Annotated in this window: 60 protein-coding genes, 1 rRNA gene and 1 pseudogene (1 of these 62 only partly in view); 11 read left to right on the top strand and 51 right to left on the bottom strand. The window is 55.6% G+C overall.

All coding sequences use genetic code 11. The annotated features are described in order from the left end of the window. The 10 genes from SD70_RS23015 to SD70_RS23060 all read right to left on the bottom strand — a co-directional run. Window positions 1–199: ribosomal RNA gene (locus SD70_RS23015) — 16S ribosomal RNA — on the bottom strand; the annotation flags it as partial. Window positions 200–540: 341 nt separating this feature from the next. Next, window positions 541–765: a hypothetical protein gene (locus SD70_RS23020; RefSeq protein ID WP_041050079.1), complete on the bottom strand. Its 225-nt coding sequence runs from the start codon at window positions 763–765 to the stop codon at window positions 541–543. Between the two features lie 153 nt (window positions 766–918). After that, a complete protein-coding gene (locus SD70_RS23025; protein WP_041050081.1) occupies window positions 919–2,259 on the bottom strand; it encodes an FAD-dependent oxidoreductase in 1,341 nt (446 codons plus the stop codon). Between the two features lie 13 nt (window positions 2,260–2,272). Continuing rightward, on the bottom strand, window positions 2,273–3,124 hold the full coding sequence (locus SD70_RS23030) for a carbohydrate ABC transporter permease (protein ID WP_041050083.1): 852 nt from the start codon (window positions 3,122–3,124) through the stop codon (window positions 2,273–2,275). After that, window positions 3,114–4,016, bottom strand: a complete 903-nt coding sequence (locus SD70_RS23035) for a carbohydrate ABC transporter permease (protein WP_052487789.1) — start codon at window positions 4,014–4,016, stop codon at window positions 3,114–3,116. Before SD70_RS23035 ends, SD70_RS23030 begins: the two co-directional genes overlap by 11 nt. 14 nt (window positions 4,017–4,030) lie before the next feature. Continuing rightward, window positions 4,031–4,717 (bottom strand): hypothetical protein, encoded by a 687-nt coding sequence (locus tag SD70_RS23040; RefSeq protein ID WP_041050085.1) that lies wholly within the window; start codon window positions 4,715–4,717, stop codon window positions 4,031–4,033. A 100-nt stretch (window positions 4,718–4,817) separates the two neighbouring features. Further along, a complete protein-coding gene (locus SD70_RS23045; RefSeq protein ID WP_231571437.1) occupies window positions 4,818–6,113 on the bottom strand; it encodes an ABC transporter substrate-binding protein in 1,296 nt (431 codons plus the stop codon). Between the two features lie 104 nt (window positions 6,114–6,217). Continuing rightward, entirely contained in the window at window positions 6,218–7,000 is a 783-nt protein-coding gene (locus SD70_RS23050) for a response regulator transcription factor (protein WP_041050087.1), read from the bottom strand. Beyond that, window positions 6,975–8,783: a cache domain-containing sensor histidine kinase gene (locus tag SD70_RS23055; protein WP_041050089.1), complete on the bottom strand. Its 1,809-nt coding sequence runs from the start codon at window positions 8,781–8,783 to the stop codon at window positions 6,975–6,977. The genes SD70_RS23050 and SD70_RS23055 overlap by 26 nt, the downstream gene beginning before the upstream one ends. A 308-nt stretch (window positions 8,784–9,091) precedes the next feature. Further along, window positions 9,092–10,072, bottom strand: coding sequence for an aldo/keto reductase (locus SD70_RS23060; protein ID WP_041050091.1), 981 nt, complete (start codon window positions 10,070–10,072; stop codon window positions 9,092–9,094). A gap of 432 nt (window positions 10,073–10,504) precedes the next feature. On the opposite strand from SD70_RS23060, the gene SD70_RS23065 reads away from it, so the two are divergent. Then, on the top strand, window positions 10,505–10,825 hold the full coding sequence (locus SD70_RS23065; RefSeq protein ID WP_041050093.1) for an SPW repeat domain-containing protein: 321 nt from the start codon (window positions 10,505–10,507) through the stop codon (window positions 10,823–10,825). 67 nt (window positions 10,826–10,892) lie between these two features. Here the strand turns inward: SD70_RS23065 and SD70_RS23070 are convergent, their stop codons facing one another. Next, entirely contained in the window at window positions 10,893–11,753 is an 861-nt protein-coding gene (locus SD70_RS23070; RefSeq protein WP_231571439.1) for a LysR family transcriptional regulator, read from the bottom strand. A gap of 131 nt (window positions 11,754–11,884) precedes the next feature. Here SD70_RS23070 and SD70_RS23075 point away from each other — a divergent pair, with 131 nt between their 5' ends. Then, on the top strand, window positions 11,885–13,102 hold the full coding sequence (locus SD70_RS23075; RefSeq protein ID WP_041050097.1) for an MFS transporter: 1,218 nt from the start codon (window positions 11,885–11,887) through the stop codon (window positions 13,100–13,102). Here the strand turns inward: SD70_RS23075 and SD70_RS23080 are convergent. The 18 genes from SD70_RS23080 to SD70_RS23160 form a co-directional block, all read right to left on the bottom strand. Next, a complete protein-coding gene (locus SD70_RS23080) occupies window positions 13,099–14,040 on the bottom strand; it encodes a C40 family peptidase (protein WP_041050099.1) in 942 nt (313 codons plus the stop codon). The two genes, SD70_RS23075 and SD70_RS23080, sit on opposite strands and share 4 nt — an antisense overlap. Then, window positions 14,037–15,140, bottom strand: a complete 1,104-nt coding sequence (locus SD70_RS23085) for a dipeptide epimerase (protein WP_041050101.1) — start codon at window positions 15,138–15,140, stop codon at window positions 14,037–14,039. Before SD70_RS23085 ends, SD70_RS23080 begins: the two co-directional genes overlap by 4 nt. Window positions 15,141–15,153: 13 nt before the next feature. Beyond that, window positions 15,154–16,083 (bottom strand): S66 peptidase family protein, encoded by a 930-nt coding sequence (locus SD70_RS23090; protein WP_041050102.1) that lies wholly within the window; start codon window positions 16,081–16,083, stop codon window positions 15,154–15,156. Between the two features lie 90 nt (window positions 16,084–16,173). Beyond that, the gene (locus SD70_RS23095) at window positions 16,174–17,838 is read right to left on the bottom strand and encodes a peptide ABC transporter substrate-binding protein (protein ID WP_041050104.1); all 1,665 of its coding nucleotides are present in this window, start codon (window positions 17,836–17,838) and stop codon (window positions 16,174–16,176) included. Between the two features lie 47 nt (window positions 17,839–17,885). Then, window positions 17,886–18,917, bottom strand: a complete 1,032-nt coding sequence (locus SD70_RS23100; RefSeq protein WP_041050106.1) for an ABC transporter ATP-binding protein — start codon at window positions 18,915–18,917, stop codon at window positions 17,886–17,888. A gap of 6 nt (window positions 18,918–18,923) precedes the next feature. Next, window positions 18,924–19,841: an ABC transporter permease gene (locus SD70_RS23105; protein ID WP_041050108.1), complete on the bottom strand. Its 918-nt coding sequence runs from the start codon at window positions 19,839–19,841 to the stop codon at window positions 18,924–18,926. 1 nt (window position 19,842) lies between these two features. Beyond that, window positions 19,843–20,775 carry an ABC transporter permease gene (locus tag SD70_RS23110; RefSeq protein WP_041050110.1) on the bottom strand — a complete coding sequence of 311 codons (933 nt, stop codon included), beginning with the start codon at window positions 20,773–20,775 and terminating at the stop codon, window positions 19,843–19,845. 15 nt (window positions 20,776–20,790) lie between these two features. Next, window positions 20,791–21,615, bottom strand: coding sequence for a M55 family metallopeptidase (locus SD70_RS23115; RefSeq protein ID WP_041050111.1), 825 nt, complete (start codon window positions 21,613–21,615; stop codon window positions 20,791–20,793). Window positions 21,616–21,764: 149 nt separating this feature from the next. Next, a complete protein-coding gene (locus SD70_RS23120; protein ID WP_041050113.1) occupies window positions 21,765–22,118 on the bottom strand; it encodes a DUF3870 domain-containing protein in 354 nt (117 codons plus the stop codon). Between the two features lie 171 nt (window positions 22,119–22,289). Further along, a complete protein-coding gene (locus tag SD70_RS23125) occupies window positions 22,290–23,444 on the bottom strand; it encodes a serine hydrolase domain-containing protein (RefSeq protein ID WP_041050115.1) in 1,155 nt (384 codons plus the stop codon). Window positions 23,445–23,554: 110 nt separating this feature from the next. Further along, entirely contained in the window at window positions 23,555–24,022 is a 468-nt protein-coding gene (locus SD70_RS23130; RefSeq protein WP_041050117.1) for an NUDIX hydrolase, read from the bottom strand. A gap of 105 nt (window positions 24,023–24,127) precedes the next feature. Next, window positions 24,128–25,087 carry a phospho-N-acetylmuramoyl-pentapeptide-transferase gene (gene mraY, locus SD70_RS23135; RefSeq protein WP_041050120.1) on the bottom strand — a complete coding sequence of 320 codons (960 nt, stop codon included), beginning with the start codon at window positions 25,085–25,087 and terminating at the stop codon, window positions 24,128–24,130. A 183-nt stretch (window positions 25,088–25,270) separates the two neighbouring features. After that, on the bottom strand, window positions 25,271–25,525 hold the full coding sequence (locus SD70_RS38465; protein WP_231571441.1) for a hypothetical protein: 255 nt from the start codon (window positions 25,523–25,525) through the stop codon (window positions 25,271–25,273). Window positions 25,526–25,536: 11 nt separating this feature from the next. Further along, window positions 25,537–26,370 carry a Gfo/Idh/MocA family protein gene (locus SD70_RS23140; protein WP_231571442.1) on the bottom strand — a complete coding sequence of 278 codons (834 nt, stop codon included), beginning with the start codon at window positions 26,368–26,370 and terminating at the stop codon, window positions 25,537–25,539. A 24-nt stretch (window positions 26,371–26,394) separates the two neighbouring features. After that, window positions 26,395–28,398: an MFS transporter gene (locus SD70_RS35215; RefSeq protein ID WP_082053592.1), complete on the bottom strand. Its 2,004-nt coding sequence runs from the start codon at window positions 28,396–28,398 to the stop codon at window positions 26,395–26,397. A 37-nt stretch (window positions 28,399–28,435) separates the two neighbouring features. Further along, complete coding sequence (locus SD70_RS23150) at window positions 28,436–29,293, bottom strand: carbohydrate ABC transporter permease (RefSeq protein ID WP_041050122.1); 858 nt, start codon at window positions 29,291–29,293, stop codon at window positions 28,436–28,438. 15 nt (window positions 29,294–29,308) lie between these two features. Continuing rightward, on the bottom strand, window positions 29,309–30,259 hold the full coding sequence (locus SD70_RS23155; protein ID WP_082053593.1) for a carbohydrate ABC transporter permease: 951 nt from the start codon (window positions 30,257–30,259) through the stop codon (window positions 29,309–29,311). 86 nt (window positions 30,260–30,345) lie between these two features. Beyond that, complete coding sequence (locus SD70_RS23160) at window positions 30,346–31,737, bottom strand: ABC transporter substrate-binding protein (protein ID WP_041050123.1); 1,392 nt, start codon at window positions 31,735–31,737, stop codon at window positions 30,346–30,348. A 340-nt stretch (window positions 31,738–32,077) separates the two neighbouring features. Here SD70_RS23160 and SD70_RS23165 point away from each other — a divergent pair, with 340 nt between their 5' ends. Continuing rightward, window positions 32,078–32,596 (top strand): nucleotidyltransferase family protein, encoded by a 519-nt coding sequence (locus tag SD70_RS23165; protein ID WP_041050125.1) that lies wholly within the window; start codon window positions 32,078–32,080, stop codon window positions 32,594–32,596. 88 nt (window positions 32,597–32,684) lie between these two features. Here the strand turns inward: SD70_RS23165 and SD70_RS23170 are convergent, their stop codons facing one another. The 3 genes and pseudogenes from SD70_RS23170 to SD70_RS39915 form a co-directional block, all read right to left on the bottom strand. Continuing rightward, a complete protein-coding gene (locus tag SD70_RS23170; RefSeq protein WP_052487790.1) occupies window positions 32,685–33,968 on the bottom strand; it encodes a sensor histidine kinase in 1,284 nt (427 codons plus the stop codon). After that, complete coding sequence (locus SD70_RS23175) at window positions 33,958–34,434, bottom strand: response regulator transcription factor (RefSeq protein WP_331436830.1); 477 nt, start codon at window positions 34,432–34,434, stop codon at window positions 33,958–33,960. The genes SD70_RS23170 and SD70_RS23175 overlap by 11 nt, the downstream gene beginning before the upstream one ends. Window positions 34,435–34,501: 67 nt before the next feature. Next, window positions 34,502–34,645 (bottom strand): annotated as a pseudogene (locus SD70_RS39915) (response regulator transcription factor); the annotation flags it as partial. A gap of 117 nt (window positions 34,646–34,762) precedes the next feature. Here SD70_RS39915 and SD70_RS23180 point away from each other — a divergent pair. From SD70_RS23180 to SD70_RS23190, 3 genes are read left to right on the top strand one after another with little or no spacing between them, the layout of a single operon-like run. After that, window positions 34,763–35,266 carry an FMN-binding protein gene (locus SD70_RS23180; RefSeq protein WP_041050126.1) on the top strand — a complete coding sequence of 168 codons (504 nt, stop codon included), beginning with the start codon at window positions 34,763–34,765 and terminating at the stop codon, window positions 35,264–35,266. An 11-nt stretch (window positions 35,267–35,277) separates the two neighbouring features. Continuing rightward, window positions 35,278–36,162 carry an FAD:protein FMN transferase gene (locus SD70_RS23185; protein ID WP_041050128.1) on the top strand — a complete coding sequence of 295 codons (885 nt, stop codon included), beginning with the start codon at window positions 35,278–35,280 and terminating at the stop codon, window positions 36,160–36,162. Continuing rightward, entirely contained in the window at window positions 36,163–36,963 is an 801-nt protein-coding gene (locus SD70_RS23190) for an RnfABCDGE type electron transport complex subunit D (RefSeq protein WP_041050130.1), read from the top strand. 93 nt (window positions 36,964–37,056) lie between these two features. Here the strand turns inward: SD70_RS23190 and SD70_RS23195 are convergent, their stop codons facing one another. Further along, a complete protein-coding gene (locus SD70_RS23195; RefSeq protein WP_041050132.1) occupies window positions 37,057–37,794 on the bottom strand; it encodes an SDR family oxidoreductase in 738 nt (245 codons plus the stop codon). A 195-nt stretch (window positions 37,795–37,989) separates the two neighbouring features. Here SD70_RS23195 and SD70_RS23200 point away from each other — a divergent pair, with 195 nt between their 5' ends. Next, window positions 37,990–38,916, top strand: coding sequence for an AraC family transcriptional regulator (locus tag SD70_RS23200; protein ID WP_041050160.1), 927 nt, complete (start codon window positions 37,990–37,992; stop codon window positions 38,914–38,916). Window positions 38,917–39,511: 595 nt separating this feature from the next. On the opposite strand, the gene SD70_RS33840 is transcribed toward SD70_RS23200, so the two are convergent. After that, entirely contained in the window at window positions 39,512–39,835 is a 324-nt protein-coding gene (locus SD70_RS33840) for an ArsR/SmtB family transcription factor (protein ID WP_052487791.1), read from the bottom strand. Between the two features lie 145 nt (window positions 39,836–39,980). Between SD70_RS33840 and SD70_RS23215 the strand changes: the two genes are divergently transcribed. From SD70_RS23215 to SD70_RS23220, 3 genes are all read left to right on the top strand, one after another. Then, a complete protein-coding gene (locus tag SD70_RS23215; protein WP_041050134.1) occupies window positions 39,981–41,378 on the top strand; it encodes an MFS transporter in 1,398 nt (465 codons plus the stop codon). 90 nt (window positions 41,379–41,468) lie between these two features. Continuing rightward, window positions 41,469–41,648, top strand: coding sequence for a DNA glycosylase AlkZ-like family protein (locus tag SD70_RS35220; RefSeq protein ID WP_269432517.1), 180 nt, complete (start codon window positions 41,469–41,471; stop codon window positions 41,646–41,648). 436 nt (window positions 41,649–42,084) lie between these two features. After that, on the top strand, window positions 42,085–42,825 hold the full coding sequence (locus tag SD70_RS23220; protein WP_052487792.1) for an MFS transporter: 741 nt from the start codon (window positions 42,085–42,087) through the stop codon (window positions 42,823–42,825). Between the two features lie 178 nt (window positions 42,826–43,003). On the opposite strand, the gene SD70_RS23225 is transcribed toward SD70_RS23220, so the two are convergent. The 11 genes from SD70_RS23225 to SD70_RS38475 form a co-directional block, all read right to left on the bottom strand. Next, window positions 43,004–43,381, bottom strand: a complete 378-nt coding sequence (locus SD70_RS23225) for an ArsR/SmtB family transcription factor (protein ID WP_052487793.1) — start codon at window positions 43,379–43,381, stop codon at window positions 43,004–43,006. Beyond that, window positions 43,344–43,769 (bottom strand): SRPBCC family protein, encoded by a 426-nt coding sequence (locus SD70_RS23230; RefSeq protein ID WP_041050138.1) that lies wholly within the window; start codon window positions 43,767–43,769, stop codon window positions 43,344–43,346. The genes SD70_RS23225 and SD70_RS23230 overlap by 38 nt, the downstream gene beginning before the upstream one ends. A gap of 85 nt (window positions 43,770–43,854) precedes the next feature. Next, window positions 43,855–44,271 (bottom strand): SRPBCC family protein, encoded by a 417-nt coding sequence (locus SD70_RS23235; protein WP_156158153.1) that lies wholly within the window; start codon window positions 44,269–44,271, stop codon window positions 43,855–43,857. Window positions 44,272–44,648: 377 nt separating this feature from the next. Beyond that, a complete protein-coding gene (locus SD70_RS23240) occupies window positions 44,649–45,869 on the bottom strand; it encodes a HEAT repeat domain-containing protein (protein ID WP_231571445.1) in 1,221 nt (406 codons plus the stop codon). Window positions 45,870–45,937: 68 nt separating this feature from the next. After that, window positions 45,938–46,060, bottom strand: coding sequence for a hypothetical protein (locus SD70_RS39405; RefSeq protein ID WP_269432515.1), 123 nt, complete (start codon window positions 46,058–46,060; stop codon window positions 45,938–45,940). A gap of 24 nt (window positions 46,061–46,084) precedes the next feature. Beyond that, window positions 46,085–46,948, bottom strand: a complete 864-nt coding sequence (locus SD70_RS23245; RefSeq protein WP_041050140.1) for a phytanoyl-CoA dioxygenase family protein — start codon at window positions 46,946–46,948, stop codon at window positions 46,085–46,087. A gap of 25 nt (window positions 46,949–46,973) precedes the next feature. Beyond that, complete coding sequence (locus tag SD70_RS23250) at window positions 46,974–48,494, bottom strand: extracellular solute-binding protein (RefSeq protein WP_041050142.1); 1,521 nt, start codon at window positions 48,492–48,494, stop codon at window positions 46,974–46,976. Window positions 48,495–48,567: 73 nt separating this feature from the next. Next, window positions 48,568–48,699: a hypothetical protein gene (locus SD70_RS39410; protein ID WP_269432516.1), complete on the bottom strand. Its 132-nt coding sequence runs from the start codon at window positions 48,697–48,699 to the stop codon at window positions 48,568–48,570. Between the two features lie 83 nt (window positions 48,700–48,782). Then, on the bottom strand, window positions 48,783–49,679 hold the full coding sequence (locus SD70_RS23255) for a carbohydrate ABC transporter permease (protein WP_041050166.1): 897 nt from the start codon (window positions 49,677–49,679) through the stop codon (window positions 48,783–48,785). A gap of 36 nt (window positions 49,680–49,715) precedes the next feature. Next, window positions 49,716–50,003 carry a hypothetical protein gene (locus SD70_RS38470; RefSeq protein WP_231571447.1) on the bottom strand — a complete coding sequence of 96 codons (288 nt, stop codon included), beginning with the start codon at window positions 50,001–50,003 and terminating at the stop codon, window positions 49,716–49,718. Window positions 50,004–50,008: 5 nt separating this feature from the next. Then, window positions 50,009–50,680 (bottom strand): hypothetical protein, encoded by a 672-nt coding sequence (locus SD70_RS38475; RefSeq protein WP_231571449.1) that lies wholly within the window; start codon window positions 50,678–50,680, stop codon window positions 50,009–50,011. Window positions 50,681–50,918: 238 nt separating this feature from the next. On the opposite strand from SD70_RS38475, the gene SD70_RS23265 reads away from it, so the two are divergent. Continuing rightward, on the top strand, window positions 50,919–51,770 hold the full coding sequence (locus SD70_RS23265; RefSeq protein ID WP_041050144.1) for a helix-turn-helix transcriptional regulator: 852 nt from the start codon (window positions 50,919–50,921) through the stop codon (window positions 51,768–51,770). Between the two features lie 61 nt (window positions 51,771–51,831). On the opposite strand, the gene SD70_RS23270 is transcribed toward SD70_RS23265, so the two are convergent. The 6 genes from SD70_RS23270 to SD70_RS23295 all read right to left on the bottom strand — a co-directional run. Beyond that, window positions 51,832–52,770, bottom strand: coding sequence for an aldo/keto reductase family protein (locus SD70_RS23270; protein WP_041050145.1), 939 nt, complete (start codon window positions 52,768–52,770; stop codon window positions 51,832–51,834). A 13-nt stretch (window positions 52,771–52,783) separates the two neighbouring features. Beyond that, the gene (locus tag SD70_RS23275; protein ID WP_231571451.1) at window positions 52,784–53,248 is read right to left on the bottom strand and encodes an MFS transporter; all 465 of its coding nucleotides are present in this window, start codon (window positions 53,246–53,248) and stop codon (window positions 52,784–52,786) included. After that, complete coding sequence (locus tag SD70_RS38480) at window positions 53,149–54,036, bottom strand: MFS transporter (protein ID WP_041050148.1); 888 nt, start codon at window positions 54,034–54,036, stop codon at window positions 53,149–53,151. Before SD70_RS38480 ends, SD70_RS23275 begins: the two co-directional genes overlap by 100 nt. 37 nt (window positions 54,037–54,073) lie before the next feature. Next, window positions 54,074–55,045, bottom strand: a complete 972-nt coding sequence (locus SD70_RS23285) for an aldo/keto reductase (protein WP_041050150.1) — start codon at window positions 55,043–55,045, stop codon at window positions 54,074–54,076. A gap of 301 nt (window positions 55,046–55,346) precedes the next feature. Further along, complete coding sequence (locus tag SD70_RS23290; RefSeq protein WP_041050151.1) at window positions 55,347–55,544, bottom strand: aspartyl-phosphate phosphatase Spo0E family protein; 198 nt, start codon at window positions 55,542–55,544, stop codon at window positions 55,347–55,349. After that, window positions 55,525–57,084, bottom strand: the 3' portion of a protein-coding gene (locus tag SD70_RS23295) for a sensor histidine kinase (RefSeq protein WP_197081121.1). 126 nt of this gene lie beyond the right edge of the window; the window shows 1,560 of its 1,686 coding nt (coding positions 127–1,686); the start codon falls outside the window, past its right edge — the gene reads right to left on this strand; the stop codon is at window positions 55,525–55,527. The genes SD70_RS23290 and SD70_RS23295 overlap by 20 nt, the downstream gene beginning before the upstream one ends.

Raw genomic sequence — 57,084 nt, forward strand, 5'->3', positions numbered from 1 at the left:
TGCGAGAAGACCAGCTATCCGGTCTTAGCTACCGTTTCCGGTAGTTATCCCGGTCTTACAGGCAGGTTGCCTACGTGTTACTCACCCGTCCGCCGCTAACCCCAGTGCTTCCCGAAGGAAGCACGAGGATCCGCTCGACTTGCATGTATTAGGCACGCCGCCAGCGTTCGTCCTGAGCCAGGATCAAACTCTCCAATAAAGGCCATACTATAACCGGAGCTGATTGCTCATTACTTTACACTTGCGTGTTTTTCACTCGTTGTTCAGTTTTCAAAGAGCCATGTAAGCTGCTGTCTTGCGACAGGAATTACATCATACCACATTTGCAACATTCATTGCAACTGTTTTGTTTTACCAGATCCGAGCGCGTCCATCGCGTTTCAGCCCGGCAAAACTATTGTATGCTGCCGCCGTTTTTCGTGACAACGAGATATAATTTATCACGTTTGAACGCCGATTGCAACACACAGTTTTTTCCTCCCTCTCGTCTATCGCCTAACGTCATCACTCAACCTCGGCGCGAGCGGGACTTATAATGTATCACAGCATGTTGCCCTTTTTCAACCGCATCTGACTGGCATTGCTGGAAGCCTGATTTAACTGCGACTGCATGTCCGCAATGCGCTGAAGCCGGGCGACGTACGCTTTCAGGCTTTGCATCACTTCAGCTGCTTCCGCTAAATAGTTTGCGTCACCGAATATACGATATAGCAGCATGTAGTCGTTGTACTCATCGAGCCATTCGTTAACGTTGATAGCAGACACGGTACTCGCTCCTCTCTACCAAAAAGAATATAAACATTTCATTAAAGTAATATGAACGTCAACTTAAAAACATGTGAATCGGACAAAAAAAAGCTTCTGCAATTCGCGCACTGCGCGGCCTGCAGAAGCATTCCAAACGAGCATCAACCTAGTTTACAATACCGCGCCGCCGCCGATAAGAGCGTGCTGCAGCTTCTTCACATCAACATCCGCCGCTGCCGCGTTTGCGGCGACGGCCAGCGCCGCGGCGGTGCCTGCCGTCTGCCCGGTCGCCATGCAGCTCGGCGTCAGCCGGGTTGTAGCCAGCGCCTCGTGCGTTGTGGAAATGCAGCGGCCGGCCGCGAGCAAATTCCGTATCTCTCTCGCAACCAAACAGCGGTACGGAATGTCGTATGCGCCGTCACCGCCAATCCATGCAGCGGTCACACCTTTACCTGAAGGGTCGTGGATGTCGATCGGGTAGCCGCTTCTGGCGATAACGTCGTCAAATTTCCGGCCAGTCACCACATCGTCGATGGTTAGGCTGTACAAGCCTTCAATACGCCGAGTTTCGCGGATGCCGATCTGGGTGCCGACCGAGGAGATCGAAGCTTTGGCGAAGCCCGGAATCCATTTTTGCAAAAACTCGGCCATCATGAGCACCTGGCGCCGCCCTTCCTCCTCGGCTTTCGTCAAATCCTCGATATCCGTGCCGTCGAGTCCTTGAACGCGGGTGCAGTTGACCAGCACCTCGTCGTCGGCCGGCCCGGTGAAGAACAACACCTGATCGCGGTTAATCGACACACCCGCCGCTTTCCACTCCGAATAGAAGCCTTGCACGCCGGTAAGCGGGATGCGGTCCAGCTCGGCGATCGGCGTTTTGCGGTAAAAGTTGTCCGGGTTCTCGATCATGCTGCGCCGCACGGCCTCGAGATCGACGCCGCGCAACCGGAACTTCATCGTCATCGGCTGCGTTCGTTTGTCGCCCTCGCGCCCTTGCAGCGTGGGTGCTCCGGACAAATAGGCGACGTCGGCGTCCCCGGACGCATCGACGAACATTTTGCCGTACACCCGGTAGTGACCCGACTTGCCTGTAATCTGCACGGAACGGATCAAGCCGCCGTCCGCTTCCACGTCGTCGACGAAGCTGTGTACGAGCAGCTTGACCCCCGCCTCCTTCAGCATATCGATCGCGACGAGCTTATAAATTTCCGGATGGTACGGCGTCACGGTATGGACGAACCCGACAGTATCGCGCAAATGGCCCGGCGAACCACCTTGCGCCATCAGCCGCTCGACAATTTCCTGGGCGATCCCTTTGATCACTTGCTCGCCTTGCTCCGTATGAAACGTCATCCACGGATATACGGATGCGGCAGTCGACATGCCGCCGAGAAAACCGTACCGCTCGATCAAAATCGTCGACGCCCCTTGCCGGCCGGCCGCAATCGCGGCGTTAATCCCGGCGGGTCCGCCACCGACAACTACTACATCTGCTTGCAACGTACGTTCCATTCCCGTCTCTCCTCTACTCCTTTAATCCGGTCATCGCTACGCCTTCGATAAACTGCTTTTGCGCCAGGAAAAACACGAGCAGCAGCGGTACCGTCGCCATGACCGAAGCGCTCATCAGCAAATGCCACGCCGTGCCTGCTTCGTCGGTGAAGAGCGACAGAGCCAGCGGCAGCGTCATCAGCAAGCGGTCGTTGATGAAAATAAGCGGATCGAAAAAATCGTTCCAGCACGTCAAAAAAGTGAAAATCGTCAGTGAAGCGAGCGCCGGCTTGGCCATCGGCAGCATCACGTCAAAGAACGTGCGCAGCCGCGAGCAGCCGTCAATCATGGCGGCCTCCTCCAAATCTTTCGGCATGGCGATGAAAAACTGCCGCATCACAAATACGCCGAAAATGCCGCCCGCGCCGAATATCGGCAGCACGATGAGCGGAACGTGCGTGTTAACGAGACCAATCGTCCGCATGAACAAAAACATCGGAATCGACGTAGCCTCCGTCGGAATCATCATCGTGCTGAGCAGCAGCAGGAACACGACGTTGCGGCCGGCAAACGGGATGCGCGCGAACGAGTAGCCGGCGAGCGAGGCGAAGAAGCACGTCCCGACCGTCACCAGCACCGCGATATAGACGCTGTTGAAATAAAAAATGTGAAACGGCGTCGTCTTCAGCACTTCCGCGTAATTGGCCCAGCGAACCGGCGACGGGATGAACTCCGGCGGAAATACGAATATTTTAGCCGGTTCCTTGAGCGACGTCGATACCATCCATAAGAAAGGAACGAGCATCAGGACGGAAACGGCCGCCAGTACGAGGTAGTGAAGCGCCGTCCCGATGCTAATGCGGGATTTCAAGGCGTCAGCTCTCATGGAATACCCACCTTTTTCTAAGCTGCCATTGGATTAGCGTAAACGCCAAAATGATGAAGAACAAAATATACGCCAGCGCCGAGGCGTAGCCGAACTCGAACAGCTTGAATGCCTTCTCCCAAATGTAATAGACGAGCACTTTGGTGGCGCCGCCCGGCCCCCCTTGGGTCATGACGAAAATTTGCCCGAACACCTTCATCGAGCCGATGACCGTCATAATGACCGTCAGGAAAATGGTAGGCGTAATCATCGGCACCGTAATCCGGAAAAATTGCGTCGTGCGGCCGGCGCCGTCAATTCGCGCAGCTTCGTACAGGTGCCCGGGAACTTGCTGCAAAGCGGCGATGAACAGCACCATGTTGAGCCCCACGTTTTTCAGCACGCTCGTGACGATAACGGCGGGCATCGCCAGCTTCGCATCGTACAGCCAGGCCGGCCCCTGCACGCCGAACAGCTGCAAAATTTGATTGATAAACCCCGAGTCGGTAGCGAACATGTACTTCCACACGATCGACCAGACGATGAGCGACGTCATGACCGGCACGAAAATCGCCGTGCGGAACAGCCCCATGCCGCGCAGCGGCTTCGCCAGCAGCACGGCGAGCAGCAGTGCCAGCACGATGTTCAGCGGCACGAGTCCGGCGGCAAAATAAAACGTATTCCCGAGCACTTTCCAGAACGCGGCGTCAGCGGCGATAGCCCGGTAATTGTCGAAGCCGACGAATTTGGCGTCGCCGAGCAGCGGCCAGTCGGTCAGGCTCATATAAAAGGCGGTCACGAGCGGCGCGATCAGCAGTACAAGAAACCCAAGTACCATCGGGGCTACGAACAGCCAGCCGGTGATGTTGGCTTCCCGCGCTAGAGGGCGTTTTCTAAGCGATGTTGCGGCCATTCCGTTCCCCCCTCCTATCCGTCTATCGCATTGCGGAACGCGTGCACCGTCCGTTTGATCTCGTCCGCCGTTTTGCCGGTTGCGACCGCGCCGATGAGCAGCGCGCCGATGCCGCAATCTTTCAGCGCGGCAACGTCCTGCGGCACGATGCGGCGCTGCGACGGCACGATGACGGGCAAGCCGCTTTTTTCCGCGAGCCAGCGGTACTTCAGCAAATCGGCGAAGCTGAGCGGGGTGCCGTACTCCTGCCCCGGCACGATCGAAGCTTCGAGCGCCTCTAAGCCGAACGATTTGGCCGCTTCCACGTAGCGGACGTCAAACCCGCTGTCGATCGCGAACGTAGCTTCCAGCTTGCCGTGCTTCAGCAGGAAGGAAGGCATATGCCACGCATAAATAGAGAAAAAGTCGATCCCGATCTCAGGCAGCTCGTCGATCTCCTGCGGCCGTATAGCCTCTATCGATCCCCCCGGAACGATGCCGAGCGGCCCATCAAACAGCGAACGGATTTCGCGGAACGTATCGCGGTAGTCCGCAAGCGGGCCAAAGCTGTTGCCGCTGGCGCGGTGGCCGACGTTCATGTGCACCTTCAGCCCGTCCGCCCCTTCGTCCAGCGCCGCCCGGGCCAGCGCCGCATCGTTCGCCGCCAAACTGACGAACAGCTGGAGCTTGCCGCCTTGCAATGATTTTTTCAACCGGTTCATCGTCAGGAACTCCCTTTTTCAGAAAGCGACGGCCCGTTTGCACGAACCGCCGCTTCGCTTTAGTTTTTCATTAACGGATTGATTTTGTCTTCCATCGTTTTCAAAATTTTCTCGGGCGGAGCGGACTGGCTGAACAGCATGTCGAAGCCCGCCAGCATTTCGTTATCGATTTTTTCCCATTTGACGTGGCCCGGCTGCACGCGCGCTTCGGCATTTCGTCGATGACCGCCTGCTTGATGTCGGCCGGATCGGGGTTGTTCGGCTGCTTCAGGAAGTCGTCGGAATTCAGCACGCTTTGGCGCGGCGGCACGAAGAACGTGGAGGTCGCCTTGATCCCTTCCTCGCTGGCGAGAAACTTCAAAAAGTCCAGCGTTTCTTTCGGATGCTTCGTTTCCTTGAACATGACGTAGCCGGCTTGGCCGAGCATCGGCACGGAGCCTTTCGGCCCGGAAGGCATCGGCGCGATGCTCCACTTGAAATCTTTGATCGTCCGCGCTTTGGAGACGTAGCTGTACACGTCGAAGAACATGCCGATTTTGCCCGATTCGAAGCTGACCTGCTCGCCCGCTTTCGGGTGGGACCCGTCGACGAACATCATGTTCGACAGCATTTTCAGCGTCTCGATGCCGTACTGATCGTTCCAGGTAAACTTGGTCATGTCTTTGTCGAACGGACCGCTGCCGTTGGACCACGAGTAGCTGGAGAGCAGGATGTACGTCTTCCAGTCGCGGAAAAAGTTGGCGCCGTACACTTTGCTCGCGCCCGTGCCGCTCGAGATCGCCTTGGCGTCTTTCACGAATTCGTCCCACGTCCACTTGCCCTGCTTCGCCAGCTCGTTCGGCGACGTAAGCCCCGCCTTCGCAAACAGGTCCTTGTTATAGAACATGACGCTGGGCGGCGTCGAGAACGGCAGGCCGTACAGCTTGCCGTCTTTGCGGAACAGCTCAAGCGTGGACGGGGTAATGTCGTCCCATTTGAACGCGGGATCGTTCTTCACGTCCGATACGTCCTGCAAAATGCCGTTCGCGATAAACTGCGGAATCATGCGGTCGGCCAGCCAGGCGATATCCGGCAGCTCGCGCCCGGCGGCCAGCACGGACAGCTTCTGCTGGTAATCCGGGTATGGAACCGATTGCAAATCAACCGTAATGTTCGGGTGCGTCTGCTTGTACTTGTCGATCAGCTGTTTGTACAGGTCGAGGTGCGCCTGGTTGCCCCACGTAAGAAACTTGATCTCGACCGGCTTGCTGCTGTCGGCCGGTTTGCCGCCGTCGGCGGGCTTGGCGCTGCCTGCGTTGCCACTTGCACCGCTGCCGGCGCCGCCGCAGCCTGCCGCCACAACGATCGGGACCACAGCCAGCAAACCGGTCACGATCGGCTTCAATCTTGTTCTCATGCTCGTTTCCCCCTTAGTTAGGTGAAATATCTTTGATGTCACCCATTATAGTGAAAGCGTTCTCTGCGATAAATCACCTGACGTTTGGGTTTGGTCCGGTATTTTTAGAACTTTTGCGGCTGCGCTTCTTCGCGGTACGCACCCGGGGTCGTGCCGGCCAGCTGCTTGAATACGAGCATGAAATGCTTCGGGCTCTGGTAACCGGCAAGTCTGGCTACGTCGTATATTTTCAGGTCCGTGTTCGCCAGCAAATATTTGGCCCGATCGATGCGGACTTCGGTGATGAAATCGGACAAATTGACTTTCGTCTCCTGCTTGAACAGCTGACTGAGATAGGCCGGATTCAGGTTCACGACCTCGGCCAACGTTTGCAGACGCAAGTCTTTATCCGGATTGGCCTGGATATATTCTTTCACTTTGCGGATCAGCCGCCTGCCGTCGTCGCCTTTCACCGTGCGCTCTTCCGCATCATTCTCGCTCTCCGCCTGCCCCGGCCTTGCCGCCAGTGCCGGTTCGAGCCGGCGGCGGACGTTTTCCAGAGCGGTAACGAAAGCGAGACGGTCGATCGGCTTCAGCAAATAGTCGGACACCCCGTACCGGATCGCTTGCCGCGCATATTCGAAATCCCCGTGCCCGCTAATGATGAGAATCGGCATGTGCGGGTACCTCTCCCTCACTTTCGCCGCCAGCGTCAGCCCGTCCATCTCCCTCATTCTGATGTCGGTCACGATCAGATCCGGCATTTCCTTCTGCAAATAGTCGAGCGCCTCTTTGCCGTGCGCGGCTTCCCCCGCCACCTCGAAATCGCCGGACAGCTGGGCGATGATGCTCTTCAGTCCGGTGCGGATGATGTCTTCGTCTTCAACCAGCAATATTTTGATCGCCATATCCCTCTATCCTTTCCATAACCGGCAGCGTGATCGTAAACGCGGCGCCTTCTCCCGGACTGCCGTCAACTTCAAGCCCGTAGTCTGCTCCGAACATCATGACGAGCCGCTGTGCAATGTTGCGCAGCGCGAGCCCGCGCTTATGCCCCCCGTCCGGCAGCGGCTGCGACAATGACGCGCGCAGGTGCCCGATCTGCTCTTCCGTCATCCCGGCCCCGTCGTCCCTTACGGTGAGCAGCAATTGTTCGCCGAAGCGAACGGCCGAAATCCAGACGTTGCCCTGCTCCTTATCGCCGATCCCGTGCACGATCGCGTTTTCCACAAGCGGCTGCAGCAGCAGCTTCGGCACCGGCAGCTGCCGCACGTCTTCCTCCACGTCGAACACGACGTGAAGCCTTTCGCCGTAGCGCTGCTGCTGAATTTTGACGTACGACGCCACCCAGTCAAGCTCTTCGCTGAGCGGCACGAGCCGGTCGTACTTGTCCACCGTGTAGCGGAGCATTTTCCCAAGCGCTGTCACCATGTCGGATACGTCGTAATTGGACTTTCCGATCGCCATCATATTGATCGATTCCAGCGTATTGTAGATGAAGTGCGGATTGATCTGGCTTTGCAGCGCGGCAAGCTCCGCCTCCTTCTCTTTGAGCCCGATCTCGTACACTTCCTTCACCAGACGGTTGATTTCCCCGGTCATCCGGTTGAACCCTTTGCCGAGCTGGCCGATCTCGTCCTGCGACCCGACCGGCACGTTCTGCTGAAAGTCCCCGCGCTCGACCAGCATCATCTTTTTCTTCAGGCGGACGAGCGGCTCGCTGATGCGGTAAGCGAAAAAGACGGCGAGAATGCCCGCGATCACGAGGAAAACGCCGGCGATGAAAAGCGTGAAATTGCGCAGAGCGACGGTATCCTTGAGCAGCGAGCTGACCGGGATGAAGCTGATTACCTTCAGCCCGGAAAAGTCGGAGTAATCGACAACCGTCAAGAAGCGCCGCCCGCCGATGTCCATATCCCGGGCGAAGCTTTCGTTCGGCAGCTCTACCTCGTGCAAAGACTTCATCGTCGCCGCGTCAAGCCGGCAGCCGCTTTCGTTGTAAAACAGCTCGTTGCTCGCATTGACGATCGAAAGGCTGCATTTTTCCTCGGCTCTAACGTTCGATAAAATGTTGCGGAATACGTCGAGCTTCAAATCGATCTTGATGATGCCGAGAATCCGGTCCGTGTCAGGCTCGCGAATGAGCCGGGCGACGGAGAAATACGTCTGCGGCTCGTTTTCCGTGTAATAGTTCGGCTTGTGCTGCGGGATGACGACCCAGGCGCCCTGCGCCTCGCTGATCCGCCGGTACCAATCCTCGCTGCGCACGTCGACCGAGAACTGCATCCGGCTCGAATCGACGTTCGTAAAAATAAATCCGTTGTTTGCGATCAGCTGTATCCCTTTCACCTCCGGGCGGTTGTAGGCCAAGCCGGAAATGTAGAGAAACATTTTCTCCCGCTCGTCGAGCGATGGCCACGTCCGGGCGTTTTCGGGCAAGCTGTACTTGTTCAAAATCATAAGCACCCGCTGATCGTACACCGGCATGAGCGACAGCCGCTGCATCTCCATCAGCGTCCGGTCCAGGTTGCGGTTGATCTGCCCGGCGATCTGGGTCGTTGAATCGGCCGTACGCCGCTCGATCGTCGTCGCGAACTCGTAATACGTAATGAGGCCTTGCAGGCTGAGCGGTACGGCGATCAGCAGCAGGAACATCGTTAACATTTTTTTGCGCAGGCTCCAGCGTTTCATGAAGGCTCTCCTCCCGGCGGGGTTCGTCGTAACGGCGTTCGTTCACTGCTTGAATAGCGGAAGTGTCTACCGGTACGGACGCTAAAAAAGGTTGCGAGAACGTATCGATTGCCAGCACTGCTGACAGCAGTCGGATCACATGCCTGTTAACCGTTAAAATTTTCCTTTGAACGACTTCCATCTCCAAATCCACTTCGGCATTATAAATGATAACCCTTTATCGCTCCTGCGACCACAGCAAAACAAAACCATCCGGCGCCGCCTTTGCAGCGGCAACCGGATGGTTTTGTTCTGGCATAGTATTCGTATTACCAAGCGTAAGCTCTCGGGGCGTCCCCGCCAGGGCCGGGGAAAATCTCGTCCAGCCGCTCCAACGCAGCCTGATCCAGCTTGATGTCTACGACCCGCAGCGTGCTTTGCAGCTGTTCCAAGGTGCGCGGGCCGATGATCGGCGCCGTCATGGCGGGATGAACGAGCGTCCACGCCAAAGCTACGTTCGCTTCGCTCTCGCCGAGCTCTTTGCACAGCTTGCCGAATGCTTCCAACTGGCTGCGGTGGCGCTCCGCCCGTTCCCGATTGCGGGCGCTCCGCGAGCCTTGGGCCGGGTTCAAAGCGTTGCCGCCCAGAAGGCCGCCGTCGAGCGGGCTCCAAGCGATGACGCCGATCCCGTGCTCCTCCGCCGCTGGCAGCACTTCGAGCTCGGGCAGCCGGCATAGCAGGCTGTACTTATGCTGCTCCGACACAAGCCCGAGGAAATGGCGGGCTTTAGCCTCGTACTGCGCCTTCACCAAATCCCGTCCGGCGAAGTTGCTGGAGCCGACGTAGCCGATTTTCCCTTGCGCCACATGTACCTGGAACGCTTCCCACAATTCGTCCCACGACACGTTGCGGTCGACGTGATGCATTTGATACAGCTCGATATGGTCGGTTTGCAGCCGCCGGAGCGAAGCGTCCAGATGGCGCCGAATCTTGTAAGCGGACAAGCCGCGCGCCGCATTGGGACCGTCGGCCGCTTCCTCCATGTCGCCGTATACTTTTGTCGCCAGTACAACCTTTTCCCTGCGCCCGCCGCCTTGAGCGAACCAGCGTCCGATGATCTCCTCCGTTTTGCCGCGCGACCCGATGCCGCCGTATACGTTCGCCGTATCAAAAAAGTTGATTCCCGCGTCCAAAGCGGCATCCATGATGCGATAAGCTTCCTTCTCGTCCGTATCGACGCCGAAATTCATCGTGCCCAAACACAACCTGCTCACCTTTAAACCTGATCTGCCCAAATAACTGTACTCCATAACGATACCTCCCATTGGCAAATACTGGACACAGCACTCCTTCTCCATCATATATTCTCTTGTCCGGTTCTAGAAGTACGCAAATTTATTAAAGCTGATGATAACGAAGAAACTTAGTTACCTCCGGGTTAGCGCCGCGCGACACTAAGCTCCAAATAGCGAAGGCCGAAATCTCTGGCAATCCTGCAATGCTCCTCAATCGTGCGATAATGCAAGCCCCATTCCCCTAAGCCGATAATCATGCGTACGTCCCCTTTTCTTGATCGATGATGTCCAGCTTCCCTTCCGCTGTTGCACATTCATTTTACCACACCGCTCCCGGCGGCTCTTCCGCATGACAAGTTTTCTTTATCCCCGATCATTTTTGAAACCGCTTGCATACTATGAAGTAGGAGCCTGCCGACTTTCGTCAGCAACTGGGAGGTGAAAGCAATGCATATACGGAACGGTTTGTCAGCGCTCATCGGACTCCTGTTTATGTTGGCCCCGTGGTGGTTCGATTTCAGCCATATCGAAGGCGCGGTGATCGGCAGTTTGGCGGCAGGCTTCGTTCAGGCGGTTTCCTCTATTCTGGCTGTCGGCAAAACCGGCTGGAAGTCGTGGCCGAATTGGCTGTCGCTCATCGCCGGCGTGTGGTTCATCATTTTCCCGTTTGCGTTCGATCTTGGCGTCATATTGGCGATAATGTACCTTGCCTTCGGCATTGTAACCGTGCTGCTGAACTATTACAATATGAACGGCGAAATCGAGTGACAGATAAATGGCTGTCCCCGTAAGCGGATCATTCCGCTGCGGCGACAGCCTTTTTGCTTTACTCGCGTTATTTCAACTGTTGTTCCGCCAACCGGATAAACGATTGCGCGGCGCGCCCGAGATATTTGTCGGCACGGTGCACGATGCTCGTTTCGCGCACCGGCGGATGGTCCTCGATCTTGATAAAACGAAGCTTGGGATCGTTGATCGCCTTGGCCAAAGGATACGTTTGCACGGTTGCCCCGATATTTTCCCTGACGAAACGAAACAGAGACGGGTTAGAGGTCGTCTCGACGACGGTATCCAGCTCAAACCCGTAGTCTCTGCAATATTTTTCCACAAGCTCTCTTCCCCAATACCCCTTCGGGTACATAATCATCGGCAAGCCTTTCAGCTCCGCCAAAGAAATCGATTCGCGGTCCGCCAGCTCGTGACGGTCGGAAACGATCAAGCCGTAAGCTTCCTTGGCCAGCGGACGGACGCGGAGCCGATGATCCGGCGCCGGATTGAGCGTAATTCCGATATCGATCGCCATATCGAGCACGAGCTTGACGACTTCGACCGTGGAATACAGCCGTAAGCGGTTTTTCGGAAATTGGTGAAGAAAGTCGATAAACAGCGGCGTCAAGCGGTAATCCAATTCCGAAGGAATGACGCCGACGGCCAGCTGGCATCCCTCAAAATCGCGAAGCTCGCCGATCTCGTCATAAGCGTTCTGCAGGTTGGTAAACAGGCTTCGGCAATGCTTGAGCAGGACCGCCCCCGCATCCGTCAGCACCGTGCGTTTCCCGATCCGTTCAAACAAAGGAAGCCCGACATGCGCTTCCAGCGCTTTAATTTGCAAGCTCAAATTGGGTTGGGAGATTCCCAGCTTTTCGGCGGCTTTGGAAAAATGCAGCTCCTCGCACACTGCAACAAAATACTCCAATTGCCTTAGCTCCATCGCCTAAGCACTCCGAATCATTTGTGATACAAATGATTATAATTTGTTTCATTGAATTGATCAATATTTGCATCTTGGCTATGATGAGTTCATTCGAACGACGAGGTGAAGCCAAGATGAAAAAATTCTCACCGTTTCTAATGATTGCCGCTCTTTTTCTCGCGTCTTTAAACTTGCGGCCTGCCATCAATTCCGTTTCGCCGCTCTTGCAAGCCATTCGCCAAGAGCTCGGCATGAGCGCTTTTGCCGCCAGTTTGCTCACGTCGATCCCCGTGCTTTGCATGGGCGTTTTCTCGCCGCTGGCTGTCCGGTGGGGACGGCGGAAAGGGATCGAGCGCGTGATCGGTTGGTCGTTAGCCGTTATCGGGATCGGCAATGCGCTGCGGATTTTCGCGAATTCGACGTGGTCTCTGCTGCTTACGTCCTTTATCGCCGGCGTCGGCATCGCCGTGATCGGCCCGCTGCTGTCGGGATTTATCAAACAGCGCTTCCCTGCGAACGTGCCGGCCATGATCTCGGTGTACACGATCGCGCTTGCGCTGGGGGCGACGCTCGCCTCTGGCTTGTCCGTTCCGCTGCAAGCCCGGTTCCACTCGTGGCAAATCGCTCTGGCCGTCTGGGCTGTGCTGGCCGTTCTCGCACTGCCGCTATGGCGGTTGTCCGTTGCGCGGAAAGCGGAGCGACCGGACGCCGCAGCAAAGGCCGCCTCCGGCGCAAGCGCGAAGCTTCCTTGGCGCAACCGGAAAGCTTGGCTCCTGACCTTGTCTTTCGGCTTGCTGGGCATGCTGTTCTACTCCGTCACCGCCTGGCTGCCGCCTATCGTGCAAAGCATGGGCTACAGCAAACAATACGCGGGCACCGTCCTGACCGTTTTCTCCGTTACCCAAATTCCTGTAGGTCTGGCGCTGCCCGCGCTGCTAAGACGTTACCCGTCCCGTCTGTTTTGGCTGCTGCTCGGTTCGGTTTTGATGCTTGCCGGCTTTGTGATGACCGCGTTATCCGTGCTGCCGCTAATATCCGCTGTCTTGATCGGGCTCGGACCGGGAGTGCTGTTTCCGCTCAACCTGATGCTGCCGTTCGACGAGGCTGCCGATGCCCAGCAAGCTGCGGCCTGGTCGGCTATGACGCAATCGGCAGGCTATATCGTCAGCGCGCTTGGGCCGATCGTGCTCGGCCGGCTGCATGACGCTATGGGAGGAAGCTTCCTCCCCGTGATCGCCGGGATGATCGCAATCAATGTGCTTATGATGGCCGTGCAGCTTGCTATCGTGAAAGGAACCGTAACGGTCAAGCCGGTCAAGCATCGTTCAAACGGCAAAATCGTCGCGAATTAAACATACCGTCTCGACACGCAATGCTCTTTGGCCAGCCGGTAGCTGCTCAAATCGACGAGCTCGATGCATTTGCCCGACTCGGGGGAATGAATCATCTGCCCGTCGCCGGCATAAATGCCCACGTGGTGCACCGCTCCTTTGCCTTCCTCGTACGCAAAGAAGAGCAGGTCTCCCGGCTCGAGCTGCTCCCGCTCGACGAGCTGTCCGTGCCTCGCTTGCGCGGAGGCGTCCCGCGGAATCAACACTCCGGCATATTTGTGCATGCTGTAGGCGAATCCGGAGCAGTCGTAGCCGAAGGAAGACAAGCCGCCCCATAAATAAGGCAAGCCGAGAAAACGTTTCGCCTGCTCCACAACGGCGTGCCCGGCATGGCCACCGCCGGCGTCACGCCGGGGAGCCGCAGGCAGGCCGTCTGTCAGACGCACTTCGTCCGCCTTCATATAGGCTTCGCCGCCTTCCGGGGTATGCACTTTAATCCATTCTCCGCTTTGGTCCAGCACCGGAAGCGATGTCAGGAAGCTCAGCTCGAGCAGTTGCTCGGACGAATTATCCGGATTGGCGTACAGCCACGCCTTGTCGGCGATCACTTCCGCCCTCTTCGCTCCTGCCGGTGCTCCCGTCGCTTCCGCAAGCTGGCAGCGCGGCACCCAGCCCGGGTAGCCCAGCTCGTTCTTGGGCGTCGCCTGCTGAGGAATGAGCACTTGCACCCATTCCCCACGCTCCTCCGCCGCAAGCACCTCTGTCCCGTACAGGAGCTGCGACTGAACCCGGTTCGATTCGCACAAGTCCAGCCTGTCGTCCACCGTCATGCTCTCCAGCCATTCCCGAAGCCCCACGGGCCTCTGCAACGCCGGCGCATCGAGCTCGCGCGGAGATTCCGGCATCGTCCATACGGTAGCGACGGCAACGTTAACAACCATACGTTTCAATTCGCTCATAATCCCACTCCGACATTAGGTTGGCAATGGACGTCGCGAATGCCGAGACCGGCATCGCTTGGGAACGTCATTTTCCGGCCTTCGTACTTTACGCCGCCGACTACGATGTCGCTGAGCATCATAAGCGGTGCGTCGAAATCGAAACGCGTAATATTTTTCTTGCTCGCCGCCAAATGGGCCGCGGCCGAAATGGCTACGCGCGATTCGATCATGCTGCCCATCATGCACTCGACGCCGAATTCTTCGGCAATATGATTGATGATTTGCGCCTTGTAAATGCCGCCGGATTTCATCAGCTTAATATTGATCATATCGGCTGCGCGGCGTTTCAATACTTCGAACGCTTGCGCCGGCGAGAATACGGCTTCGTCCGCCATGACCGGCGTCTCCACCGAGTCGGTGACCGCCTTGAGCCCGTCGATGTCGTGCGCTTTTACCGGCTGCTCCACAAGCTCGATATCAAGCCCCAAATCTTCCATGCGGCGGATCGTGCGGATCGCATCCTTCACTTGCCAGCCCTGGTTCGCGTCAACGCGGATTTTGACCGCATTCCCTACGCAGCTGCGGATTTCCTTGATGCGCGCGATGTCTTCTTCGATGTTGTCTTTGCCGACTTTGATTTTCAGTACGTTGAAGCCTTCCTGCATGTACCGGATGGCGTCTTCTCCCATTTCCTTCGGCGAATTGACGCTGACCGTGTAATCGGTCTCGATCTCGTTCTTATAGCCGCCGAGGAACTGGTACAGAGGCACGCCGCAATGCTGCGCGACCAGATCGTACACGGCCATGTCGACAGCCGCTTTGGCGCTGCTGCTGCCGATCATCGACTGATGAACGTCCTGCAAAATGCGCTCGTAAGCGAGCAGGCTTTTCCCGACCAGCAGCGGCGTAAAAATGTTCACGATCGCCGCACGAATGCTTTCCAGGCTATCTCCGGTAATGACGACGGTCGCGGGCGCTTCTCCCCAACCGACGGCGCCGCTATCCGTTTGGATCCGGACGATGATGGACTCGGCCTCGTGCACGGTGCGCAGAGCCGTTTTGAATGGCTTCTTGAGCGGAGTGGACTGCCTCAGTACTTCCACGCTTTGTATGATCATGTTTGTGCCCTCCTTATGCCTCCACACCGGGTTCCGTAAATGTTAACGATTTGTCATGCGTGTTCAGGCGCGCCTCGATGCCGATCGGAACCGCGATGTTCGGCGAGCAGTGGCCGATTTTGAACCCGGCCAGCGTCGGCTTCCCCGCGGCAACGATATGGTCCTGCACAATTTGCTCCAGCGTAAGCGACTCTTTGCGCTTGTTCGGCTCGCAATTGCTGAAATCGCAAACCATAATCCCCGCCGCATCGGCGAACTTCCCGGCCAGTCTCATCTGGTTCAGCATCCGGTCGAGCCGGTAAGGCTCCTCGTCGATGTCTTCGATGAACAAAATTTTTCCTTTCGTATCCAGCTCATAAGGCGTGCCGAGCGTGCTGGCGATGAGGGAGATATTGCCGCCGACAACAGGGCCGCACGCCTCGCCCGCGACAAGAACTTGCAGCGGCGAGATGTCCTCGGTGTAGCGGACGGCCGCCGGCCGGACGAGCTGCTCGTAATTTTGCACCGTGAGCGGATGCGAATCGTGCTCCAAATCGACCAGCATCGGCCCGTGAAACGTAGTCAGGCCCGCGTACCGTCCGATGGCCGCATGCAAAAACGTAATGTCGCTGTAGCCCCAAAAAATTTTCGGATTGGCCCGGATAAGCCCGTAGTCGAGCCGGTCCGCGATGCGGCCGGTGCCGTAACCGCCACGGGCGCACACGATCGCCTTGATGTCCGGATCGGCGAACATGGCGTTCAGTTCTTGCGCCCGCTCCTCGTCCGTCCCCGACAAGTAGCCGTGCCGCTTGGACAACGTGCCGCCGAGCCGCACTTTGAGGCCCAGCTTCTCGAAGCAGGCTGCTGCCGCCTCCAGCTTCTCCCTGTCGCCCCAGCTCGCCGGAGCGGTGATTCCCACCGTATCTCCCAGATACAGCCGCTTTGGCTTGATCAGCCCGCTCATCACAGGTACTCCTTTCCCGCCGAATCGCTCGAAAAAAAAGGGGAGAAGCACCCATGGTCCGGGTGCCAACCCCTCTTTGTATGAGCAAGCTTATTTCATATCGGCCCACTTGAAGTCGATGAAACCGAATGGGTGAAGGACGACGCCCGTCACGTTATCGTTTTGCAAGTACACGTTGTTGTAGAAATAGAGCGGCAAGATCGGAGCTTCGTCCATCAGGATTTTCTCCGCGTCATGCATCATTTTGAAGCGTTTGGCGTCATCCGGTTCATTATATGCGTCTTTGATCAGTTTGTCGTACTGATCGTTCTTCCAGCCTGTGCGGCTGAACGGGTTCGTCGACTGGAAGCCGTCCAGGAAGTTGATCGGATCGGCGAAGTCCGGCAGGAACGAAGAACGGGACAGCTGCAGCTGCAGCGCCTTTTGCTCCGTCGTCAATACTTTGCCTTCTTTGTTTTGCAGCTTCACGTCGACTCCCAGATTGTCCTTGAACATCGCTTGCAGCGCCTGGGCGATGCGCTGGCTCTCGTCGTTCGTGTTGTACGTCAGCGTCACTTCAGGCAGCGTCGTGTAGCCGGCCTCCTGCATGCCTTTGGCGAGCAGGTTCTTGGCCTGAGCGGCATCGAACTTGATCAGATCGCCGCCGACGGTACGGAAGTCTCCGCCCGCAGGATCTTTCAGACCCGGAGAGACGTAGCCGACTGCCGGCTTTTGCTTTTTCTTGAGCACCAGATCGACCAGCTTCTGGCGGTCGACGGCAGCTACGAACGCTTTGCGGATGTTGACGTTGTCGAAAGGCTTCATTTTTGTGTTGAAGCGGTAGAACGCCGTTCCGGCGCCGTCTTCGACCTTGACTTTGTTGTCGGCGAACAGCTTGTCGCTCATATCGGCCGGGAACGGTCCGGTCGTGTTTGACACGTTGAGCTCGCCGGTGCTGAACAGCTGGTAAGCGGTGCTGGAATCGTTGACCATTTTGTACGTAACGCCGTCCAGCTTCACGTTCGCCGCATCCCAGTACTTGTCGTTTTTCACCATTTTCAGCTCGCTGTCGTGCTTCCATTCGGTAATCGTGAACGGCCCGTTGCTGACGATGGTGGAAGCTTCGCCGGCCCATTTCGGATTTTTCTCCACAACGGCTTTGTTGACCGGGAAGAAGGCGGGGCTGGACACGAGGCTGAGCATCCAGGATGCCGGCTGCGCCAGCGTAATCTCGAGCGTCTTGTCGTCAACGGCTTTGATTTTCACGCCGTCAACCGGGCCTTTGCCGGAGTTGTACGCTTCCGCGCCTTCGATCGGATAGGCGAGGAACGCGGCGTCGGACGCCGTCTTCGGATCGAGCAGGCGCTTCCAGGCGTACTCGAAGTCGCCGGCGGTTACCGGATCGCCGTTCGACCATTTGATGCCGTCGCGAAGGGCGAACGTGTATTTCTTGCCGTCGGCGGAAACTTTCCACTCTTTCGCCATGGCCGGCTCCGGAGACTGGTTTTTGCCGAGTCGGGTCAAGCCTTCGAACGCGTTGTTGACAATGTCGTAAGACACTTGGTCGAAGCCGATCGGCGGGTCCATGGAGGTCGGTTCTTTGTTGTTGTTGTAGACGACAATTTTCGGCTTGGCCGCCGTTTTGCCGGCTTCCGCCTTCGTTCCGGTCGCTGGCGTTCCTGCGGCGTTCCCGGCATCCGGCGTTTTGCTGCAGCCAGCCAGTACCGTGCCTAGCAGCAAGGCGCAGCTGACGAGCAGTGCTGATGTTTTTTTCATGTACACTTCTCCCCTTCATGAAAGTTGGTGATTTATCCTAGTGCCGATTACCCGTTGCTCGCAATCGGCGGCTGGAATACTTGTTTGGCCCGCGGATCGTGCAGCCAGCAGGCTGACGAATGGGTCGCGGAATGGGCCGTCCGCTCCGGCGCGTGCGCTCCGCACACCTCCATCGCATTGCTGCAGCGCGCGGCAAAAGCGCACCCTCGAGGCGGCGCGAACAGATCCGGCGGCGTGCCCGGAATCGGGGTGAGCGGCTTGGAACGGTCCGTGTCGAGGCGCGGCATGGACGCCAGCAGCCCTTTCGTATACGGGTGCTGCGGGTGCCGGAACAGCTCGTCCACCGTGCCGCTTTCCACAATTTCCCCGGCGTACATGACGTTGACGCGGTCGGCCATGTTGGCGACAACGCCGAGATCGTGCGTAATGATGATGATCGCGACGCCGGTTTTCTCCTGCAGCATGCGGAACAGGTCGATGATTTGCGCCTGAATCGTCACGTCCAGCGCCGTTGTCGGCTCGTCGGCGATAAGCACGGACGGGCTGCATACCGCCGCCATCGCGATCATGATGCGCTGCCTCATGCCGCCGCTGAATTCGTGCAAGTGCTGCTTCAGCCGCGTCTCGGGGCTGGTGATGCCGACAAGCCCGAGCATTTCGATCGCTTGCTTGCGCGCTTCGGCGCGGCTTATTTTCCGGTGGCGGATGATGCCTTCCATAATTTGCTCGCCGATTGTAATTGTCGGATTCAGGGCGGTCATCGCATCCTGGAAAATCATCGAAATTTCCGAGCCTCGCAGCTCGCGCATTTGTTTCTCGCTCAGCCCGGTCAATTCCTGGCCCTTGAAGCGGATGCTGCCTTGGCGAATGCTGGCGCTATGCTCGGGAAGGAGGCGCATCATGCTGCGCGCGGTAACGCTTTTGCCGCAGCCGGATTCGCCGACGATAGCCAGCGTCTCGCCTTCGCGCAGCGTGAAGCTGACGCCGCGGACCGCCTTGACTTCGCCGCCGAACGTTTTGAAGGAGACGTGGAGATTATCCACTTCGAGCAGAACGTCGGGTGTGCTTTTGAATGTCATTCGGCTCTACCTCCTCTGCTTCGGGTTGAAGGCGTCCTGCAAGCCGTCGCCTACGAGATTGAAAGCCAGCATCGTAACCGAAATGAAGAACGCCGGGAAAAACAGCCGCCACCAATGGCCGGACAAAATCGTCGGCAAGCCGTCGTTGGCCATCGCCCCCCAGCTCGCCAGCGGCGGCTGAATGCCGAGGCCGAGGAAGCTGAGGAACGCCTCGGCGAAAATCGCCGAAGGAACGGAGAACGTCACCTGCACGATAATGACGCCGAGCGCGTTGGGCAGCAGATGCTTGCGGATAATGTAGCCGGCGCTGCCGCCGAGCGATCGCGCCGCAAGCACGTACTCGGCCGACTTCAGGCTGAGCACTTGCCCGCGCACGATGCGGGCCATGCCGGTCCAGCCGGTGGCGCTGAGCGCGACGATAATCGTCAGGAGACCGGGACCCATCACGACCATGAGCAATATGACGATGAGCAAGTAAGGGATGCCGTACAGCAGATCGACAAAGCGCATCATGATATTGTCGACACGCCCTCCCAGGTAGCCGGAAATGCCGCCGTACACCATGCCGATGAGCAAATCGATAAGCGCCGCCATCAGCCCGATGAACAGCGAGATGCGGGCGCCGTACAGGATGCGGGCGTAGACGTCGCGGCCGAGATCGTCGGTGCCGAACCAGTGCACGGCCGAAGGCTTCTGGTTCGCGTCGAGCAGCGATTGCTTCGAATAGCTTTGATCCGTCAAGCTCGGGCCGAAAATGGCCAGCAGCGCAACGAGGACGATGACGATCAGGCCCAGCATGGCCAGCTTGTTGCTCAGCAGCCGGTGCCACGCTTCCTGCCAGAACGACAGGCGCGGCCGTACAATCGCTTCCGAAGCTTCCGCGCTCTTCGCCATAGGAACAAATAAAGAATCCGGGACGCTCACGTTAACCCTCCTTCTTGTGCAGCTTGATGCGGGGATCGATGAGGCCGTAGGCGATGTCCACCACGAACATCATGAAGACGAGAAGCGCGCTGTAAAATACGGTCGTGCCCATAATGAGCGAATAGTCGCGGTTGTTGATGCCGTCGACGAAATATTTGCCCATGCCCGGTATGGCGAAAATTTTCTCGATGACGAAGCTCCCCGTCAGCACGTTCGCCACCAGGGCGCCGAGCAGCGTCACGACCGGCAAAATCGCATTGCGCAGCGCATGCTTGATTACGATCGTCGCCGGCGACAGCCCTTTGGCCCGCGCCGTTTCGATATAATCGGCCGTCAGCACTTCGAGCATGTTAGCCCTGGTCATTCTGGCGATGAGCGCCAGCGGACCGGTCGAGAGCGCAAGCGCAGGCAGGATCACGTGCTTCCAGCTGCCCCACGTCGCTACCGGCAGCAGCTTCCAGTCGACCGCCACGTATTTGATCAGCAGCGTTGCGACGATGAAGTTGGGCACGGCGATACCGATCACGGCGAACACCATCGCGGCATAATCGATCAGCCGGTTGTGCCGTAGCGCCGCTATCGTCCCGAGCGCAATGCCCGAGATGACGGCGAAAGCGATCGACACCATGCCGAGCTGGAACGAAACGGGGAATCCCCGGTCGATCATCGAATTGACCGTGTCGGGGAAATGGCCGATGGACGGCCCGAGATCGAGCGACAGCAGCGCCTTCAAATAAAGCCCGTATTGGGTAAGCAGCGGCTTGTCCAAATGGTAAAACGCCATCAAATTTTGCACGGCGGTCGGATTCGCGCCTTTGCCGTCTTTTTCGAACGGCGAGCCCGGCACCGCATGCATCAGGAAAAACGTAATCGTAATAATGAGCCACAGCGTGACGATCATCGAGACGAATCTGCGGACTATATACCTGGTCATGCCGTCACCCGCTTCTTAACAAAATGCCGTTCTCATCGCCAGCTCCGTCATGACCAGCATCGCTTGGTAAGCTTCCAGAATGTTTTTGGCCTGGAACGTGACGACGGGGCTGTTCGCATCGATCGCCGTTCCCGGCATCAAGTGAGCCCATTCGGCCTGGCCGTAGTTGGCGAACTCGATCGACAGCACCGGATTCGCCGGCGGCACGAGCGGCTTCACGTCAGCGCGGTTCGCGAGCGCCTTCTTCGTCTTCGCCCGCAGCAGCTCGCCGCTTTTTTCCGGGGTAAGGCAAAGCGCCGACGTGCGCGAAATGTACTTCTTCACAACCGCCGTCGTTACGCCCGGGATGAGCTCCTCCGCTTCGCGCGCCGTCTCGTCGTCGCCGGCCACGAGCAGCACCGGCACGCCGTAATGTCCTGCTACGAATGCGTTAAAACCGAGCTCGCCGATCGCCGTATCGTTAATGTACATATTGCGCACGCCGAAAATCATCGTATGGCTCAGCACGCCTTTGCGGGCTGCGCGGGTATGGTACCCGAGAAAAGCTGCGCCCGCGAACGAAGCATCGAGCCCCTGCACCATGGAAAACGGCTTGACGTCGCCGGAAATGAGCTGCGCCTCCGGATGAAGCCGCTCGATGAGCAAATTGTTCATTTTCGAATGGCTGTCGTTGACGACGACTTCCTTGCAGCCTTGTTCAAAAGCGGTGCCGATCACGTGATTCGCTTCGTCCGTCATGATGTGCTGGCCGCGGTTGTAATTGTACTGCCGCGAATCCACGAACGTAGGGTCTACAAGACCGGTAATGCCTTCCATATCGATCGAAATATACAGTTTCAAAGGGATTCCTCCTGTGCGATTGGAATAGAAAAACCCAGACAAACGGCTCTAAAGGAGCGCCATGCTACCATGTGCATCCTCGATCGCCATCTGCTGGGTTTTATTTACGGGTATGTCGCTTATGTCGCCATACGGATAAATAAAGCAGCTTACACTGTGCCGGAAGGCTCGGAGCCCGGATCTTCGCGACTGTTCAGTGCCGATTTGTATTTTTTTTGCGCATCCTTGTATGCCACGATCAGCGCTTTCTGCGAGGAACCGTGATAGCGGCGGCGGATTTCGGCGGCTACGGTGTCGAACAGAAGCATATTGTGGCCGATAAAGATGGAGCGGACAAACTCCGAAGTGAGCGGAATCGTGGACGAGCAGCCGGCGTCGATAATTTTGTGGCTTGTCGTATCGACGACGAGTCCGATAAAAAAGGCGCTGAACTGCTGGGTGATCGGATTGTTCACGGACGCTTGCGCATCGCCGATCACATAAATCGTATCTTTGTCGTACAACGTCTGTCCACTCTCCTTGTCAGCATTTTGTACGGTTTCCGCACGGGATGTGGGAAGGGAAACGCTTCCCACGACCGGTGGATGCCAAAACGCCAACGGCGGTGTAATATAGTCTAACATTGCAATAACATGTTGTAAATAACGAATGTTTTCCTGCCGATTGACCTGGTGTTATTGGATAAAGACGTCATACAGCAATCGGGCCAGCTCTTCCTCCGCCTCAAAATATACTCCTTGCCCTTTGCGCTGGACAAGCCCGTTCATGATAAGAATGAAGCCCCAACGTTCCCGCTCGTGGAAATACATGTCGCTGAGCAGACCGTATGCGTCTCCGGCATGCCCTATCAATCTGTGCCCGGGAATCAGGTCGTCCGTTAGTTGGAACTGGAGCCCGCTATTGCGGAAAAATCCTTCGCTTCGGTACCCTGTCCAATGAGCTTGGTGCATGAGCTCGGCGGTTTCCGGCTGCAGGATTCGCACGCCTTCCCGCTCGCCTTTGTTCGCGTGCGCTTCGAGAAACCGGGTCAAGTCGCGCACGCTCGTTCTGAGTCCGCCTTGCGGGCTGAACAGCGCGCCGTTCGTGCCCGGCACATAGCCGCTGTAATCGATAGGATCCGGCTTCTTGCCCTGGTAATCGTCCGTACTGACGGCGAAGGAGTCTGTTTCTTGCGCATATTCGTATAGCGTGGCGATATCGTCCGTATGCTCGAAATATTGGATGTTGAAGCTGGTCTCGTTCATTTGCAGCGGCTCGAACAGATGGTTGCGGCAGTACAAGTCGAAACGCTCTCGCGAAAGCTTCTCCACGACCGTCGCCAAAATGACGGCGCCGACGTTCGAATATTCGAACCGGCTCGGGTCGCCCGGCTCTCCGTCGCCCCAGAGGCGGTCCGTATAGTAAGTTCCGCCCGGCAACAGCAATTCCGTAAGCTTGATCTTGGGCGGATTTTCGCTGCGCGAATCGACGACAAACCGCACGTATTCGTCCTGCAGGCCGGACGTATGAGTCATCATATGTTTCAGCGTTATCGGCGAGTTCGGATGATTCGGGTTGCGGACCGGAAAACCGAGAATGTCGCCGACGTCCTGGTCGATGCTGCACAAGCCCTTTTCCGCAAGCTGCATGACCGCCGTCGCGACTACCGTCTTCGATATGGAGGCGATCCGGAACGCGGAATGGTCCGTAACCGGTATGCGTCCGGCGATATTCGCCCATCCGTAGCCGCCGCTCCACACTTGGTGCCCTTCCTTCATAACAGAGGCGGCGAGCCCGACGATCCGGTGCTTGTCCAGCAGCTGCCGGATGCGTTCATCCAAGTAATTCAAGGTGGGCCCCCTTCGTCAAGCTATGTATGTAAAGCAAATATGAAGTTTTACTTCTATTATAAACAAGTATGTCGGCACTGGGTAGCATTTTTTGCGGCTGTAGAATTCCTTTATATGGGGGAGATGTCCGATTTTGGTTCCTGCGCTGATCGAACGGACGCCAGCACCTTTGCCGCCCGCGCCACACTTTCTTTCGTCCACGCCGGTGTTCGCGGATCATTCATGACTTCGTCGTACGTCATCCAGTAGACCGCCTCGACCTCATCGGGGCTTTTGCAGCACGCGGTTCCGGCGCCGTCTTCGCACAAGAAAACGACATTGACGACATGTTGCCCGCGATCCGTAACGAACGAAGAGCTGTACACATAGTGCACGGTTTCCTTGATCTCGATGCCAACCTCTTCGAAAATTTCCCGTTTCACGGTTTTCTCCAAAATGTCGGCTGTGGGTCCGTCCGCATCCGCCTTGCCGCCGACAAGCGACAACGTTCCTCCGGCATGATCTTCCTTGGCGCTGCGCTTGATGATCAGCCATCGGTCATCATGGACGACCGCACCCTCGACATTGACGATGAACAATTGTTTTCCTCCTTGCGATAGAGTTGCTGCAATTTCATTATAATTCTTGTGTCCTCGTGCCGGGAGTGGCTGTACTTTTCATGGCGATTCTGTTGCGGGGCTCATTTAACTTTTGCCAATCACAAATTTCAAGAGAAGCCAGCAAACAAGGACAGACAGCCAGGAAATAAAGCCGAACACCATGACGATCCGGTTCTCGCTCCAGCCGTACTTGAGGCTGAAGTGGAAATGGATAGGCGTCATCCGGAACAGCCGCAGCTTCGTCCGCTTGTAGTACCACACCTGCAGGATGACCGAAAGCTGTTCCGCCAAATATACCGAAAACAGGATCGGGATCAAAATCTCGACCTTCTCGATAACAGCCAAAAAAGAAAGGGAGCCTCCGATCGCCATCGATCCGGTATCGCCCATAAACGCTCGCGCGGGATAAATATTGTAAAGAAACAGGCCCAGCAGACAGCCGATCATGACGAGCGAAAACGTCTGTACTTCAGGTTTGTCGGAAATCAAGAAAAAGAAAAAATAAGTCGGGATCGCAACATTGATCAATAGCCCGTCCAGTCCGTCCGTAAAATTGATGGCATTCGCAGAGCCAACGATGAAGAGCAGCATGATGATGATATATACGTATATGGGCAGATGCAGCTGGAACCCGTGGAACAGCGTAATGTCGCTGGTCAGCGAGAACCAACGGAACAATATGAACAGCAGCACGGCGGTAAACGCGAATTGAAACACCAGTTTCGTACGCCCGGAAATACCTGACGGGTCTTGCCACGCGGCCTTTTTGAAATCGTCCATAAAGCCGACCGAGCTGAACAGAAGGAATGTGGCACATAACAAAACCGTCAGAGGTGCGGGATGAAACTGCAGCGACATTGCCACGCCGACAAGCAAAATGAGGCCAGCCATCAGCGGCGTCCCGCGCTTGGCCTGATGGTCGGGAGGCAGCTCCGCGCGAATCGGCTGCGTCAGTTTTAACGTGCGCAGCGCCCAAATGAGCAGCGGCGTGAACATCGCCACCAGCAAAAATGATAGACCGGATACACCCAAAATCCCGAACATGCATGAAACACCGCTTTCCGTACGGATGATCATTTTTTACTATTGTAATTCGCCGACGTGGACAAATATTCCTTTTCCCTGCGAAACAAACAGGGCTGCTCCAAAATCGCCGACCTTCTCGATTCAGCAAAAAGGCACGAAGCCCCTACGGCTCCGTGCCTTCCCATCTAAGCTCTTCTCTCGCTACAGCCTGATCGCCGTCGATACGGATGCGGCGGCGATTTCCTCCGCCGTCACTTCGCGGCCGAGCTTGTCGGACAAATAAATGCCTTCGCTGATCAGCATCGTGCTTAAGGCGATTCGCGCCGTCGGCAGCAGCTCGACCCTGCCTTGTAAGGCAGCGAGCCAGTGGTGCTGCGACGAGTCGTAGGCGTCCTGGTTGGCGCGGAGCTGGTGCCAGCGGTAATCCATCGCGTTCAAGTCGAAAGTAGCGTTCATATTCATATCGCTCAGCGTCGCATGATAACTGAACGGCGACAGGCGCACACCGCCCTGCGAGCCGACAATGCTGCTTCCTTCAAAGCCGTCAAGCTGGATCGCCCAAGCCTCGATAATGTCCAGCGTCGCTCCGCCGGAGAAGCGCACCAGCCGAGGCCGAGCTCCTCCACGTTGTAGCCGCTCGTCTCCCGGCGCGCCTCGTCCATATCCGTCTCCTGATACGTTTTGCCGCTCACCCGCTCCACCTGCGGCAGGCCAAGCAAATATACAATTTGCGAAATGTGGTAAATGCCCATATCGAACAGCGCGCCGCCGGCGGACACTTCTTTCCGCACGAACGACGGGGCGCCGTAGCCGTCCACGTAAGGCCGCCCGCGCCGGCGGAAGCCCGTCGACCGGGCATGGTACAGCTTGCCGAGCTTGCCATCGTCGATGAGCGCTTTGGCGGCCTTCGTCTCCTTCGAGTATAGGGTGGCGATCTGGATATGCAGCATCCGGCCCGTTTCCTCCGCGCATTCGAGCATCGCCTTGCCGTCCGCATACGAACCGGCAATCGGCTTCTCGCAATACACGTGCTTGCCTGCCCGCAGGGCGGCAATCGTCATCGGCGCATGAAAATTGTTATGCAGGCACACGTCGACGGCTTCGATGTCGTCCCGCGCCAGCAGCTCGCGGAAATCGGTGTAGCGGTGCGCAATGCCGTATTGGTCCGCGACGCGCCCGAGCTCCTGCTCGTTGACATCGGCCGCTGCGACAACCTGGACGCCTTCCAGCTTGGCGTATTCATCCAGATGATGCTTGCCGATTTGCCCGACGCCGATAATCCCGATCCGTTTCGGTTCCATGAAGAATTCCCCTCTCCTTGCGCGTCAAGCGACGGCGCTTTTAATCAGCTCGATCGTTTTCCGCGCGGCTTCGATTTCGCCCTCTTGCCTCGGCACGCTTTCCACGCCCCATACGCCGTCGTACCCGTGCTCCAGCAGCAGCCGGCAAAAAGCGGGCACGTTCTGCGTAAGCTCCTGGCCGTCCGCCGTAAAATGGAACGTCTTCACATGCGTCACTTTAGCATATTTGGCGCACGTAAGCCAGCCTTCCGCCTGCTTGCCCGGCGCCCAGTTCCACGAATCGAGCAGCAGGCCGAGCTCCGGCAGCGCTTCCATCAGGCGCACGACGTTCGCCGGATGGAGCGTCGGCCCCCAATGATTTTCTACGATAACTTGAAGCCCCGCATCTTTCGCGCGCGCAATGACGTCGCGATAGCCCTCCACCGTCACTGCGAACTGCTCGTCCGTCCACTGCTCCGGTCCGCCGGTATCGATACGGATATGGGACGCGCCCAGCTTCGCCGCGATGGCGATCCAGCGGTACGCCTTGGCACGGTTCCGCTGCCGCGCCTCTTCCGTCTCTTCGTAAATGTGCGCGCCGTCCACCGCAATGCAGCCGAACGGCAGTCCGGCTTCGTCCGCCGCCCGCTTCACTTCGTCCAGAAAAGCGTCGTCTGCCGGGGTCAAATGCTGCGACTCGCCGGGATGGCCCCCGGCATGAAGCACGTCCTCCCCGCGCTCGATTTGCGCCAAATGCGCGTTCCACGGGTCCAGCCTCGTGCAGCCGAGCATTTTGCAGTCGCGTATGTATCCGAAAATGTCTTGCTGGCCCGCGGCCAGCAGCCGGTGAAAGCTAAAAGAACATATGCTGATTTCCATGGCGAAGCTCCTCGCTTGGTAAAGTTGATAACCCAAAATGGACAGCGATCCGGCGACGAGAATCATCGGCAGGATGAAGATGTGCGGCGTCACTCCCCGGATGAGCGTAGGGAGAATGTAGCCGATCAACGAGGCCGTCTGCGTAATGCTGACGTACAAGCTGGAACCGAACCCGGTGCGGCTCGCGAACATGCGCTGCACGACCCCCATCGCCACTCCGTACAGGACGGAGACGAAGAACGAGTAGAGCGGCTGCACGGCGAAGAACAGCGCCAGTGGAGAAGCGAGCGCGTACACGATGTAAGCGGCGATTGCCATGACGCCGGCGGCGGCAATGATCGGCTTGCTGCCGTATTTCGCCGCCCAGTACCCGGTGACGGTCATGAACAGCAGCTCGAATACCGCCTGTGCGCTCCACAAGTACGAGGCATACTGCGGATGGCCGAACAGCGAGTTGACGATGAGCGGCAAATACAAGCCGCGGATCGAATCGGCGCACGCCAGCATAAGCAAAGCTGCCAGCACGCCGAGCGAGAACGGCTCGCTCTGCCCCGCCTTCGCAGCCCCGGCGGCATCTTTCGTCACCTCGGTATACAGCAGCAGCATGACGAGCAGCCCTGCATATCCGGCCAAATTGCCGATGAGCACCCCTCGGAAGCCGAACGCCAGGAACAAATTCGCCCCGAGCAGCAGCCCGGCAAAAAAGCCGACGCTGAAGCCGGCCCGCAGCCACACGAGCGCCATCTCCAAAATCGCCCCAGCCCGTGCCGCAAAATGATTGCGGGCCATCGCAAACAGCTGGCCCATAATAAGGCCCGAAGGGGCCACCGCGATGCACATCGCGATGAGCGCCCCCGGGAACGTGCTTGCCCGCATGTAGAGGAGCAGGCCGATGCTGCACACGACCGCCGCTGCCAAGGGCAGCCGCTTTTTGCTCCGCATCCGGTCGCTGACGATGCCGACGGCGATGGTCGCGGCCATGTTGAGCAGCAGCGACGCGCAGTAAACGATGGTGATCTGGCCTTTGCTCAGGCCGATCTGATCGTGCAAATAGACGGCGTTCATCGGCGCCAGGATGCCCGTGCCCGCGCCATACAGCAGCATAGCCGCCAGCAGCTTGAGAGCGCCCGGAACGTGAACGAATTGCCTGATGTCTTGTGCGAGCTTCATTCGATTCTCCATTTGCGGTGTGTCGTTTGCTTCCAGATTATCCCTTGGAGCCGGTAATGACAATACCTTGGATGAAATATTTCTGAGCGAAGAAGAACAGCAGCAGCGGCGGCGCCACGGCGACGATCGAGGCGGCCATGAGCAAGTTCCACGGGGTGGCGGCGTAAGCGGCCGTAAAATTGGACAGCCCCAAGGAAAGCGGATATTTGCTGCCGTCGCTCAAATAAATGAGCGGCCCGATCAAATCGTTCCACCGGTACATAAATTCGAGAATCGCCGCCGTCGCCAAAGACGGAATCGACAGCGGCAAAATAATGCGGGCATATATCGTGAAAAAGCCCCCGCCGTCGATTTTGACCGCCTCGTCGAGCTCCCGCGAAAACCCTAAATAAAACTGGCGCAGCAGGAAAATGATGAACGCGCTGCCGCCGAACGCCGGGATGACGAGCGGCAAATACGAGTCGACCCAGTTGAATTTGTTGAACAGCAAGTATTGCGGAATCATCGTCACCTGCGGCGGGATCATCATCGTCGCCAGCACGAGCAGGAACAAGTACTTGCTCCCTCTGGCGCGCAGCCTGGCGAAGCCGAAAGCGACGAGCGACGAGGACAGCGCCACCGCGACCATCGTGACCGCCGTGTACGCCACCGTATTGACAATATACCTCTCCAGCGGCGCGTCATGGAACACCTTGGCGTAGTTGCTCCACCGGATCGGATTCGGAATCCACGTCATCGGCAGCTTGTGAACGTCCCCCAAATCTTTCAGCGACGTGATGATCATCCAGAACAGCGGAAAAGCAAACAGCAGCAGTCCCAGGAGCAGCAGGCCGTAAACGACGATTTTGCCGCCCAGGCTCAGCTCGCCATGACTGACTCTTCGTCTTGCTAACATAGTTCCGGCTCCTCCCTAACGCTTACTGTCATATTCGTAGTAAATCAGCCTTCTCGACACCCACAGCGAAAGCAGCGTCAGCGCGAAAATGATGATGAACAAAATCCAGGCCTGGGCGGAGGCATAGCCCATCCGGAACTGGGCGAACGCGGTGTTGAACAAGTACAGCACGTAGAAGTAGGAGTTCCAGTCGGGCCCGCCCTTGGTGATGACGTAAGCTTGCGTAAACACCTGGAACGACGAAATGATGCCGATGATGGCGTTAAAGAGGATAACCGGCGAAATGAGCGGCACCGTAATCCGGAAAAACTTCTTCACCCGGCTTGCCCCGTCGATCGAGGCGGCTTCATACAGATCGCTCGGCAACGTCTGCAGGCTCGCGAGGAAAATAACCATCGTGCCGCCGATGCTTGTCAGCTGCATGAGCACCATCGAGGGGATGACGGTGTTCGGCTTCGTGAACCAGCCCGGCCCTTTGATGCCGAACCACTGGCTGAGCAGCGAATTGACGACGCCGAAATCGGGATTCAGCAGCCACATCCAAAGGAACGATACGGCGACGCCGGAAATGATCGAAGGCGTGTAGTACAGCGTCCGGAACAAGGCTTGGCCTTTGATTTTGTTGTTGAGCAGCACGGCCAGCAGCAAGGAGCTGATGATCGTGAACGGCACGGACAGGACGGCGTAATAAAACGTCACGCTGATGGACTTGTAAAACAGCTTGTCATGAAACAAGTCGACGAAGTTTTTGAGGCCGATGATGTTCGGCGCGTCGATGACGTTATAGTCGGTAAAGCTGAGAAACAGGGAAGCAATAATCGGGCCGCCGGTAAACAGCAGGAAGCCTAGCGCCCAGGGCGATATGAACAGCCAGAAGGCGCGTTCCTCCCGGGCGAGCTCCGGGTTCCGTTTCTTTTTGGCGGCGCGCCGGATTTGCGGCTCGGCGGCGGCGGGCGCTGAATTCATGGGACGTCACCTCGATTGGCAAAAGGTTTCCCTTGGCCGCGTGCGCCAAGGGAAACCTTTTGGCATAGTTTGGACCCTACGGCCGGCTACTTCAGGTTCAGGGAGCGGAGGTTTTTGTCGATTTCCGCCAGCCCGTCGTCGACGCTCTTCTGGCCGTTCCACACGCCCGCAATCGTCTGGTTGATCGTATTGCTGATGACGGAAAACTTGTCGATGAGGTGGTTATCCGCTTCGCGGCCGTTTTTGATCGCGCCTTCGTTGAGCGTTTTGATGTCTTCGATCTTCATGCCGGTTTTGTCCGCGATTTGTTTGTACCACTGCTCGGCGAGCGACGTATCCGCCGGAGTTGCGGACGTTTTCTCCATAAATTTCTTGCCGCCGTTTTTCGGGTCGACGAGGTACTTGATGAGCTCCCACGATTCTGCCGGATGCTTGCTCTTCGCGCTGATGTTCCACGGGTCGACGAACAGCGCGATTTTGCGGCCGTCATGATACGGGATCGGCGCTACGCCCCACTTGAATTTGGCCGGCTGATACGCCCAGAAGCCCCAGCCGCCGTTGATAACCATCGCCACGCGGCCGGTCAGGAACGGATCGCCGATCGCCGACACGGCATCGATCGTCGTCTGGTTCGGCGCTACTTTCTCCTTCTGAATCAGATCGACGTTGAACTGAATCGCTTCTTTATTCGCTTTGTTCGTCAGCACCGCAGGCTCGCCCATGACGGCCGACGTATACGCTTCCGGCTTAAAGAAGTCGCCGCCGAACATCCAAGACTGCAAGTTCGCGCTCATGCTGTTGAACACGCCGAACACTTGCTTGTCGGCGTTGCCGATGTCGCTGGATAGCTTCTTCGCGTTTTCCAGCATTTTCTGGAAGTTCCACGACGTATCGTCCCAGTTCACAGTCGGGTACGGAACTCCGGCTTTGTCGAAAAGCTCCTTGTTGTAGAACAGGAAGCTGCCGATACTGAGCATCGGGATGCCGTATATTTTGCCGTCGATCTGATAAATGTTCATGATGTTCTGGTTGATCGTGCTGAGCGCCGCCTGATCCTTCTTCACATACGGCGTCAGGTCGAGCAGCGCGCCCATTTTTTTATAAGTAGCGAAGCCAGAGTTCGCCCAGTTCGACGACCATACGTCCGGCACTTTGCCGGAAGCGATCATCGTCGTGAGCCGCTGGTCGATTTCCGCCTGCGGAATTTGCTCCAGCTTCACGGTAATGTTCGGATGCTCCTTCTGGAAGCCGTCAATCATTTCTTTCTCCCAATCGATCATGTTCGGGTCGGTTCTGACAAGCCAGGTTATCTCCACCTTGTCCTTACTCGGTGCCGCCGCCGCCGTATCGTTCCCTTTAGCAGCCGTATCGGCACCCGAAGCGGCAGGCTTTGCGCCCGAACCCGAACATCCGTACAAAATTGTAGTCAAGATCATGGTGACGGCAAGCAGTGCAAACGGTTTTCCTTTTCTCCTCATTGGATGACCTCCGAAATGTTGGATTCAATGCAAACCTTTGAACCATTAAAGCCTCCGTCCAAGTATGCGATCTTCGCTGCAACGATTTGGTTACATTTATCGGCTCCCCCCTTGGCGATAGTTTAAAATTCGCATATTTGTAACCGTTTCCAGCATATCATATGCGGGTACGCTTGGTCCAGATACTTCCTTTTATACTTAATGATTGAAATTAATGTTGAATTATGGAACTTGGTGTCGTTTGTTGCGATATGATTCGGGCCGATGTCGATTGGTGTACTTTGGGCTGGAATCGCCCTGCGGGGAGTATACATAAGGCTGAGGAAGGAGGGAGATGGCGATGAACGAGACGATACCTGTGGCGGCCGTCGTGCTGGCTGCCGGCAAATCGGCCCGCATGGGCGATTTCAAGCAGCTGCTGCCGATCCGAGGCACGCCGATGCTGGCTGTAACGATACGCAAGCTGCTGCCATTTCCATTCGAGCGAATTGTATGCGTCACCGGGCACCGGCACGAAGCGCTGCAATCCGCCATCCAAGTGGACGACCGCCGGTTCGCCTGGGTTCACAGCCCGGATTATGCCGACGGCATGAGCGCTTCTTTGCGTACGGCAGCCGCATGCTGCCCGAGCTCCGCGCAGGCGGTCATGATCTTTTTGGCGGATCAGCCCTTCATTCAAGCCAGCACGATTAGCCGATTTTTTGACGAATTTCGCCAAGCTTGCGACGCAACCGCGCTGCAAAATGGATCATTCAACCTTCCTGCCACGGGCAAAAAGGCCATCCCGTCCTGTTTTCCAGGGCGATGCTTGGCCATTTTGCGGAGCTGGAGGGCGACGCCGGGGCGAAAACGATTATGAAATATGCGGAGAAGCACATTTTAGTGCCGGTGGAAGACGAAGGGATCGTGCTGGATTTGGATACGATGGAAGATTATTTGAAGTATTGCTAAACGGAGGCCGGATTGCCGCCTTCTGCCGGCGCCCGATGTTTTTGCGGAAACAGCAGCTCTACCTTGGTTCCTTGATTGACTTTGGAATGCACCCGAATGGTTCCTCCGTGCGCGTCTACGATCCACTGCGCGATCGACAGTCCAAGCCCCGTCCCGCCTTGGGCACGGGAGCGGACTTTGTCTCCGCGGTAAAACCGTTCAAAAATGTGAGGAAGCTCCTCCTCCGCGATGCCGCAGCCGCTGTCGGATACGCCGATATAAACGGAACCCGCTTGATAGCGGCCCGTCACCTCGATCCGCCCCCCTGCCGGCGTATACTTCAAGGCGTTATCCAATACGATGACGAGAAGCTGGCGAATTCTGCTTTCATCCCCCCAGAGGGATAGCGGCTTCCGGATGTCCGTCGCAATCTCGATGTCCTTCGTATGCGCCAAAGAGCGGAAGTGGTTTGTCACTTCGGACAGCAGGCTGTCCAGAGCGATGGCGGACGGTTGAATCAGCTGCTCGTTCGAATCGGACCTGGCCAGCGTGAGCAAGTCGTCCACCAGCTTGCCCATCCGCCGGCTCTCTTTTAAAATGGCGGCGATATTGGGGCTCTCCTGCTCGATCGTATTCGCGGGGTGGCGAAGAAGCAGCTCTGTTTGCGCGTGAATGACCGCTGTCGGCGTCCGCAGCTCGTGCGAGGCGTCGGCCACAAAGCGCTGCTGCCTCTCCCACGAGCGGCGGATCGGGATCAATGCCCGTTCGGCCAAAAAGAATCCGGCGACAACCGAAATGGCCACGCTGGCGGCAATGCCCGCGATAATGTCCCACAGCAGCGAACGGAGCGTGTTGTTGACATCTCCCAAGCTTCTTACGATCGCTATAGTGGCAATCGCATCCGAGCCTTGATGCGGATTCGGGAACTGCAGCACGCGATAACTACGATTATCGGCCGTTACCGTGCGAATCGCCGACGCGTCCGTCCGATACCGAAATTGCCCCTCAGCCGTGCCGGAAAACGACCCTTTCGGCGATTGGCCGACCAGCTGCCCTTGCACATTCCAAAACAGGTACGTCGTTCTTTCATCCTGCTGAGGTTCCGGGTGATCGGACCGAAGCAGCTCCTCCACGTTGCGGTACGTCCCGATCCGGCGCTCCGCCTGCTGCAAAATCTCGTCTGTCTCGTGAAATAGCCGATATCGCATATGAACGTACAGCATGGAGCTCAGAACGGCAAGCACGAGCAAAAAAACCGCGGCGTTGACGATAACCAGTCTTCTGCGAATGTTATTGAACATTGGCCTCTCCCTTTAACAGATAGCCGATTCCCCGCACCGTGCGGAGCAATGCATCAGCGCCGCCCGCCGCGAGTTTTTTGCGCAAATGATGCACATATACGTCGACCGCCGTAATGGCCGCCCCCGAATCGAACCCCCACACCCGGTCGAATATTTGCTCGCGGGTCAAAATTTGATCTTTATGGCATAGGAAAAATTCCAGCAATTCGTATTCTTTCCCCGTCAAATTGAGCGGAGTTTCTCCGCAAAAAGCGTCCCTCACCGTACGAGACAAGCGGATCGGGCCGCAGGTCAGATCGCCTTCCTGGCCGAGCGTGCCCCGTCTCCTCAGCACCGCCCTTGAGCGTGCCAGCAATTCCGATACGGCGAACGGCTTCGTGACGTAATCGTCCGCTCCGGCATCGAGACCGGCCACGCGATCGTCCACCGCGTCTTTTGCCGTCAACAGGATGACAGGGATCGACACGGACTGGGCTCTTAATTTTTTTTACAATTTCGACACCGTTCATGCCGGGCAGCATCACATCGAGTACAATCAAATCGTGGATAGCCTGCTGAGCCAAATAATAGCCGTCGTCGCCTGTCTCGGCAGCATCCGTCCGAAACCCTTCGCCTTCGAAAATATCGCGGACGACCTTGAGCAAGGAAGCGTCGTCCTCCACCACCAGTACGCGCATGCCGCTTGCCGCCTTTCACCGAATTTTGCATTCATTTTATCAGAATCCCCGGTTTTAAGAAAATTTCAATGTTGCCCGTTTATACTGACGGTATCGGCTGAACGGAGGGATAGAGACATGGCGAAAATGGACAAAAAGTGGGTTGCCCTATGCTCAGCGGCTATCGCGGCAGTGTACGCTGCCGGCTATGTGACGACGGAAACAGAAGCTGCCCCTGCGCAAACGCCGCAGCAGTACGCTCAAACGGATGTTCAGTCCGGCGGCGGCTGGGCGAGCCAAGCTGATCCATTCGGCCAGAACGGCCAGGCAAGCAAATCTGCCGGCCAGCCCGGCAAGACGAGCCAGTCCAAGAAGCTGTATAAAGACGGCACCTACACCGGGATGGGAAGCAATCGGCGCGGCTCGATTCAAGTGGCGGTCACGATCAAGAACGACAAAATTACGGACGTAGAAATCAGCCATTTTGCTATGCATTATTCGGAAAGCGATGTAGTGGGGCTGCCTGGGGAAGTGCTGCAAAAGCAAAGCGCTCACGTTAACAATGTTTCAGGCGCAACGTACAGCACCCAAGCGTTCGAAGACGCCGTGCAAGATGCGCTTACTCAAGCCAAAAACGCCTGATGGATCGACGCATGAAAAAAGCCAAATTGTTTATGGATACGGTAGTGGATATACAAGTCGTCGCCTCCGGGAAATCGGCGGATCGTGCGGAAGCGCAAATCGACAGAGCGTTTGCTGCGTTTCGCCAAGTCGAACAGGCGTGCAGCCGGTTCAGCCCTGACAGCGAATTGATGATGGCGTGCCGCCAGTTCGGGACCCCCGTTCCGGTGAGCCCGTTTTTATTCGAGCCTCTCAAGTTTGCTTTGGAGGTAGCCAAATGGACAGACGGCGTATTCGACCCTACGGTGGGCGGGCTAATGGAAGAGCACGGGTTCAACCGTCATTATTTGACAGGACAAACGATTCTCAGTCCGTCCGCCGAAAGCGTGACGTATCGGGATGTTATCGTAAATGAGCGGGACCGCACCGTTTTGCTGCGGAAGCCGCTCGTCATCGATCTGGGCGCCGTGGCCAAAGGGTTCGCCATCGATTTGGCGGCTAGCGAATTGCGGGAATTTGACGGATTTGTCGTCAATGCCGGTGGCGACCTGTTTGCCGGGGGAGTGGACGAAAGCGGCAGCGATTGGGAAATCGGCATTCGGCATCCTTACCATAAAGACCAAATCGTGCAATCCGTCACCGTTTCGAATGAGGCGGTCTGCACCTCCGGGAGCTATGAGCGCAAGAGCGCCAAAGTCCCCGGCACGCATCATTTGCTTCACCCTAAAACGAGGCGCTCGCCAAACGTTTGGATCAGCTGCAGCATCATCGCCCCTTTTGCCATGATGGCGGACGCTATGGCGACCGCCGCATTTTTGCTGGTGGAGAATAGAGGGAAGACGTTTATCGAACAAACGGGTACGAAAGGAATTCTGATCACGCCCGCTCTGCAGATCGTAACAGTCGGAGGGATATGAATGACAGCGGGTCAATGGATCAAATCGCCAAAGGGCTACGTCACAGTTGCGCTGGCGGCTTGTCTGCTTATAGCCTCGATTGGGGCGTTCGACGCGAAAGGCATCATAAACGGTGTAGTCGCCGTCGCTGTTTCCGTGGCCGCGGACATCGTTTGCGCTCTTATTGGCAAAAGAAAGCGAATCATGCCGGACGGTGCCGTGATTACGGGGCTCATTAATGCGCTGGTATTAAGCGTCACTACTTCGTTGTTCATTGTGGCCGCGACTTGTATCGTCTCGATATTATCCAAGCATCTGCTTGTCGCCAAGAAAAAACCGGTCTTCAATCCGGCGGCTTTCGGGTTGCTGCTGTCCGTTCCGTTGTTTCATTCCGGACAAAGCTGGTGGGGCGCATTCGGCGACCTCCCTGCATGGACTATTGCGCTGCTTTTGCTCGGCGGATACGCTGTGGTGAACCGGGTGAACAAATATCCGCAACTGTTTGCGTTTATCGGGACATTTCTCTTTTTGCTGTTCATGATGGGCTGTTTCCATGTCGGGGACGCCGCCGACGCGCTCCGGCCGCCGTTTATCAACGCCGCCCTGTTCTTCGCCTTCTTTATGCTGACCGACCCGCCGACTTCTCCGGCCAAGACGGGCGGTCAAATCGCGTTCGGCATTCTCGCCGCGGTGGTGAGCGCCGCCGTTTACGCGTGTTTCGGCGGGCTGATGTACTTGTTTATCGGCCTGCTTGCCGGGAACCTGTATCATTTGCTCAAAGCGCGGTTGTCTACGGGAAAAGAGTACCGGCGCGGGGCTTGAACCGACTTATTGCGAAAAAAAATGGACGTACCGCCAACGCTACTGCCCGTTGTCCGTACGTCCCTTCTTTCTATGAAGCGCCTTCCGCAATATTCAATTAAACCCGCCGTTTACGCGAATCGTCTGTCCTGTTATCCAACGAGCTTTGTCGCTGACGAGCAACTCGAGAGCATTCGCAATGTCCTCCGGTTCGCCAAGCCGCCCGAACGCATTCATTCGTCGGAACGAATCGACTAGCTCCGGCGATTTGCCGTTCAGAAACAAGTCGGTTGCCACTTGCCCGGGCGCAATGCAATTGATGACGATGTCCTTGGGGCCGAATTCCTTGGCCAATTGACGTGTCAGCTGCTCGACCGCGCCCTTCGTTGCGGCATATACGCTGTATGTCGGGAGCATCGCGCCCGAGACAGACGTCGAGAAGTTAACGATTGTTCCGCCTCGCTCCATATGCTTCATCGCTTGTTGGCAAGCGAAATAAGTCCCTTTCACGTTGAGCGCGAAATGCCGGTCGAATATTTCCTCCGTCACGTCCGCGATCGCATTGTTTTCCATGATGCCGGCATTATTGACCAAAATGTCCACGCGCCCGAATCGCTCGAGCGTCTCCGAGAACAACGCCTCGACTTCGCTCACCTTGCTCACGTCGGCTTGGATTGCCGCCGCTTGGCCGCCGAATTGCTCAATCGCCGTTACAACCTCGTCCGCTTTCCCCCGGCTTGAGGAATAATTGACAACCACCTTCGCTCCGGCTTGCGCTAATTGGATGGCCACTTGCCGTCCGATGCCTCGCGAAGCCCCGGTGACGATCGCGACTTTTCCGTTCAAATTCATGTCTTTTCCTCTCCTTTATCATGTTGCGGTCCTATCGGTCATTCGCCGAGTTCGACCCTGCAAATTTATTATAGTAAGTGTTAGCATCGCGCCGTTAGACCATTCCTGTCCGATCCTTGCCTGATTCTCTCCCGTCTCCATATAATAAAAGTAAAAACAATCCTTCCTGGAAAGGAGCCGGCCTACATGGAAACAATGGATGAAGCGCAGCGCAAGGAACAAGCCTTGCAGCAATTGGCGCTTTTAATACGTCGCCATGCCCCGGCTGGCGGAACGCATCGGACGGCTATTCCTTCTTTGTCGCTTATGCATGCCACACACTTGTCGGAACCGCTGGAATCCGTCTACAAGCCATCCATTTGCGTCGTGGCGCAGGGAGCTAAAATGGCCACGCTGGCTGGTGAAACCTACCGGTACGATCCTTCGACTTACCTGGTCACTTCCGTCGAATTGCCGATCATGGGCACAATTGTCGAGGCTTCACCCGAGATTCCCTATTTAAGTTTGAAGCTGAGCTTCGACGTCGACGTCATCCTGGAATTCGTGGAGAAAACGAATCACCCCGCTTTCGTCTCCGCGGAAGCCGGCCGGGGTATAGCCGTGAGCCAAACGTCGCCCGTATTACTCGAAGCCATCGTGCGGCTCATGCAACTGCTCGACGCGCCCGAGGACATTCCGGTTCTGGCGCCGCTCGTCATCCGCGAAGTTCTGTATCGAATGCTTCAGGGCGAACAAGGCGCGCTTCTTTATCAATTTGCGATCAGCGGCAGCCATGCCTACAACATCGCTCAAGCAATCCGGTTGATCAATCGGCAATACGACCGCCCGCTGGCGGTTGAGCAGCTCGCGAAGTCCGTGAACATGAGCATATCGGCGTTTCATAAGCATTTCAAGCGCGTCACGGCGATGAGCCCGCTGCAATACCAGAAAACAGTGCGTTTGCAAGAAGCCCGGCGTTTAATGTTGACGGAAGCCGTGCAAGCCTCCGATGCGGCGTTCCGCGTCGGCTACGAGAGCCCGTCCCAGTTCAGCCGGGAATATGCCCGTATGTATGGCCGGCCACCGATGCTGGATGTTCAAGAGCTTCGCGGTTCGATCAAGGACTCCAAAGTACTTGTCTGAATTCCATAAAAGTAACAAGAGAAAGTTTGATGCTGCCCGATCGCTGAGCGAGGCTGCCGATCAATCCTGTAATCCGTTAGCGCTTAATCTCATTAGGTTATTATGATTGGATGGCTTTTTGAAGGAAGGCTTTGATCAACGGATGGACGATATTTTTCAATGCTGCCCAAAGCTTAATAAGGCTGCCTGCCGGCAGCCTTCATGATTATAAATTATTCAACATTCACCCGTTCAATGACGTAATGTTCATCAAACTTAGAAGGCTAAACCCGTGTAAGCTTATCCGGATTTCGTACAACGAAGATTCTGGCAAACTTTCCACGTTGCAGTTGTATAAAAATGGCGACGGTCGCCCGAACGAGTAAAAAAATCCTGCTTGGGCCTGTTTAGTCCGCAGTTCTTTCGAGACCGTTTGTTAAGTAAATCTCGATAATTCAACGCCAGCAGGACATTGTGCAGATATTCGATAAGCAGAAAGAGACCCGCAGCATCAGGCTGCGGGTCTTAATTTTTATATATTGAAAAGGGGGTCAGCTATTATTATAGGCTAGGTTCATTAATGCCACATGAAAATCAAATTACATGTTGATTACGTCTAATAAAACCTGTGGAGCGATTCAATTAAGCTCTTGAAACGGTCAGGCTTTAAGAGATAATAAATCCGTTTCCCCTCCCTGCACTCCTGAATGAAGCCTTCGTCCTTCAATTCCTTCAAATGATACGACAGCTTCGACGACGAAATGTCACCCAAACCGAGCTTCAGATCCTCCGGACAGATGGCATGAGCAAAAGCCGAACAAACTGGCGCCTGGTAAACCTCCTGTCTGCCCTCTTTAAGTAGCGTCAATATTTTTAGCCGTATCGGATCGCTAAGTACTTTAGCCGCTTGGGCTACTGCAAATTCATCAATTTGTCTCATGAAAAAATTATATCATCCCCTCCTTGACATTTCAATTATTTTTGAAATATAATCGCTTTAAATCATTTCAAAAAAAATTGAAATATGGGAGTGATCTTTTCATGTCTACCGATCTCAATCCCGGCTTCATGCCGCAGTACCGGAAATGGCTGCCGTCAAGCACCGGGCCTTGGGATGGAGCTTGGGTCTGCTCGCTTTGGCCCAACTCATCTACGGACTTGACATCAATATCGTTTACGTTGCTCTTCCGGAGATTGGCCAAGGACTCGGATTTTCGAAGCAGTCATTGCAATGGGTGGTCAGCGCCTATATGATTTTCTGCGGAGGTTTTCTGCTTCTTGGGGGGCGTGCCGCCGATTTGTTGGGACATAAACGGATGTTTATTTTCGCTTTGCTCCTCTACGCGGTTTCGTCCTTACTCGGTGGACTCGCTTGGAACGCGCTTGTCATTATCATCGCCCGCGCGATCCAAGGCGTTGGTGCGGCGTTTCTTTTTCCGGCCACTTTGTCGCTGATCAACCGATTGTTTGAAGAGGGACCGCGCCGCAACCGCGCACTTGCCGTATGGGGCGGAGCCGGTGCCAGCGGACTGACGATAGGTTCGCTATTGGGCGGGTTGCTGACCAATGCTTTCGGCTGGGAAGCCGTCTTTTATGTCAATGTACCGCTCGCAGGTATCGTCGCTCTGGTCGCCATGTTTCTCATTCCCCGCGACGAGTCGAGGAAACGAAAGCGCCGCTTTGATATGCCTGGAGCCGTCACCGTGACCGCAGGCGCCACACTCCTGGTTTATGTTCTCGTGCAGGGGCCCGAATTCGGTTGGACTTCCCCGTATATCCTTGTATGCGCCATTCTTTCCTTGACCCTCCTGGCGGTCTTTGCTTTTATCCAGGCGCGGAGCGTCGACCCGTTAATGCCGCTGCATCTATTTCGCAATCGCAGCCTGGTTGCAGGCGTCATTATCACTTTCATTTTTATGGGAACGTTCGGTGCGCTGCCGTATTTCCTTACGATACTTTTTCAAAACGTGCACGGATACAGTGCTCTGAATACCGGACTCGCCTTTATCATCCCTTCTCTGGCCATTGCAGCGGGCACTCAGCTCGGCGAACGGCTGGCCACCCGTTTGGAGGCACGCAGTACGCTGCTAATCGGTACGCTCATCGGAATTGCCGGTACGATGCTGATTCCGGTTGGCGCGCATGTCGGCAGCAGTTACCTCATCATCGTTCCGGGACTCATTATATCCGGTATCGGCCAAGGGATTACATGGACCGGTATGTGGGTCGCCGCCTCCAGCGGCGTAGCCAAGGAAGAGCAAGGCGTAGCATCCGGTATTGCGTCAACCACGTTAAATATCGGCAACGCCGTAGGCCTTGCCCTTCTGATCGCCGTTGCCAACTCGGGTTTTCAAGGAAAAACCGGCGAAGCTCTGCGCGAAGCTATCGCTGCGGGTGAGCGGACAGCCATTTATTTGGCGGCACTCGGCATTCTTCTCGGCGCGATTGTCGCCTTGTTTTTGCCTCGAAAACGAAAAATATGACGGCTATCGCAGCTCAAAAAAACGGCCAAAACCACGTAATTTGTTTACACGTGGTTTTGGCCGGCACACATTTTATACCGCAGTAGAATACTGGATGAAAGATACCGCAGTCGGGTGTTCACTGCAAACGGAATCATCCGATCGACGATACTCATCGACGGATATGTCGCCGGAATCTGGAAATTGGAAGTTGAGCGAGAGAAAGCTGATTTGTGCATTGATTCTTTCGTCAAACTTTTATGCAATAAGGAACTCCTATTCGTTCAGTAAACGGGTCATTTTCTGTACTGTTTCATTCTCTTCAAGCGATAAACCGTTAGCTTTAGTTGAGGGGCGTCGTAAATTCGGAAGACGATATGTTCCATAACCATGGATCCAACACGTGGATGATTGATGGCTACCAATAAGGTAGTCATTTTTTTTACAAACGCGTATCGCGGGAATAAGACAGCAAGATTGTGAAACGACACCAAGCCCCATTTGTGCAAAAATATGTATAGCCAAAAATGAGGAGGAACTACATGTCAGCGTCTGGACAAAGTGTCTGGTGGAGGCATTCGGATTTTATGAGGTTTTGGGTAAGTGAAACGGTTTCTCTATTTGGGGCGCAGATTGCGATTCTGGCCCTCCCCCTGACAGCCGCAATCTTTCTGGGAGCTGATGCCGGCCAAATGGGGGCCCTGGGTGCTTTCGAGTACGTGCTTACTTGCTATTCGGTTTATTTGCCGGGGTATGGGTGGACGAGGGAAAAAAACTCCCCATCCTTATCACGGCAAATTTCCTTAGGGCGTTCTTCCTCGCATTAATTCCGGTGTCACTGTGGCTCGGCCATCTGAATTTCGGATTGCTTTATGTCGTCGCATTTATCGTTGGAGTGTGTATGGTTTTTTTCGATATTGCTTATCAGTCCTTCTTACCGAGTCTTATTGAAACAGGCCGACTGATCGAAGGGAACAGCAAGCTGGAGACGAGCAGGTCAGCCGCTCAAATTGCAGGACCCGGACTTGCGGGTTTTCTTGCTCAAACACTTACGGCTCCATTTTCGATTATGATTACTTCGGTGACCTTCCTCTTCTCGGTATTCGCCATGGCCGGCATCCGCAGCAATGAAATCCGGGATATAGACTCTGATAGAAAACAGACGAATATGTGGCGATCGCTTGCGGACGCATTTCGCTTCATATGGAACGAACCGAACATATTAGCGCTTACGAGATGCGCCATGATATGGAATTTATCTTGGAATATCGTATTTGCGGTGTTTGTTTTGCCCGCCGTACACAATTTGCAAATCAGTTCGGACAAAATCGGCACCGTGTACAGCGCTAGCGGAGTCGGAGTGCTTCTCGGTGCGATGGTTGCGCGAAAAATAAATGGACGTTTCGGGACGGGTCCGACATTGGTAATGGCCGGATTTATCGCTGCCGCAGGGGGAAAATCGAAATGAGATCCGCCCGCAAATTCCCCTGTCCGATTTGTCGTGAAACGGATTCATGAACTATTTAGTTTGATGACGTCATTATTAAAAATAAAAAGTTTGTTTCAGCTAACCCGCGCTCTCGTGATTGCCAGGGCATTCCTGCTGACATAGGTGATTGCAAGCTTATGAACTGAAAGAGAGACGTTCACGTCTCCCTTTCGTCTGTTTCGAGGAATTCCTTAAGTGCCGACAGTTTAGTTTCCCAATACTGTTCAAAGAAGGAAAGCCATTGCTTTAGTTCAGTTAATGGGTCTGGCTGAATTTTATACCGGGTTTCTCTTCCAACTTTACGGCTGCTGACAAGACCTGCCTCAGAGAGAACTTGCAGATGTTTATTAATACCTGTGCGGCTTATTGGGAAATGTTCTGTAATTGCGGTAATGGACATTTCTTTGTCAGCCTCAGCAAGCAATTTCAACAAACTACGTCGTGTAGAATCTGCGATTGCCTGAAATACGTCATGTTGAGGTTCGGTAACACCCAATTTATCCTTCGATGACTGAAGGGAGTTTTTCTTTGACAATTTTCTCCCACCCGCCATCCATAATTCCACGAACCATCGTGTGTGGTTGTCCGAACTCTGTTTGTTTGTTTGCATCCCAACCAGAATGAATTAAGGTGAACTCCGTTTTATTTTCTCCAAGGTCCTGGAGTTCGAACGTAATGTGCCAATCCTTGCCGAAATCAAAGCCGACACGGTTTTTCGGATCGAGTTCCGTTACTTTACAAGGCGAATCGCCGAAGTCACCCGCGTGAAGTATAAATTCCTTTCCCAATACGGGTTCAAAAGTACTTGGCATCCACCATGAAGCAATACCTTCTGCGGTTGCGACAGCTCTCCACACTTTTTCGATCGGTGCATTAAGCACGACTGTTTTACGAATTTCCGTTAATGTTTCTTGTGTTTGCATTTGAATACCTCCAATTTTTTATAACACCATTTGGTGTTGATTTTATCATAACACCATTTGGTTTCACGTCAAGCGAATTTTCACTCTACATCATTGACGGTAGTTTCTGTTCAACAACTTTCTCCCAATTGTTGTTCATGAGTTCATAAACCAATGAGTGTGGTTGTCCAAATTCTGTGACTTTTTCTGTATCCCAACCAGAATGAACTAATTTGAACTCCGTTACCGCATTGAATCTGATGACGATAAATGCAAGATGCCAATCCTTACCCCAGTCAAAACAGACCTGACCGAAACGATTTTTTAGGGAAGAAATTTTCGTTACCTTACAAGGTAAATCACCAAATTCCCCTCCACGAATAGTAAACTCATGGCCTATGACAGGTTTGAATGTGTTCGGCTTCCACCAAGAAGCAATGCCTTCTGCGGTCGAAATAGCTTTCCAAACTTTTTCGACTGGGGCAATGATTAAAACCCTTTTTCTTATATTCTGCAATTTCATCTGTTGCTTTATACACCTCCAAACCAAAATGTAACACCATTTGGTGTTGTTTTTTTTGATTGTAACACCTTTTTGTTTCGTGTCAATAATAATTTATTTTATACACGTTAACCGATTCTATTTGTTTAAATCACTGATAGCGCCCGACTCCGGGCCCCCTCACTGTGATTTTGTTGCTTCCCACATTATACCACCGGGTTGGAAATATTAGGATATGTATTCTCTTGCAACTTCCGTATCGGAATAGACGAATAAAAACCGGGCCCGGCGTTCAAGCCAAGCCCGGTTTCAATATACGATAAATGCAGCTCCCCTTCCGGCGGAATGATTTGCTCAGGAGAGGCGAAATCTCCGGAATATGACCGCAGCTGCGGGGCTTACGGATAAAAGGTGCTGGCCGGCGTTGTCGACGAGCACCAGCGGGTGTTGAACAACGATTTGATCAGCACATCTTTCGCCTGATCGGTCCCGATATAGCGAAGCGCTTCTGCGGCATGCGCGCGGACGTACCGGTTTTCGTCGTCCAGAGCCGCTTCCAGATGCGGAACCGCCGCCTGCGCGGGAGCCCCGATCCGGCACAGCGATAACCCTGCCGTAAACCGGACCTGTACGTCGGCATCGCCGAGCGCCCGGATCAATCCCGCTACTGCAAGGTCAACCGGTGCCGCGATAAGCCCCAACGCTTCGACGGCCGACCGCCGCACTTCCTCGGACGGATGATCCAGCAAAGCCGCTAGCCTGGGTGTCGCTTCCGCCGCCAGCTGCCTCTGCTCGCCGAGCGCGAACGCGGCGTGGACGGCCGTCTCCGCCCGCTCGTCGCTCAAGGCGTCTATTAACCCCTGCACCGCCTCTTTGCCGGCGGCGGATAGCCCGTATGCCGATACGCGGGATACCGCCACGCTCTCATGCCGGATTCCTTGCAGCAGCGCATCCGTCCCTTTCCGCCCCCGGCGCGCCAGCTCGTAAGCGGCATGCAGCGCCGCAGGCTCAAACGGATTTTCCAGCTCGCGAGCCAGCTCCCGGACGCTCTCCTCCTCGTCCGGCGCCGTCCCGGCCAGACTTCCCATGCTGCCGCACAACCAGTTCCAGTTCTCCTCCCACAGCGCCTCCTGCCGGTAAATGGATGACGAGAGGCCGGCTGGCGGCTGCCATTCCCGCACTTCATTGCTCCAGCTAGGCTCCGCGGGTGCAGCCGTCCGCATAAATTCGAATTTCAGCATATACCGCGGCTGCCCGAGCAAATTCGGCGTGGACCGGTGCCAAATATCGTAATGGATCAAAGCGAACGTGCCCGCTTCGCCACTCGCCAGCGCCTCGTCCGGCGTCTCGTCGGCGGCGAACGTGCGCGTCTCGTAATAGGGCGTTCCCGGCATGACTCCCGTAGGGCCCAGCTCTTTGGGCGTATTTTGCGGAAAATACATAATCATCGCCCACCACGGGTGGTGATTGCGCATCCGCTTGTAGCCCCAATAGCTGTCTTTATGCCATCCCCCGGGAACAGGTACGGCGTTGTAGTGCCCGTGCCGATGGGCATGAAGCATATAATTCGGCCCCAGAACGCTCGTCAGCGCCCCCGTGATGACCGGGTCGTCGAACACTTTCTGCAGCTCCCGGATACGCGGGAGAAGATTGTTCCCGGGATTCCCTTCCTTATCGTAAATCTCTTTCAATTGATCCGTAAGCTTGCGGTGAAACTCGACCCGTAAACCGTTTTCAAAATCAGATAGCCCTGCGTTATAAACAGCCTCATCTGCTCATCCGTTAACAGCACTGGCTTGCCGCCCTTCACGTCCGCATCCCCTCCTGATTTGATTCACGTATGCTCCGGCCGCTCCTGCAGCCAATCTTCCAAAGTCGCGACCTTGTCTGGACGCAGCCTGCTTCGCGCCAGAAAGCCGACGCCGTGATTCGCCATCGGATCCTGATCCGTCGGCTGATAGCGAAGATCGACGCTCCACCGCACCTCATCCGAATTGTTGGCCGTCGACATATGCAGGCAGCGGTCGTTGAACAAAATCGCGGTCCCCGCCTTCACCGGCAAAGCCACCGTTTCGGTAGGCCCGAGCTGCTCCTCCTTCAGCGCCGTATATCCCGTGCCGGTGTACGTTTCACGATGCCACTTGAGCAGCTTCTTCTTATGGGTCCTCGGCTTGATATGCAGGCATCCGTTCCGCTCCGTCGCATCGACGAGCGGAATCCAGACGGTGATGACCGGATTGGAATTGGCGTCGGGCCAATACGATTTGTCCTGGTGCCAAGGCACTGCTCCGGCCGCTACCCCCGGCACCTTGGGCCGCACGTTGTACACCGGATTGGCGAAAATTTCGCCGCCGATCAGCGATGCTACCGCATCCAAAATTTTGCTGTTGCTCATGAGGTGAAAGTAGCCGGGAAGCCGGTCGCGCCAGCTCCTCCCGTATTTCAAAAATTCTTGATCGGTCAGCCCTCGAAACAGCTCGGCAAGACGGTATCGGAACGGGCTGGCTTCCCTCTTGTCGCTAATGACGCCAGCGGCATACAGCTCATCGGCGATTTGCGACACTTTCGTTTCCATCGCTTCCCGAGCCGGCCGCAAATCTTCCTCGTCCAGAAGGCCCTCAAGCACCAAATAGCCTTCGGTATGATAAAAGTCGAGCTGCTCCTTCGTCAAGCTGCCCTGCATTTGGTTGAATTCCATCGATATTCGCCCCATTCGCTGCGGATTACTTCAAAGAAGCGAGGAAATTGACGATGCTCTCATCCGGCTTGTCATATTCCACATACGTATCGAACGGTTTTTTCATGGCTTGCTGGGTCGTGTCCAAATAATCCTGCAAGCCGAGATTTTGCACGCCCTTCACGTATTCGTCCCAGTTCTGGTCGATCGACTTGTCGCCTACGATGAATTGCACGGTCCATTGCTGGACATATTTGTTGATATTCGTGCTGGCCAGCGCATACTGCTGCGTTTTGGCGGGATCGATCCAGGAAGCGTTCGGATACACCTCTTTCGGCTGATTGCCCACGTAATTTTTTTCCGTCTCGTACAGAAGCGTCTCCTCCAGACCTTTCGGCGAGAACGGCGGCACCGCCAGCACAAAGCCGCAGCGGAACTCTTTCGACTGGAACATGGGGCCCATTTGGTTCCAGCCTTCGTTCTGTCTGGAGTCGCCGGCGTAAAATTTGTCGGAATCGGTGGCGAACAAGGCCGGGCCTCCGCACAGCCCCTTATCTCCCGGCTTCGCCTTCGTCCAATACTTCCCTTCCGGTCCGAAATCGAGCGTCTCCGTCCCTTCCGGCGTGTAGATGTAATTGATGAACTCCAGCAATTTGGCAACTTGCTCGTCCTTGGCTTTGTTCGTTACAACGAACTGCAGGCTGCCGAAGCCGTTGCCGTAGAAGGCGGCATAATGCATCCCGCCCGGCCCTTTGAGCGGCGCAACGGTTCTCCATGCTCCGAAATCTTTGTTTTGCGTGCCGCCGTCCAGAACGCCGCCCGAGTTGCCTTGAGCGAATACGCCTACCTTGCCCTGGGCCACCGCTTTCTTGACGTTATCCATCTTTTGGCTGAACGCTTGCGGATCGATCAATCCTTTTTTATAAAGTCTGTTCATATATTGGAGGCCTTGCTTCCATTCCGGCGTAATTGCGGAAAACGTCACCTTGCCGTTCTGCAGGGCGAGGTAATCGTTCGCATTGTTGGTGTCGACATTGTAAGCGAAGGAGTTCATGAGGAACGGAGTCGGGTCGGAGTGCCATCCATCCGTTCGGACGGCGCCTGTCATCGGAATGAGGCCGTTCTGCTTGAATACTTCCAGCACGTGCTCGAACTCGTCTGTCGTAGTCGGCATTTGCAGGTTGAATTTCTGCAGCAAATTCGTATTGATCCAAAGTTTGGACGAAAAATCGCAGTGCTGGCAATAGTTGTAGGCAGGCAAGCCGTAGTAATTGCCGTCCGGCGCCTGGGCGATGCTGCTCAATTTCTGGTCTTCCTGAAGCACCTTCCATACGTTCGGGGCGTATTTCTGCAGCATGTCTTTGCTAAGCGGTTTAATAATTCCCTGTTTCGAGTACTTTAAAATGTCCGCAGTCGAGAAAGAGCCGTTCCAGAACGCGTCGGGATAGTTCCCGCTTTGCAGCAGCAAAGCTTGCTTGGCTTGATAATCGCTTGCCGGCGCTTCCACCCAGTTGATTTTCATGTTGAATTTTTGCTCGGCGAATTTCGTGAACGCATTGGTGGACAAGCTGATCACATCCGACGGCGCGTGGGCAAACAAGGAGATCGTTATCAGCGCCGCAGAATTTTTGTCCGCAGGTTTATCCGTTGAGGCCGATCCGGAGCCGGCGTTCCCGTTCGCCGGGCTCTTGGCAAGCGGAAAGCAGCAGGATAGCGGCGCACAACATGGACATCATGCCGACAATCATTCGTTTCGTAGCTCGGGGATACATGGGCATGAACCTCCCTTTCAAAATGATCGTACGTTGACACGAACCTGTAAGCGGAATCTGCAAAACGATGCGCCAGTCTCCGCCTATTCCTTGACCGAACCGATCATGACCCCCTTTACGAAATATTTTTGGGCGAGCGGATACAGAAGCAGCATGGGAACGGAAGAGACGATAATGACGGAATATTTGAGCAGCGTTTTCATATCCTCAAACCGCTTGAGTTCCTCGGGCGTCATCGTCATCGCCGACATCGAAGCCTGATTCAGCACCAGGATCTCGCGCAGGATGAGCTGCAATGGAAACAAATCTTCGTTATCGAGAAAGATCAGGGCGTTGAAGTAAGAATTCCATTGGAAAACGGCCGACCACATGAGCAAGACCGCGATAATCGGTTTGGACAAAGGAAGAACGACGCGCACTAAAAATGCGGTGTCCCGGCACCCGTCGAGCTGCGAAGCTTCGTACAGCTCTTTGGAAATCGTCGATTGGAAAAAGGTTTTGGCGATAATGACGGAAAATATATTCAGGGCGGAGGGCAAAATGATGGCCCACCTGGTACCGATAAGGCCGAGCGATTTGACGACGAGGTAGTATGGTATAAGGCCTCCGCTGAACATCATGGCAAACAGAAGCGCCCATATGAAGAGGCTCCTGCCGTAAAACGTTTTTATCGAAAGCGGGTAGGCGAACATAATGCTTAAGGTAACGCTGAGCAAACTGCCTGCGATGACGTAAATGATGGAATTCAGATATCCGCTCCACACCGTCGAATAATGGAATACAGCTTCATATCCGAAAATGGTAGGTTGCACAGGCCACAGCCACACTTTGCCCCCGATGACGGCGGAAGCGGAGCTGAAGGAAGAGCTGAGGATATAAACGATCGGATAAGCGACCAACAGGAAGATGATGCTGAGGAAAATATAGAGCGAGATGAGCAGCCATCGATCGGATAACGACTCGCGAATGGCGGATCCCATCGGACTGTAGCGGTTCACGGCGTTCTCACCATCCTTTTAGAATAGGCTGGTTCCGGAAAATTTGCGCGACAGCATGTTGGAGCCGAACACCAGCACGAATCCGACTATGGAATTAAACAGCCCCACCGCGACGGAAAAGCTGAAATCGGAATTGACCAGGCCGATTTTGTACACATAGGTGGAAATAATTTCGGACGTGCTCAAGTTTAACGGATTTTGCAGCAGGAACGCTTTTTCGAATCCGACTCCCAGCACATTGCCGAGGCTGAGAATAAACAGGACGATGATCGTAGGCATAATCGCCGGAAGGTCGATATATCTCATCTTTTTCAGCCGGCTTGCCCCGTCAATTTTCGCGGCCTCGTAGACTCGGGATTGACGTTCGAAAGTGCAGCCAAGTAAATGACGGCGCCATAGCCGGTTTCCTGCCAAATGCTCGACCATACGTACAAGGAGGAGAACGCGGAAGGATTGCCTAAAACGTTCGGTACCTTTTGCACACCGAAGAGATGGAAAATTTGGCCCCATAACCCCGAATCCGGCGCAAGAAGGATGTCCATCATCCCTACCAATACGACGGTAGATATAAAGTAGGGCGCATAAGTAAACATCTGTACAAGCTTTTTGAATCGTTGATTTTTCACTTCGTTTAGCGCCAAGGCCAAAATAATGGTGGCCGGAATGCTGACGGCCAAATAATAGAAGCTGATGCTTAACGTATTGCGGATGACCGGCCAGAAAAACGGGGATTTAAAAAACAGCTCAAATTGTTTAAACCCGATCCAGGGGCTCCCCCAAATTCCTTGCATCGGATTGTAATCCTTGAAAGCAATTTGCGCGCCCAGCATGGGGATGTAATTGAAAACGACAAGAAAGATAGCGGGCACGGATATGACCAAATAGAGTTCCCAATGTTTCATGACCGCCCTGAAAGCCTCCCGCTTCGCCTGGCCGACGGCTGCGCCTGTATGCGCTTTCATTAGCGTCGGATGATGTGCCATCACATGCCTCCTTTTTTTGATAAACTCGACTCGAAGGAAGACTGCCTGTTTCATACCATCGTTTCCGCTGTCATAGGTTATGTATAATGGACAGCTCAGCGCCTATCCGCCGTTCCGACACCTCTACGACCACTCCCTTGCCCTTATTTCTTGAGCACTATCGTACCATTTCCGCGATTTCGCGTATTTGTTGTCCATTCCACTTTTTTGCATAAAATTCCGTTTTATGTAGGGGGCGTTGACAACGAAACTTCTCGCCGAAATTTCGCCTTACGTTCGCATGGCTCACCCGTGGTTTTACCATAACCATCCGGGCGAAAGCCGCAGAACCGGTTATTCGTACGCATTTCATTTGTTTACCGAGGGCAGGGGGCGCGTCATGGTCGACGACACGTTCTACGAAACGGAAAAAGGGACGCTCATTTTTATACGTCCCGGCATCCCCCACTCTTTCCATTACCGCCTGGAAGAGCCGACGAGGTCGATTAATATTTACTGCGATTTCTGGTCGCGTCCCGATGCTTACGCTCCTCATCTCGTTTATCCGCCGAATCCTTTGGAGCGGCGGCTCTTGACCAAAGTCGAGGAATGCCCGGAGCTCGAGCTGCTTCCCACATCGTCGTCTCTGGCGTCGCTGCCCTATTTGCAGGAATTTGTGATCCAGATCGTGAAAGCGACGGAAGCCAAACATTATGCCGAACAAGCCGCGGGCAGCCTGATGTATGCGTTCATTTTGCGCTGGTACGACAGCGTGGCCGGCCCCCAGCCTACGGACAAGCGCATCGTCAAAATTATCGAGGAGATGGAGCACCACCCCGAATCGTGGCTAGGGCTCGAAAGGTGGTGCCAGAAATGCGGCTTGGAGAAGTCGCACTTCTATCATTTGTTCAAGCAGGAAACCGGGATGACGCCGAAGCAGTATTTGCTCAAAGTCCGAATGAGGAAGGCGGCGGCCCTGCTGAAGGAAAACAACCAATCCATCACTTCCGTGGCGGAGCAGCTTGGATACGATTCCATCCACTACTTTTCCCGGCAGTTCACCGACTATTACGGCATCAGCCCTTCCCGCTTCCGCTCCAGATCCTCTTGAGGTAATTGCAGAAAAAAAAAAAGACGCGCAAGGAACGAAGTCCTTGCGCGTCATTATTGCATTACCCGAGAATGCCCTCGATCCGCTCCAGCACTTCCGGCGGCAGCACGATGCCCGAAGCTTTGGCGTTCTCCTCGACTTGCTCCGGACGGCTGGCGCCGACCAGGGCGCTGGCGATGTTCGGCTGGCGCAAGATCCAGGCGAGGGCGAGCTGGCCGACCGTGATGCCCAGCTCATCGGCGACGGCCGACAGCTTGCCGACCTTCTCGATCTTCTCCGCCGTTATCCCTTTGCGCATGTTCTCCAGCTTGGCGGCGCGGCTATCTTGCGGGATATCGGTGACGGACTTGTATTTGCCGCTGAGCAGCCCTTGCGCGAGCGGCGAGAACACGACTTGGCCGATACCTTTCGCCTCGCCCAGCGGGATGACGTCCTTCTCGATATAGCGGTTGAACATATTGTACACCGGCTGATTGACCACGATGCGATCCAGCAAATATTTATCTGCGACAGCCAGCGCTTCGGCCATCTGCACGGCGGTCCACTCGCTGACGCCGACGTACAGGATTTTGCCCTGGCGCACCAGATCGTCGATCGTCCGCAGCGTTTCCTCGACCGGAGTCTCCGGGTCGAAGCGGTGGCAGTAGTAAATGTCGACGTAGTCGGTGCCGAGCCGCTTCAAGCTGGCGTGGCACTGCTCCATCACGTGCTTGCGCGACAAGCCGCGGTCGTTGGGACCGTCGCCCATCGGCCAAAATACTTTGGTCGCCAGCACATAGGAATCGCGCGGATATGCCTTCAGCGCCTCCCCGACCACTTTCTCGGCGGCTCCGCGCTCGTATACGTTGGCCGTATCGAAGAAGTTGATGCCGAGCTCGTACGCCTTGTGAATCGACTTCGCCGCGTTGTCCTGCTCTACGTAGCCGCCGTAAGTAAGCCAGCTGCCCAAGCTGATTTCGCTCACCTTCAAGCCTGTTTTGCCTAATTTGCGATATTGCATGATTATTGCCTCCTTAAGTTTCTAGTTTGATGGAATCGCCCGCGGCGTCCGCCGCTTTACCCGCTCCGCTGCGGATAATGACGGCCCCGGCAAGGCCGGACAAGCCGGCGATCAGAAACACCGCTACGAACGAGATATGGTCCGCCAGCCAGCTGCCGCCGATCGTCACGATCGAGCTGACGCACAAGGTGATCATCGCGTTGACGCTGATGCCCATCGGCAGACGCTCGCGCGGAATTTGCTCGAGAATGAGAATGCCGCTGCTGAGGTTGTAGCCGATTACGCATAAGTTCGTCAAGGCGAAGGCGGCGTAAACGGTCCACAGGCTCGGAAACAGGACGATCAGCAAACAAGCCAGCCCCCCTGCCCCCGAAGCCATCACAAGAACGGGCCGATGCCCGATGCGGTCCGCCAAAATGCCGAAGAGAACGCTGCCCGTAATGTTGGCCAGTCCCGTAATGGCCGTGAACAGTGCGATGTCCGTGCTGCCGGCCGCAAACATCCGCACCGCATAAAGCGCGTAATACGCCAGTCCGCTTGCGCCGCCACGGTGAACGAGAAGCCGATGACCGTGCGCCCGTACGCCTTGAATTCGCGAAACATCGCCGGAATCGCCTTGAAATATTGAAAATAATTGAAGTCGACCTTCGTCACCGCATCCGGCTCGATTTCTTTCATCAGCACGAACGTCAGCACGTCCAGCAGCAGCAGGACGACGCCGATCGCAAAAATGAGCGTGTAATTGTAAGGATACGGCACCTCGCTCAAAATGACGCCGCACAGAGCGGAGGAGCCGAGCGCCAAAAAGCTCCCCGCACCGTTGCTGAAGCCGCGCAGCCGGCCCCGCGCGCGCTCCGCGACGAATTTGGCGAACAGGCTCATGAAGAACGGCCCGTACGATCCGACGAACAGGTTGAACACCGCCCAGCACACGAGGAACAGCACGACCATCAGCTTCGGGTGCGATTCGGCGATCAGCGGTATCGTCAGGACGAATGCCAGGAAAATGATCCTTTGAATGAACAGGATTTTCACGAACGTCTTCGCCTTGTGCGACAAATTCATCACCTTTTTGGCGAAGAACGGCTGGCTGACGAACGAGCCGATCGACACGAGGGCGTTGACCAGGCCGATCTCGAACGTATCCGCCCCCAAAGTGGCCAAAAAATACGTAATGACGGCATTGACCGACAAGAATGTCATCGCATTCACAAACAGAACGGTATCCATAAACAAGAGCGCATAATTTCTGCGATGATCATTCATAAGCGCGATTCTCTCCTATCGGGCCATTCGCCGCACGTTAGCCTTCGTAGAAATTGCGGACCCAGCGGTGCCTCCGCAGCAAGCGAAGCTGCTCGTCGCTTAGCCTCGTTCCGTCGCTGGCGGCGCAGTTGCTCTCGACGTTGCGGATGGTGCGCATCCCCGGAATGACGGTCGACACCGCCGGATGGCTGAGCACGAACCGCAGCGCCACCTCGGGCAGCCGGTCGAGGCCGACGCCCAGGTCGCCGGCGATCGCCCGATTCCGTTCGGCGATCTCGCGCTTGCGGTCGCCGCGGAAGTAATCGTTGCGGAAATCGCCCGCCGGGAACGATGTCGTCTCATCGATCCGTCCGGTCAAGCCGCCTTCGTCGAAGGGCACGCGAACGATGACCCCGACGTTATGCTCAAGGCAAGCCGGGAACAGCTCATCCTCGGGACTTTGGTCGAAAATGTTGTAGATCACCTGCACCGTATCTACGACCCCGGTACGGATCAGCTTGATCGCGTTGGACGGCTGATGATCGTTGATCGACACGCCGAAAAAGCGGATTTTCCCTTGCTCCTTCAGCTTGCGCACCGCTTCGAGCCAATCTCCCTGTCCTACCCAGTCGTCGTTCCAGACGTGGAACTGCTGCACGTCGATCGTGTCCAGCCCCAAATTGCGCAAGCTTTGCTCCGTGCACGCGATCACATGCTCCGCCGGGAACGTCTCCTCCGCAGGGACGCCGGGACGCGCCGGCCACTGATAGTTTTTGGCCGGAATTTTCGTGGCGACGGCTATCCTCTCCGGACGCTCCCGCACCACCTGGCCGACCAGCTTTTCGCTGTGGCCGTTGCCGTAAACAAGGGCGGTATCGATAAAAGTAAGCCCCAGATCGATCGATTTGTGCAGCGCGCGAAGCGATTCGTCGTCGCTTGCGCCGATCCAGCTGCTCTTGCCGATGCCCCAGGCGCCGTAACCGATTTCGGACACTTTGAGCCCCGTTTTGCCGAGTGTGCGATATTCCATGGCCGCTACCCTCCGTCACTTATGTTTATATCGAACTCTTTCATTATAAAATCGAATCCGAATTCGTGTAAGAGCTTACAACAAGCCAACCTAATTACCTCAGGGTAAGTACCCGGCAAGAGGAAACGGCTCTACGCCGTCCTTGGACGAGCGCGTTATCCGGCGTTAAGCTGGCTGTGCGACGTTAGGCGCGTTGTTCACCATTACTCCTCCAGCTTAACGCCTAGCAGCGGAATCAGCCTGAGTATTGGCGCAGCTGATACTTTCTGATGCAGCAAAAAAAGAGGAGCCAAGGCGGGCCCTAGCTCATCTTGTTGAAGCTGTGAGACATTTTCGACTGCAATCGCGTGTAATTGGCAATGTAGCGATCCAGCATCTCGCTTATTTCGAGGACGCGAGCGTTCTGAAAATTGTAATCGACCCGCTGCACCGCTTCCAGCAGCTCTTGTCTCAATTGCTCGATTACGCGGCATAATTGTTTATCGTCCAGCTTGCTCACCTGCTGCCTGATGGATATGACTGCTCGTCGGACTCATCATTAATGTCACACTAAATTCCGTAATTCCGTCTCCGCTTTTTACTTGAATGGAACCTTTGTAACGGTTCGCCAGCTGCTTGACGATATGCAGTCCTAACCCCGAATTCCTGCCGGTGCCTTTGGTGGAATAGCCCGACTTGAAAATGTCGCTTTGCCGCTCTTTGGGAATACATGCCCCGGTATTGGCGACGCTGAACTGGATTTGCCCGCTCCGGGCTGCTCCCCGGACTTTAACGAAGCGGCGCTCCGGGTCGAGCTCGCATGTCGCATCGAAAGCATTGTCAATCAAGTTGCTGAGGATTTTCACCGCGTCCGTTGACCGCACCGGACTTAGCTGCAGCTGATCCATATGAGCGAATTCGTAATCGAGCCGGACGCCCCTGGATTCGGCTTGCGACAGCTTGGCCTGCATGAGAGCGATGAGCGCCGGATCGCGGATGTTCACCAATTCTCCGACCGCTCTTATTTCGCCGACCAGAGCGTTTGTATATTTTTGCAGATCGTCGTACCGTTTCAATTGCAGAAAAGCGTGAATGGTTTGGATATGATTGATAAAATCGTGCCGCTGCTCGCGAATGGACTGGAACAGCTCGTTGATGTTGGCCAAATACGCGTCCTGCACGTTCTTCAAAGCGTTCTCTTTGTTTTTGCGGAAAAACCAAAGAATCAACACCATTAGCGCGATGATGACAACCGTGCAACATGCCATGAATACGGCCGTCTGCAAAAGCTGATGCCGAAGCGTCTTGTTCACTTCTCCGAGATCGGAAGCGATTTCGATCAAGAGCGGTGAACCTTGGGGATGGTATTTGAGATAGTCTTCTGTAGTGATAGGAGTAAAGCTCTTCATCACCGACTTCCCGTTCGCCTCGGCAAGATAGAATACCGTCTTATTGCCGCTTAGGGCGGCCGCTGCATAATCGCGCTCTTTCGGATCGCGGTATTGATAGCTGCCGAAAAGAACTTCCCGCGCCGAATACCAATCGTTGGGGGTCGGATGCTTCTCGGGAATTGCGCGCCCAAGAAGTTTATCGGAGTTCAGCACCGATATTTCGAGAGCGATTCCTTGATTTTCGTCGGCAATCCGCCTAATCGCATCTTCCACCCCTGTAATATTTTGGTAGCTGCGGAAACTCGTATCGTGCAGGAAAGGATCGATCAAATAGTTAGTCGTTCCGTCGTAATAATAGCCCCACTTGTTAATGACGCTCGGATTGGAAGTTGCCGTATCCATCGGGCCGCTCCAAAAATGCGGCAGCGTCTGCCCCATGCCGACGCTCACCGGCTGCAAGTCAAAGAGCTGCTGGAAAGCGACAAAGTTCGTGTCCCAGTTTTTGGAGCTGAGGTTGATCTCTTTCGGCTCGGACGATTTCAGTCCGACAATATCGTCGCCGACGCGGGCGAACAACGTAATGCCGTCCACTCCGAGCGATTGGCTGAGCTTGATTAATTGCTCGTTCGTCACTTTGTCAATGTCCGGGTCGAGCTCTTTCCGGGCGGC

It is taken from the genome of Gordoniibacillus kamchatkensis, assembly GCF_000829455.1.
Classification (GTDB): domain Bacteria; phylum Bacillota; class Bacilli; order Paenibacillales; family NBRC-103111; genus Gordoniibacillus; species Gordoniibacillus kamchatkensis.

Bases quoted from the DNA above. Each gene is read 5' to 3' on its own strand.
- SD70_RS23025 (WP_041050081.1), bottom strand. From the start codon at position 2,259: ATGGAACGTACGTTGCAAGCAGATGTAGTAGTTGTCGGTGGCGGACCC.
- SD70_RS23030 (WP_041050083.1), bottom strand. From the start codon at position 3,124: ATGAGAGCTGACGCCTTGAAATCCCGCATTAGCATCGGGACGGCGCTT.
- SD70_RS23035 (WP_052487789.1), bottom strand. From the start codon at position 4,016: ATGGCCGCAACATCGCTTAGAAAACGCCCTCTAGCGCGGGAAGCCAAC.
- SD70_RS23040 (WP_041050085.1), bottom strand. From the start codon at position 4,717: ATGAACCGGTTGAAAAAATCATTGCAAGGCGGCAAGCTCCAGCTGTTC.
- SD70_RS23045 (WP_231571437.1), bottom strand. From the start codon at position 6,113: ATGAGAACAAGATTGAAGCCGATCGTGACCGGTTTGCTGGCTGTGGTC.
- SD70_RS23050 (WP_041050087.1), bottom strand. From the start codon at position 7,000: ATGGCGATCAAAATATTGCTGGTTGAAGACGAAGACATCATCCGCACC.
- SD70_RS23055 (WP_041050089.1), bottom strand. From the start codon at position 8,783: ATGAAACGCTGGAGCCTGCGCAAAAAAATGTTAACGATGTTCCTGCTG.
- SD70_RS23060 (WP_041050091.1), bottom strand. From the start codon at position 10,072: ATGGAGTACAGTTATTTGGGCAGATCAGGTTTAAAGGTGAGCAGGTTG.
- SD70_RS23065 (WP_041050093.1), top strand. From the start codon at position 10,505: ATGCATATACGGAACGGTTTGTCAGCGCTCATCGGACTCCTGTTTATG.
- SD70_RS23075 (WP_041050097.1), top strand. From the start codon at position 11,885: ATGAAAAAATTCTCACCGTTTCTAATGATTGCCGCTCTTTTTCTCGCG.
- SD70_RS23080 (WP_041050099.1), bottom strand. From the start codon at position 14,040: ATGAGCGAATTGAAACGTATGGTTGTTAACGTTGCCGTCGCTACCGTA.
- SD70_RS23085 (WP_041050101.1), bottom strand. From the start codon at position 15,140: ATGATCATACAAAGCGTGGAAGTACTGAGGCAGTCCACTCCGCTCAAG.
- SD70_RS23090 (WP_041050102.1), bottom strand. From the start codon at position 16,083: ATGAGCGGGCTGATCAAGCCAAAGCGGCTGTATCTGGGAGATACGGTG.
- SD70_RS23095 (WP_041050104.1), bottom strand. From the start codon at position 17,838: ATGAAAAAAACATCAGCACTGCTCGTCAGCTGCGCCTTGCTGCTAGGC.
- SD70_RS23100 (WP_041050106.1), bottom strand. From the start codon at position 18,917: ATGACATTCAAAAGCACACCCGACGTTCTGCTCGAAGTGGATAATCTC.
- SD70_RS23110 (WP_041050110.1), bottom strand. From the start codon at position 20,775: ATGACCAGGTATATAGTCCGCAGATTCGTCTCGATGATCGTCACGCTG.
- mraY (WP_041050120.1), bottom strand. From the start codon at position 25,087: ATGTTCGGGATTTTGGGTGTATCCGGTCTATCATTTTTGCTGGTGGCG.
- SD70_RS38465 (WP_231571441.1), bottom strand. From the start codon at position 25,525: ATGAACGCTACTTTCGACTTGAACGCGATGGATTACCGCTGGCACCAG.
- SD70_RS23140 (WP_231571442.1), bottom strand. From the start codon at position 26,370: ATGGAACCGAAACGGATCGGGATTATCGGCGTCGGGCAAATCGGCAAG.
- SD70_RS35215 (WP_082053592.1), bottom strand. From the start codon at position 28,398: ATGAAGCTCGCACAAGACATCAGGCAATTCGTTCACGTTCCGGGCGCT.
- SD70_RS23150 (WP_041050122.1), bottom strand. From the start codon at position 29,293: ATGTTAGCAAGACGAAGAGTCAGTCATGGCGAGCTGAGCCTGGGCGGC.
- SD70_RS23155 (WP_082053593.1), bottom strand. From the start codon at position 30,259: ATGAATTCAGCGCCCGCCGCCGCCGAGCCGCAAATCCGGCGCGCCGCC.
- SD70_RS23160 (WP_041050123.1), bottom strand. From the start codon at position 31,737: ATGAGGAGAAAAGGAAAACCGTTTGCACTGCTTGCCGTCACCATGATC.
- SD70_RS23165 (WP_041050125.1), top strand. From the start codon at position 32,078: ATGAACGAGACGATACCTGTGGCGGCCGTCGTGCTGGCTGCCGGCAAA.
- SD70_RS23170 (WP_052487790.1), bottom strand. From the start codon at position 33,968: ATGTTCAATAACATTCGCAGAAGACTGGTTATCGTCAACGCCGCGGTT.
- SD70_RS23180 (WP_041050126.1), top strand. From the start codon at position 34,763: ATGGCGAAAATGGACAAAAAGTGGGTTGCCCTATGCTCAGCGGCTATC.
- SD70_RS23185 (WP_041050128.1), top strand. From the start codon at position 35,278: ATGAAAAAAGCCAAATTGTTTATGGATACGGTAGTGGATATACAAGTC.
- SD70_RS23190 (WP_041050130.1), top strand. From the start codon at position 36,163: ATGACAGCGGGTCAATGGATCAAATCGCCAAAGGGCTACGTCACAGTT.
- SD70_RS23195 (WP_041050132.1), bottom strand. From the start codon at position 37,794: ATGAATTTGAACGGAAAAGTCGCGATCGTCACCGGGGCTTCGCGAGGC.
- SD70_RS23200 (WP_041050160.1), top strand. From the start codon at position 37,990: ATGGATGAAGCGCAGCGCAAGGAACAAGCCTTGCAGCAATTGGCGCTT.
- SD70_RS33840 (WP_052487791.1), bottom strand. From the start codon at position 39,835: ATGAGACAAATTGATGAATTTGCAGTAGCCCAAGCGGCTAAAGTACTT.
- SD70_RS23215 (WP_041050134.1), top strand. From the start codon at position 39,981: ATGGCTGCCGTCAAGCACCGGGCCTTGGGATGGAGCTTGGGTCTGCTC.
- SD70_RS23230 (WP_041050138.1), bottom strand. From the start codon at position 43,769: ATGCAAACACAAGAAACATTAACGGAAATTCGTAAAACAGTCGTGCTT.
- SD70_RS23235 (WP_156158153.1), bottom strand. From the start codon at position 44,271: ATGAAATTGCAGAATATAAGAAAAAGGGTTTTAATCATTGCCCCAGTC.
- SD70_RS23245 (WP_041050140.1), bottom strand. From the start codon at position 46,948: ATGGAATTCAACCAAATGCAGGGCAGCTTGACGAAGGAGCAGCTCGAC.
- SD70_RS39410 (WP_269432516.1), bottom strand. From the start codon at position 48,699: ATGTATCCCCGAGCTACGAAACGAATGATTGTCGGCATGATGTCCATG.
- SD70_RS23255 (WP_041050166.1), bottom strand. From the start codon at position 49,679: ATGGGATCCGCCATTCGCGAGTCGTTATCCGATCGATGGCTGCTCATC.
- SD70_RS38470 (WP_231571447.1), bottom strand. From the start codon at position 50,003: ATGAGATATATCGACCTTCCGGCGATTATGCCTACGATCATCGTCCTG.
- SD70_RS38475 (WP_231571449.1), bottom strand. From the start codon at position 50,680: ATGGCACATCATCCGACGCTAATGAAAGCGCATACAGGCGCAGCCGTC.
- SD70_RS23270 (WP_041050145.1), bottom strand. From the start codon at position 52,770: ATGCAATATCGCAAATTAGGCAAAACAGGCTTGAAGGTGAGCGAAATC.
- SD70_RS38480 (WP_041050148.1), bottom strand. From the start codon at position 54,036: ATGAATGATCATCGCAGAAATTATGCGCTCTTGTTTATGGATACCGTT.
- SD70_RS23285 (WP_041050150.1), bottom strand. From the start codon at position 55,045: ATGGAATATCGCACACTCGGCAAAACGGGGCTCAAAGTGTCCGAAATC.